The sequence below is a fragment of the Brevinema andersonii genome, from assembly GCF_900112165.1.
Classification (GTDB): Bacteria; Spirochaetota; Brevinematia; order Brevinematales; family Brevinemataceae; genus Brevinema; species Brevinema andersonii.
The window spans coordinates 115,343-173,013 of record NZ_FOKY01000001.1 but is presented as its reverse complement, the minus strand read 5'-3'; the positions used below and the strand labels follow the sequence as shown (position 1 = coordinate 173,013).

The following is a 57,671-nucleotide window of genomic DNA, read 5'->3' as shown; positions in this document are numbered from 1 at the left end:
TGTACGTGATACTTCACAACGAGTACCTCACGGCGAGGATGGAGTTGTTGTTGATGTTAAAGTTTTCACTATCAAAAATGGTGATGAACTTTCTCCTGGTGTTCTTAAGTTGATAAAAGTATATCTTGCGAAAAAACGAAAAATCAAACCCGGTGACAAAATTGCCGGGAGACACGGGAATAAAGGTGTTGTGTCCCGTGTTATGCGTGAAGAGGATATGCCGTTCCTGCCGGATGGACGTCCTGTTGATGTGTTGCTTAATCCGCTAGGAGTGCCTTCCCGTATGAATTTGGGTCAGCTGTTTGAGACACTTTTGGGATATGCCGGGCTTAAGCTTGGTGTGAAGTATCAGTGTGCTGCATTTCAGGGAGCAAGCCTTGAGCAAATAGAAACACAAATTGATCTTGCTAACGATAAGTTGCTCAAAGAGCTTCGTGAAGAGCGTTCGCGTTACGGCGAGGCGGAAGAGCAGATTAAAGAGTATTGGGATATTGTAAAACTGAAAAAAGACGGAAAGTATCATCTTCGAGACGGGCGTACGGGTGAATTTTTTGAAAAGCCGGTGTTTGTCGGTGTGATGTATGTTCTGAAATTACATCATATGGTTGACGATAAACTTCATGCCCGATCTGTCGGTCCGTATTCTTTGGTTACGCAGCAGCCTCTCCGCGGTAAGGCTAACTTTGGTGGTCAGCGGCTTGGGGAAATGGAAGTTTGGGCACTTGAAGCATACGGTGTAGCTAATCTTCTTCAAGAAATGATGACCGTTAAGTCTGATGATACCGATGGGCGCGTACGTGTTTATGAAGGCATCATCAAAGGTAAAAATGTTACGGCTCCTAACATTCCTGAATCTTTCAATGTGCTTGTTCAGGAATTGCGTGGGCTTGCGCTTGATATACAAGTTTATGATAAAAACGGGAAACGTGTGCCGTTGAACGAAAAAGAAAAAGAAATGCTCGATATGCGCGTTCATTTGGTTTGATGAAGATAAGAAAAAATAGAGAGGCTAATAATTATGAAAGGAATGCAAGGATTTGGTTCGATTTCGGTGCATCTGGCGAGTTCTGATTTAGTGCGTTCATTGTCGCACGGTGAGGTCTTGAAGCCCGAAACAATCAACTACCGCACCTTAAAAGCAGAAAAAGATGGCTTGTTCTGTGAACGTATTTTTGGGCCGACACGCGATTACGAATGCTCGTGTGGAAAGTTCCGTTCGATTCGCTATAAAGGCATTTGCTGTGACCGTTGCGGTGTCGAGGTGACGGAATCCAAAGTTCGACGTTATCGTACCGGTCATATCGAACTTGTAGATCCTATAGCCCATATTTGGTATTACCGTATTATCCCTTCTAAAATTGCTATACTGTTAGATGTTGCTCCTAGTGATATTCAAAGTATTTTATATTTTGAAAAATATATTGTTATTGATGCTGGGGAAACGGATCTTTCTCCAAATCAGGTATTGACTGATGAAGAATATGATGAATATAGGGATCGTTATAAAGAAGCATTCACTGCAGGAGCTGGTGCAGGTGCGATTCGTCAAATTTTGCGGAATCTGGATTTGGATGCTTTAGCTGATGAACTTCGTGCAACTAATGAATATCAAAACAAAAGCGACAAAAAAGTAATAAAACGTCTTGAATTGGCAGAAGATATCCGTCGTTCGAAAAATAAGCCAGAATGGGTTGTACTGGATGCTGTACCAGTTTTACCTCCCGATTTGCGTCCTATGGTTCCACTAGATGGTGGGAGATTTGCTACTTCTGATATCAATGATCTTTATCGGCGTTTAATTAACAGAAATAACAGACTTAAAAAATTAAAATCAGTAAATGCTCCTGATATTATTATCAAAAATGAAATGCGAATGGTTCAAGATGCTGCTGACTCTTTGTTTGATAATTCTCGTAGAGCCCATCCTGTGACCGGCGGCGGTGACCGTCCTCTTAAATCTTTGTCAGACATCCTTAAAGGCAAGCAAGGGCGATTCCGGCAAAATCTTTTAGGGAAAAGAGTTGATTATTCTGGACGTTCTGTTATTATTGTTGGACCCAATCTTAAGCTTCATCAGTGTGGGCTTCCAAAACAGATGGCTTTGGAGCTTTTTAAGCCGTTTGTTATGCGGGGGTTAGTTGAAAAGGAATTTGTGTCTAATATCAAAGCTGCAAAACGCTATATCGAAATTGAACATGAAAAAGTTTGGGAAATTCTTGAAGAAGTAGCTCAAAATCATCCTGTTCTTCTTAATCGTGCACCAACATTGCATCGATTGGGTATTCAAGCGTTTGAGCCTATTTTAGTTGAGGAAAAAGCCATACAGCTACATCCATTAGTTTGTCATGCCTATAATGCAGACTTCGATGGTGACCAAATGGCTGTACATGTTCCACTTTCTCCTGAGGCTCAAATTGAAGCATGGATTCTGATGTTATCTAGCCGTAACCTTCTGAACCCTGCAAATGGACGTCCTATTGTCTACCCAACTCAGGATATGGTATTGGGTATTTACCATCTCACCAAGCCTAAACTTCATAGACCAGAACGTTTGAAAAAGTTTGATTCTTATCCGGAATTGCTTTATGCGGCAGACAGCAAGAAAATTGCTTACGAAGATTGGATACTTTATAAAGTTGATAATAATTGGGTAGAAACCACAGCAGGACGTGTGATTTTTAATCAAGTTATTCCTTCGCGAATTGGATTTGTTAATGAAACATTTACTTCAAAGCGTATTGAAAATTTAATCGCTCAATGTTATAAGATTTATGGGATTAAAGAGACGGCAAAGTTAGCAGATGATCTTAAGTCAATTGGTTATAGTCATGCGACGAAACTGGGTGTTACTATTTCCATTGCGGATGTTGAAATTCCTGAAGAAAAATACAGTATTGTCTCTAAAACCGAAGAAGAAGTCCGTAAAATTGAGGATAATGCTCGACGTGGTCTTATTACTTATGATGAAAAATACAATCAGGTTATTGACCTTTGGGCTAGTGCAAACGAACGTATTAAAAAACTTGTTGAAAACAAACTGAAAGACAGTGAAGATGGATTCAATGCCCTTTATATAATGATGGATTCCGGAGCGCGAGGCAGTCGGGAACAGATTCGGCAGTTGGCTGGAATGCGTGGTCTTATGGCTAAGCCTTCAGGTGAAATTCTTGAAATGGCGATCCGCTCAAACTTTAAAGAAGGTCTTTCTGTGCTTGAATATTTTATTTCTAGTCATGGTGCTCGTAAGGGTCTAGCAGATACGGCTCTTAAAACAGCTGATGCTGGTTACCTCACGCGTAAGTTAGTGGATATTTCACAGGATGTTGTTATTACTACTCATGATTGTGGCACTCTGCGTTATATGGAGCTTGAAGCAGTACGTCAGGGTGAAGAAATTATAAAAACACTGGCCGATCGATGTTTGGGCCGCGTTGCTGCTATGGATATTTTTGATCCGAGAAATGGAGAACTTATTTGTCCTGCTAATGAAATTATTGATGGAGAAGCGGTGAAAAGAATTGAAGAAGCTGATATTGATAAAATTCGTATTCGTTCTGTGTTGACGTGTGAAGCAGATCAAGGTGTTTGCGGTAAATGTTATGGTTGGGATTTGTCTCAATTAGATACAGTAAATATTGGAGAAGCTGTTGGAATTATTGCTGCTGAATCTATTGGTCAGCCAGGTACGCAGTTAACGATGAGAACTTTTCATATTGGTGGCACTGCGGCTACATCACTTGAAGACAATCAGTTAGCTCTAGGCTATGATGCTTATATTCTTTCTGTACCGGAAAATGTAGTTGAACGTCAAACTGAAACCGGTCTTGAAAAAATTATTACTCGTAAAGGAAGTATAGAGGTTCAGAAAATTTTGGCTCAGATTCCTGTTGCTAATATTGCAGATCCTTCTGAAGCTGATCGCCTCAATGGAAAAGACGTGGCGAGTGAGCATACTGTTGCCATACTTAAGAATAGCGAAGAAGTTCGTTTTGGTCGTAGAGTACGCCTTCAGAAGGAAGGTTCTGTTCTGTTAGCTTTAGAGTCTCAGAAATATAATTATCCTGTACGTGTGGGCTCTAAACTGCTTGTTTCAGCAGAATCTATTGTCAAGCGTGGAACAGCACTAGTTGAATTTGATCCTTATAATGAACTTTATGTTTGTGAGTTTGACGGTATCATTCGTTTTGCTGAAAAAGAAGTAGATGGACAAATAGAAAAAGATAAAAGTTTGCTTTTAGTGGTTGATCAGGAAGGAAATGAGTTAGAACGTTTTATGTTAATTACAGGGGTTTCGCTTGCTGTCGAAGAAGGTAGTATGGTCAAGGCTGGTGATACTGTTGCACGAAGACCTATGGCGAAACGTCGTACAAAAGATATCATTGGTGGGCTTCCTCGTGTTACGGAACTTTTTGAATCCCGGCAACCTAAAAATGCAGCTGTTATCTCTCTATCTGATGGTATCGTAGAATCCATTGACCATAAAAAGGGTAAATATACAATTGTTGTGCGTGCATCTAACGGACGGACCTTTAGTCATGTTATTTCTACGGGAAAGAATATTTATGTCCGCATTGGCGATAAAGTTGAAGCTGGGGAGCCGCTTTGTGATGGAGTTGTTTCTCCTCATGATATTTTGCGTGTATTGGGCCAGAATGCTGTAGAACAATTTTTGCTGGAAGAAATCCAAGCTGTATATAGGCTTCAAGGTGTAGAAATTAATGAAAAACATATTTCTATTATTATCAGACAAATGCTTCGAAAAGTAGAAATTACAGATCCTGGTGATACAGAATTTATTATTGGCCAAACGGTGGATCGTCATATTTTCAGTAAGGAAAATGAAAATGTCGTGAGTCAGGGCGGTGAATCAGCAAAAGCTAGACCTGTGCTGATGGGTCTTACAAAAGCTGCACTATTTACAGAAAGCTTTTTATCAGCTGCTTCTTTCCAAGAGACTCCTAAAGTTTTATCGGGTGCTGCATTAAAAGGTGCTGTTGATACTCTTCAAGGATTAAAGGAAAATTTAGTGATTGGTCAATTGATTCCTGCAGGTACAGGTATTAAACATTATGACTCATTGAAAATTTTAGGAAAAAAATCTTAAAAGAATTGAAAAAATATGCAAAAGACTAGACAAAATAGGAAAAATAATCTATAATTTTGTCATAATTACTACTTTTATGTATTTCTGAAGATATATTCTGGCACTTTCTTCAGAAATATCTTCTGAATTAAATAATATCAGAAGATTTTTATCCAGAATTTGTGCGAAATAATTGTGAGGGAATAGAAATTTTTAGATGCTTTTGTTAATCTATGTTTTATTCGGAGATTGACAAAAGCTATTGTTTTGTTTTATAATACAGTGAATGTATATCTATTTAAGAAGAATAAAGAGGATTTGTATAATGCCTACAATTAATCAGTTGGTACGTTTTGGCCGCCAAGCCTCAGAAAGAAAAACAAAGTCTCCTGCTCTACGTTCTAATCCGCAGAGAAGAGGTGTGTGTACTCGTGTTACAACGATGACACCTAAAAAACCAAATTCAGCTCTTCGTAAGATCGCTCGTGTGCGCTTGACAACAGGCGTGGAAGTTACAGCTTATATCCCAGGTATTGGTCATAATTTGCAAGAACACTCTGTAGTGTTGATTCGTGGTGGTCGTGTGAAAGATTTACCTGGTGTTCGTTATCATATTGTGCGAGGTACACTGGATTCTATGGGTGTTGATAATCGAAGACAGGGTCGGTCTAAATATGGATCTAAACTCCCTAAAAGTTAGTACTTAGTTCCGAGTAAACATTATATAAAGTTGAAGAGATTTGCTTTAAAAAGCAAGACGGAAAAGAGGTTTTATTTTATGCCTAGAAAAAAAGTAAAAGCACATTTTCGGCCGCTGCTTCCAGATGGGAAGTACAGTAGCTTGTTAGTTACAAAAATGGTAAATCGAGTGATGTTAAATGGTAAAAAAAGCCTAGCTACATCTATTGTCTATGATGCTATGAAATTTTTATCAGAAAAAACAGAAAATGAGCCCCTCATGGCTCTTGAAACTGCTGTTAATAATGTTAAACCGCCAGTTGAAGTTCGATCTCGTCGGGTTGGTGGTGCTACTTATCAGGTTCCTGTTGAGGTTCGTCCTGAAAGGCAACTAGCTTTAGCGTTGAGTTGGATTGTGGATTTTGCTCGTAAAAGACGTGAACATTCTATGGAAGAGAAATTAGGAAAAGAATTATTGGATGCTTTTAATAATGCTGGTGCTAGTATTAAAAAGCGTACTGATACTTTGAAAATGGCTGAAGCGAATCGCGCTTTTGCTCATTACAAGTGGTAATAAGGATTTATTATGGCTGAAAAGAAATATGCTAAAAATAAATTAAGAAATATCGGGATTGCTGCTCATATTGATGCGGGAAAAACAACGATAACAGAACGTATTTTATTTTTTACTGGGAAAACTCATAAAATTGGCGAGACTCATGAGGGTGCTTCTGAAATGGATTGGATGGAGCAAGAGAAAGAGCGTGGAATTACTATTACTTCAGCAGCAACGACTTGTTATTGGGATGATATAAAAATAAATATTATTGATACGCCAGGACATGTTGATTTTACAGCAGAGGTAGAACGTTCATTAAGAGTTCTTGATGGTGCAGTAGCGGTTTTTGATGTAGCAGCAGGTGTTGAACCTCAATCAGAAACTGTGTGGCGACAGGCTAATAAATATAATGTCCCTCGTTTGGCATTTATGAATAAAATGGATAAAATGGGGGCTGACTTCATGATGTCTGTTGATTCAATGCATCAAAAACTTGGTGTTAAGGGGACACCGGTTCAACTTCCGATAGGCTCTGAAAATAATTTTAAAGGTGTAGTTGATCTTGTTGAGATGCGTGCATTACTTTGGGATGATAAGGATGATAATTTGCAATATACTGTTGCTGAGATTCCTCCTGGAATGAAAGATGATACTGAATTTTGGCGTCATAATCTTATTGAAACCGTTGCAGAAGCGAATGATGAATTAATGAATAAATATCTTGAAACTGATAGTTTGAGTGTTGAAGAAATTAAAAAAGCAATTCGTATTATGACTATCGATGGACGTATGTATCCTGTTTTTTGTGGTGCGGCGCTTAAGAATAAAGGTATTCAACCACTTTTGGATGGAGTTCGTGACTATTTACCTTCTCCGGTAGATGTTCCTCCTGTAACAGGAATTACACCTGATGGTCAAGAAGTTGTTAGACATGCTGATGATAAGGAACCTCTTGCTATGCTTGCTTTTAAAGTGATGGTAGATCCGTATATCGGAAAGTTGGTATTTGCTCGTGTTTATTCAGGGACATTAGAGAAAGGGTCTTATGTTCTGAATGTTAATAAGGGTAATAAAGAGCGCATTTCTCGTTTGATGAGGATGCATGCTAATAAAAGGGAAGAAGTTGATTTAGTAACTGCTGGTGATATCATTGGCATTGTTGGTATGAAAGATACAATTACAGGTGATAGTTTAACAGCAGAAAATGCTCCTATTTTCTTAGAGGCTATTGATTTTCCTGAGCCTGTTATTTCTGTTGCTATTGAGCCGAGAACGAAGGAAGATGTTGATAAGTTAGGAGAAAGTTTGAGAAAGCTGCAGGATGAAGATCCTACATTTAGAGTTTCTTCTAATGAAGAGACTGGGCAAACGATTATTTCTGGAATGGGAGAACTTCACTTGGAAATTTTATGTGATAGACTTAAACGCGAACATAAGGTAGAAGTGAATATAGGAAAACCTCAGGTTGCTTATCGTGAAACCATACGTTCTAAAGCTCAGCAAGAAACAAAATATGCAAAACAATCTGGCGGTAAAGGTCAATATGGACATGTTTTGATAGAAATAGAGCCCTCTGAAGTTGGAGAAGGTTTTGTTTTTATTGATGATATCAAAGGTGGGAAAATTCCTAAAGAATATATTCCTGCTGTTCAAAAGGGTTGCGAAGAAGCTTTGGCTTCTGGTGTTTTGGCTGGCTATCCTGTTGTTGATGTGAAAGTTAGATTATATGAAGGATCTTATCATGATGTTGATTCATCAGAGTTAGCATTTAAATTAGCAGGTTCTATGGCAATGAAAGCGGCTATGCAAAAAGCTGATCCTATTATTCTTGAACCTATTATGAAAGTTGTAGCAATAGCTCCTGATGGTTATGAAGGATCTGTATTAGGTGATCTTTCTGGGCGTAGAGCAAAAATTACGGGAACAGAAACTAAGCATGGTGCTAAAGAAATAGATAGTTTTGTTCCTTTAGGGGAAATGTTTGGATATGCTACGGACTTGCGTTCGATGACTCAGGGTCGAGGAACTTATTCAATGGAGTTTTCTCATTATGAACCACTACCTAAAAATCTTTGGGAAAAATTGAAAGAAAATTAATATTTATACATTATGTATAATTTAATAAAAAATATATACTGCCGGTTAATAACGGCATACGGAGGACCTGAATGGCTACATTTGATCGTTCGCTACCTCACTTGAATGTGGGAACCCTAGGTCACGTTGACCACGGGAAAACAACTTTAACATCTGCTATTACTAATTATCTTGCTACCCAAGGTAAAGCAGATGCAAAAAAATATGAGGAAATCGATGGAGCTCCTGAAGAAAAAGCTCGTGGAATTACCATTAATACAGCTCATGTGGAATATCAATCAGATAAGCGTCATTATGCTCATGTTGATTGTCCAGGACACGCTGATTATATCAAAAACATGATTACTGGTGCTGCACAAATGGATGGTGCTGTTCTTGTTGTGGCTGCAACAGATGGTGTCATGCCTCAAACTCGTGAACATGTGTTATTAGCACGCCAAGTTAATGTTCCTTCTATTATGGTATTTATCAATAAAGTTGATCTTATTGATAAGGGTGATGAAGAACTCATTGATCTTGTTGAAATGGATATTCGGGAATTGCTTAATTCTTATAAATTTGATGGGGATAATGCACCTGTTATTCGTGGTTCTGCTCGTGCTGCTATTGAAAATGGGGAATGGGATTCTATTAAAGAATTAATAGATGCCATGGATGCTTATTTCCCTGAACCTACCCGTGAATTAGATAAAGATTTCTTGATGCCAGTTGAGGATGTATTTTCTATTACAGGTAGAGGTACGGTAGTAACTGGACGTATTGAGCGTGGTGTTGTTAAAGTTGGCGATGAAGTTGAAATTATTGGTTATGTTGATACTAGCAAATCTGTATGTACTGGTGTTGAGATGTTTCGTAAGCAACTTGAGAGAGGGGAAGCTGGCGATAATGCAGGTATTTTACTTCGTGGTGTTGATAAAGATGCGATTCGTCGTGGTATGATTCTTGCAAAGCCTAAATCTATTACTCCTCATAGAAAAGTAAATGCTGAGGTATATGTTCTTAAACCTGAGGAAGGTGGACGTAAAACTCCTTTCCATAAAGGCTACAGACCTCAGTTCTATATCAGAACGGCTGATGTTACCGGAAATATTGTAGATATTAAAGGTGCAGATATGGTAATGCCGGGTGATAACGTACAGATGACAATCGAACTTATTGTCCCTATTGGTATTGAGCAAGGTATGCGTTTTGCTATTCGTGAGGGTGGAAGAACGGTAGGTGCTGGTGTTGTTACAGAAGTTTTAGAATAAAGAGGACTTCAATAAAGTGAACAGAATAAGAGTAAGGCTGAAAGCTTATGATGCGGTTTTGATTGAGCAATCTGCAGAGTCGATAGTAGAATCTGTAAAAAGTAAAGGTGGAAAGGTCGCAGGACCTATCCCACTTCCTACTCACTGTAAAAAATATACGGTATTGCGATCTCCTCATGTAGATAAAAATTCAAGAGAACAGTTTGAAATGCGAACGCATAAACGTTTGATTGATATTTTTGAACCTACGACGGAGCTGATCAATGCTTTAATGGAACTTCAATTGCCGGCAGGTGTTGAAGTTGAAATTAAACAATAGAGTAATTTGACGAGGATATACAATGAAGGCTAAAAACGTCGGAATTATCGGCAAAAAACTCGGTATGACTCAATTATATGATAGTAAAGGCACACTTTGTGGAGTTACTGTTGTAGATTTTTCTGATATGAATGTTTTAGGATTTCGTACAGTTGAGAAAGATGGATATAATGCTGTTATTTTAGGTTATGATTTTAAGACGGTAAAAACAGGCAATAAGCAACGAGAAATTCCTAAGTTTGTTTCAGAGATTCGTATTGAGGATGTCAGCCCATATCAAGAGGGAAGATATACTGAGATTCTTGAATCAATAGATAAAGTCGATGTAAGTGGCACTATGAAAGGAAAAGGATTTCAAGGTGCTATGAAACGATGGCATTTTGGTGGTGGTCCTGCCAGTCATGGTTCGAAAACGCATCGCAGACCTGGGTCTATTGGTCAGAATACTTTTCCTGCACGAGTTTTTAAAGGTAAAAAAATGCCCGGTCATATGGGAAATCAGAAGGTTACAGTTTTAAGTCAGCGTCTCTTAAGAGTGGATGTTGAAAGAAGGCTTCTTTTTATAGAAGGATCTGTGCCAGGAAGTAAGCAAAGTTATGTAACAGTACGTGATGCAGTGAAGGGGTAATGTGATGAAGTTTGATGTTTTTAAAGGTAAAGACAAGGTTCGTGAATTGGAACTTTCATCAATTTGGGATGATGCATCCGAAAAGTGTGTTCATCAAGTAATAATAGCTCGTTTGGCAAATGAACGTCAAGGGACTGCATCTACTAAAACACGTTCTGAAGTAAAAGGAACAGGGGCTAAGCCATTTCGACAAAAAGGATTAGGCCGTGCAAGACGTGGATCTTTTTATTCTCCTTTAATTAGGGGTGGTGGAATTATATTTGGTCCTAAACCACGTAGTTATAGACAGCATATTAATAAAAAACAAAAAGCAAATGCTTATTTATTTATTTTAGCAGAACTCTATAGAAAAGGTGTGCTTAGAGTTGTGGAATCATTAGAAATAAATGATAGCAGGACGAAAAGTTTTAGGAATTTATTAGTTGATCATTTTGAATCTATTAAAGGTAGAATTGTGGTAGTTGACGCAGAATACCAAGCACATATGCTTCAAGCGTCTAGTAATCTACAAAAGACATCATTTTTTGGTGTAGATTATATGGATATTCTTCCTCTTTTTTATGCACAATATGTTCTTATCTCTGAAGCAGCTCTTCGTAAAATTGATGAAAAATACGCCCGTGTTTTGGCAAAGCGAGGCTCATAATGGTAAGTCAAATATTAGTTAGGCCGATCATAACAGAAAAAGCATCTGCACTTATAGCTAAAAATAAATATGTATTTGAAGTTATAATTGATGCAAATAAGATTCAAATCAAACAAGCTATAGAATCTTATTATAATGTCCAAGTAAAAGAAGTAAATACTATTATTGTAAAGCCGCGACAAAAGAATTTCCGCACAAAAAAGGTATCTCGAATAGGATTTACAAAACGATTAAAAAAGGCAATTGTTACCTTAAGATCTGGTACAATTGATTATTTGAAATAATGGGGATATAAAATGGGTATTAAACGATTTAAACCAACAACCCCCGGGCTTCGTCATAAAGTTGCATTTGATTATACCGAGATTACAAAAACTGAACCTGAAAAATCATTAATTACGATGACTCTTCGTGGTAAGGGTAATGGCCGTAACAGTCAGGGTAGGGTTACTGTTCGTCATCGGGGCGGGGGTAATAAACAATTTTACCGTATGATTGATTTTAAACGAAAAAAATGGGATATCGAAGCAAAAGTGGTTGCCATTGAATATGATCCTAATCGGACAGCTCGGATTGCTTTATTACATTATATGGATGGAGAAAAGGCTTATATATTAGCCCCAAATGGTTTGAAAGTTGGTGATAAAGTTAACGCTGGTGCTAAAGTTGATGTTCGTGTAGGTAATGCTATGCTTTTAGAGAATATACCAGTTGGTACGGTGCTTCATAATATAGAATTGAAGCCTGGAAAGGGAGGGCAGCTAGCCCGTTCTGCTGGTACTAGTGTAAAATTAGATGGTAAAGAAAATGGCTATGCTTTTATTAGTTTGCCTTCGGGTGAGATTCGTATGGTCTTACTTCGTTGTATGGCTACTGTTGGTGAAGTTGGAAATGCTGAACGCTTAAATATTGTTTATGGTAATGCTGGTACAAAACGTCATTTAGGTTGGCGACCAACAGTGCGTGGTATGGCTATGAATGCTACGGACCATCCTCATGGCGGTGGGCGCGGTAAACAAAAAGGGTATAAAATGCCTACATCACCGACAGGTGTGCCGTCTAAAGGTTATCGTACACGTAAGAAGAATAAAACATCGAATCGTTATATTATTTCGAAGAAAAAAAGGTAGGATGAAATATGGCTCGTTCAATTAAAAAAGGTCCTTATATTGATGCTTCTTTATATAAAAAGGTGGTATCTGCTCAAGAGACTATAGTTTCTGGTAATGCGAAGCCTATTAAGACATGGTCTCGTCGTTCTACTATTCTTCCTGAAATGATAGGCTTGACATTTCAAGTTCATAATGGTAAAATGTTTATACCGGTTTATATTAATGAAAATATGGTTGGACATAAATTGGGTGAATTTTCGCCTACGAGAGTGTTCCGTGGGCATGCTGGATCCAAGAAAGTTGCTAAGAAATAAATAAGGGGTTATGCATGGTTACTGTAGCAAAAGGAAGATCTTTAAGAATTTCTTCTATGAAACTTCGTCGTATTGCGCGTTTGGTAAAAGATAAAAAAGCTGATGATGCTTTGGCGATGCTTAATCATATGCCTCAAAAAGGTGCAAAAATGGTTTATAAAGTTTTGCATTCTGCACGGGCAAATTTTATTCATAAAAATCCTAATCAGGATACATCGGGATTATTTGTGCAAACAATTTTTGTGAATGAAGGCACGGCATATGCTCGTTTTAAGCCTCGTGCACGTGGTCGTGCAGATCGTATGTATCGTCCGACAGCGCATTTAACATTAGTTTTGGCTCAATAATAAGGAGAATTTCATGGGACAAAAAGTACATCCTATTGGATATCGTGTTGGTGTCAGCAAGCCGTGGGAATCATCATGGTTTGCTGAAAAAGCTTATCCTGAATTTCTTTTAGAAGATTATAAGATTCGTAAAATGCTTCAAAAAGAATACAAAAGAGCTTTTTTATCCCGCATAGAAATTGCACGATTCCCGCAACTAGTTAATGTGACTGTTTTTGCTGGAAAACCAGGTATATTAATTGGACGTAAAGGAGCTGAAATAGAAGTTATTACTAATAAATTGTCTAAATTGGTAAATGGTAAGAGAGTATCTCTTTCCGTGAAAGAAATTAAACAGCCTGAATTGGATGCTGCTGTTATTGGTGCTGATATTGCTTCACAAATAGAAAGACGTGTTGCTTATAAGAGAGCGATAAAACAGGCAATTCGTAATGCGATGCGAGCTGGTGCTCAAGGGATCAAAATTAGAATTTCTGGGCGTTTGAATAATGCTGAAATTGCCCGTAGTGAAGAATTCAAAGAAGGGCGTATGTCCCTTAATACTTTAAGTGCCGATATTGACTACCGTTTAACAGAAGCGTTAACTCAAATGGGAATTATCGGAATAAAAGTTTGGCTTGCAAAGTAACAACAAAAATATACCTTAGGAGACCCCTATGTTGATGCCGTCCAAGGTAAAATATAGAAAACAACATCGTCCGAAAATTAATAATTCTCCTACTCACGACGGAGATATTGTATCGTTTGGCGATTTTGGAATTATAGCGTTAGATGCTGCGTGGCTTACTAATAGACAGATTGAAGCGGTTCGTGTTGCTATTAATCGCTATCTTAAGAGAGGAGCGAAAGTTTGGATCCGTATTTTTCCTGATACTCCTTACACATCTAAAGGTGAAGGGGTGCGCATGGGTAAAGGTAAAGGTTCACCTGATGGTTGGATTGTTCCTGTGCGACCGGGTCGTGTGCTAGTTGAAATTACTGGTGTTTCTGAAGAAAAGGCAGTAGAAGCATTCCGACGTGCCGGTCATAAGTTACCTATTAAGGTAAAATTTGTCAAAAGAGTCGAGGGCTAAAATGGCGAACAATATTCAAGAATTGCGTTCTTTATCGGAAAAAGAATTAATTTCCATGAAACAGCAGTTACAAGAAAAAATTATGCATATGCGTTTTAAATCTCGGATAGAACGTCCTAAGAATATTATGGAAATTCGAGGAATAAAACGTACTATTGCCCGAATTAATACTTTGATCCGTGAAGCGGAATTGAAATTGGAAGGATAGTATGGAATCTAAGCAAAAAACTTTTGCCGGAATTGTTACTAGCGATAAAATGGATAAATCCCGTATTATTACAGTAATGACTCGTGAAAAACATCCACTCTATAAAAAATATGTGCCTAAACGTAAAAAATTTATGGTGCATGATGCGCAAAATATGTCTCATATGGGTGATAGAGTATTGATTGCTGAATCTATTCCTCATAGTCGTTGTAAACGTTGGACTTTATTAGAAGTCCTTGAGAAAAATCGGGATTAATTTGGGAGGGAAAAATTATGATTATGCTTGGAACCCGATTAGATGTTGCCGATAATAGTGGAGCTAAAATTATTGAATGTATTCATGTAGTTGGTAGTACGCGCTGTCGATATGCATCTATTGGAGATGTTTTTATTGCGGCAGTAAAAAGTGCTGTTCCTAATTCCTCGATTAAAAAGGGGGATGTTGTACGTGCTGTGGTTGTACGTACAAAAAAGGAAATTAACCGTACTGATGGTTCTTCTATCCGCTTTGATCGCAATTCTGCGGTTATTGTCAATAAAAAGAATGAACCCAGCGGAACTCGTATTTTTGGCCCTGTTGGACGCGAGTTAAGGGAGAAAGATTTTATGAAAATTGTTTCCCTTGCTCCCGAAGTTTTTTAGGAGAATGCTGTGAAAATTAGAAAAAATGATGAAGTTATTGTTGTTTCTGGGTCTGATAAGGGGCGTCGAGGTAAAGTGCTTCGTGTGTTTCCAGCTAAAGAGCGTGTGCTTGTCCAAGGTGTTAATTTGATAAAGAAGACTGTGAAAAAAAATCAAGAATATCCTAATGGAACAATATTGGAAAAGGAAGCATCTATTCATATTTCAAATGTGATGCTTTTTTGTCCGAAGTTAAATAAAGGTGTTCGTGTTGAATTTTTTGTTGATAATGAAGGTAATAAAAAACGTAAGGCAAAAGGTTCTGATTATATCTTTGAATAAATGAGAGGCTGATGAATGGCTGAAGAAAAAAAGTCTGTTTCTGCAAAAAAAGCAGGAACTAAGGAAACTGTAAAAAAAGTTTCCTCTAAGAAAAAAGAGGGGTCTGATATTGCTTCAGGGACAGAAAAAATAATGAGTAAAACTAAATCTACGAATGTTTCTGAATCAAGTAAAACAAAGACTTCTAAGAAAAATCTATTGAGAACAAATCCTAATAGTTATCAAGCAAGATTTAAGCAGCGATATGAAATGGAAATTTGTCCCGCATTACAGAAAGAATTTGCTTATAAATCCAGTATGGCTATTCCTCGTGTTGTAAAAATTATTGTTAATATGGGTGTAGGTTCTGCTATTAATGATAAAAATATAGTGGATGCTGCTGTTAATGATTTAACTTTGTTATCAGGTCAAAAGGCAACAAAAACAATAGCTAGAAAATCTGTCTCCAATTTTAAGTTACGTGAAGGTATGCCTATTGGAGCAAAAGTTACTCTTCGTAATAATAGGATGTTTGATTTTCTTGATAAATTAATTTCTGTTGCAATACCACGTGTACGAGATTTTCGTGGAGTCAAAGCAAGTGGTTTTGATGGAAGAGGGAATTTTTCTTTTGGATTGATGGAACAAATAGTATTTCCTGAAATCAATTATGATAAAATTGATAAAGTTCGTGGTATGGATATTACTATTGTTACTACAGCGCGTACGGATATTGAAGCCAAAAGTTTGTTAATACATTTTGGTTTTCCGTTCCGGCAGAAGTAAACGGAGGAAATAATGGCAAAACAGTCAATGATCCAGAGATGGAAGAAGGCTCCTAAGTTTAGTGCTCGAGCGTACAATCGATGTAATATTTGTGGTCGTCCACGTGCATATATTAGAGATTTTGGAGTTTGTCGCCTATGTTTCCGCAAATTAGCTTCTCAAGGACTCATCCCTGGTGTTACAAAATCATCTTGGTAAAATTGAAGCTTTTAAATATCAAAAATTGAGAGGAATTTTATGGACATTATTGCAGACAGCTTGACAAAAATAAGAAATGCTGCAATGCGCAAGCTTTCTAAGACAACAGTAAAAAAAACAAAGCTTATTGAAGAATTATTAAAAATTATGAAACGTGAAGGATATATTGATTCTTATAAGGATAGTTCAGATCCTTATACGCTGGATGTTTATTTAAAATATATTGATGATAAATGTGTTATTGATGACCTTAAAAGGGTTAGTAAACTATCGCGCCGTGTGTATGTTGGGAAAGATTCTATTCCTAGTGTTTATAATAATTATGGAATTGCAATTTTAACAACATCTAAAGGGGTTATTACTGATAAAGAAGCACGATCTTTAGGAGTGGGCGGCGAAGTTCTTTGTTATATTTGGTAGGAGAAAAATTATGTCTCGTTTGGCAAAAAAGCCCTTGCCTATTCCATCTGGCATTTCGGTAACGGTAGAAAATGGGGCTGTATCATTTAAGGGTCCTTTAGGGACAATTGTTCAGTCTTATGATGTTGGTTTGATAAAACCGCGTATTGAAGATAGTATGTGTTTTGTAGATCGTTCTATTGATTCTAAAGAGGCACGAGCTAAGCAAGGTTTATATTGGGCCTTGTTTAGAAATGCCCTTACAGGGGTATCTATAGGATTTGTAAAAAAGTTAGAAATTCAAGGTATTGGTTATCGTTGGGAAGTGAAAGGTAAAGAATTACATTGTTCTGTAGGGTTTTCTCATCCGGTAATATTTAAATTTCCTGAAGAAGTAATGTTGGAGCAGCCAGCTGCTAACCAGATTCATGTCAAAGGATTTGATAAGCAAGTTGTAGGTCAGGTTGCTGCAAATATTCGTTTTATTAAACCTCCAGAACCTTATAAAGGAAAAGGTATTCGTTATCAGAACGAAGTTGTGCGTTTGAAAGAAGGAAAATCCAGCGGTAAAAAGAAATAAAACGTAATATAAGGAGAATAAATAATGATCGATATCATGTCCGGAAAGATTAAATGTTATCAAAAACGAAAGCTTCGAAGTAAAAAGCATCTTCAAATATCCGAGGATCGTCCGCGTATGGTTGTATACCGATCTAATAAATACTTATATGTTCAAGTTGTTGATATGTATAATAAAGTTTTAGCTTCGTTTTCTTCTCTTTCTTCGGAGTTTGGTAAGGAAAAATTAGGGAATAATATTGAAGCGGCTCGTATTATTGGACAAAAAATAGGGGAAAAATTAAAGTCATTAAAAATTTCTAAAGTTGTATTTGATCGGAATGGATATTTGTATCACGGTAAGATTAAAGCGTTAGCAGATGCATGCCGTAGTACAGGAATAGAATTTTAAAACAGAGGCGAGTTATGAGTGAAAATAAAGAATCTCAGGAAATCCGGGCTGATAAGAAAGAAAATCGTCGTGAAGTGCGCAGAGAAAAACGTGAGCGAACTGAAGTTGTTTCGGAATGGGAAGAAAAAGTAGTAAGTTTGCGTAGAGCTGCCAAAACAATTCCTGGAGGAAAAAGATTTCGTTTTAATGCGACAGTTGTTGTTGGCAATAGAAAGGGTAAAGTTGGCTTAGGTTATGGTAAGGCCAATGAATTGGCTGATGCTATAAAAAAGGCAAAAGATAAGGCTATTGCTAATGCAGTTCCTATTCGTTTAAAAGGATCAACAATTCCTCATGAAATTGTTGGTCAATTTAAGGCATCACGTATTTTAATGAAACCAGCGACAAAAGGTACTGGAGTTATTGCTGGGGGTGCTGTACGTCCTGTATTAGAGTTACTAGGCGTACATGATATTTTAACTAAATCTTTACGTTCTTCTAATCCGGTAAATCTGATTAAAGCTACTTTTGATGCATTGACGCGTCTCTATAATATTGAAGATGTCGCTGCAAAGCGTGGCAAACCTGTTGCTGATATTTTTGGTAAATAAGGGGTATATGGATGAGTCATTTAATACTGAAGCCAAATGATGGTGCTGTAAAAAAACGTAAGCGAGTAGGCCGTGGAACAGGTAATGGTACAGGTAAGACTTGCGGAAAAGGCAATAAAGGACAAAAAGCTCGATCTGGAGGTGGAGTTCCTCTGTATTTTGAGGGAGGGCAAATGCCTCTCTATAGACGTATTCCAAAGCGAGGATTTAAAAATATTTTCAAAATAGTAAATAATGTTGTTAATCTTGAAGCTTTTAATATTTTTGCTGATAATACGGAAGTTACAATAGATATTTTGGTAAAATCAGGATTGATTAAATCTAATGGCAATCCTGTTAAGATTTTAGCTCAAGGATTGATGGAGACGCAATTTACTGCGAAAAATTTGAAAATACATGCTCATAAAGTTTCAAAAAAAGCTGCAGTTTTAATTGAACAATCTGGTTCTATTGTAGTTGTTCAGGCATAGTTTAAAAGAGGATAAGATGTCTATATTGAGCAATATGTTTCGTATTCCTGAGCTTAGAAATCGGTTATTTTTTACTTTATGTATTATGGTTATTGTTCGTGTGGGGACACAGATTTCTGTTCCAGGTATACATGTTAATAATCTTTTAGCAGCAGTAGGAACAGATACTAATAATTTTATTGCTTTTGTCAATCTTCTTAGTGGTGGCGCTTTAAACAGAGCTTCTATTTTTTCTTTAGGTGTAACTCCTTATATTACTGCAAGTATTGTTATGCAACTGCTTACTGTTATTATTCCTTCGTTTGAAAAGTTGGCAAAAGAAGGTCCGGAAGGTAGAAGAAAAATTCAACAATATTCTAGGATTGGTACATTATTTATTGCAACAATACAAGGAGTTATTTATGGAAATTATCTCCTTCAATTCAATGGGTCTATTGCTCGACAGTTTATTTTAATTCAGCCCACTCATTTTGTTGTTTTGTTTACAGTTGCTGTTGCTACAGGGACTTATCTTTTGATGTGGCTTGGTGAAAGAATTACAGAACATGGACTAGGCAATGGTGTTTCTATGATTATCTTGAGCGGAATTGTTGCTGAATTTCCTCCTGCTTTATATACTCTATTTAACACTCCTCAAGATCCTATTATTTCTTTACTTTTAGTGATACTATTTATAGGGGTTATCATGGCAGTTGTTTTTGAAGAACTGGCGCTTCGTCGAGTTCCTGTACAATATTCCAGAGCAGGTAATATGGTTCAAGGACCTACTCATTTACCTTTTAAGGTAAATCCAACTAATGTGATCCCGATTATTTTTGCATCAGCTGTTTTGGTATTTCCAGTACAGTTAGCTCAATGGTTTGGCTCTCGTGTTCCTTTTTTACAGCAGGTTTCACAAGCACTTCAACCTGGAGAATTATGGTATTCTGTTATTTATTTTATTTTGATTTTGTTTTTTGCTTTCTTTTATATTGAAATAGAATTAAATCCCCATGATATAGCAGAAAATTTGCGTCGTCAAAATGCTTTTATTCCTGGAGTTAGACCTGGAATAGAAACAGAGCAATATATATCTAATATTTTGTATAAACTAACTTTGCCAGGAGCTACTTTTTTAGGGATTATCGCTCTTTTGCCTACTTTTATTGTCAATAGATTGAAAGTGCCCCAAAATGTGGCTTATTTAATGGGGGGAACATCATTGATTATTTTAGTTGGTGTATCCTTAAATACATTAAGACAAATTGAAGCATTTCTTAATATGCATCACAAAGATGGATTTTTAACTCCTAAAAAGAGACATTATTATGAATAAAAGAATTGTGTTTTTAGGATATCCTGGGTCAGGCAAAGGGACACAAAGTGAATTATTAAATCAGAAATTTGGTGTTTTTGTACTATCTACAGGTGATGCTTTTCGGCATATGATAAAAGATGGGGTTGGAGAAACTGCAAATATTATTCGCTCTTATGTAAATAAGGGAGAGTTGGTGCCTGATGATTTGACATTCCAAGTGGTCCAAGAATCATTACCGGATTGTGAAAATGGATGGATTTTGGATGGTTTTCCTCGTAATCTTCGCCAAGCAGAATTATTAAAAGATTTCTGTACTCCTACAGATGTTATTTTATTTCATATTGAAGAAAATATAATTTTTCAAAGATTATCCGGCAGAAGGATTGCAAAATCTTCAGGAAAAGTGTATAATATCTATCTTAATCCTCCTAAAAGGGAAGGTATTTGTGATATTTCTGGTGAGGTTTTGATTCAACGTGAAGATGATCAGCCGGAAACTGTTGCTAAACGTTTAGAGATATATCGCATAGAAACAGAGCCTTTAATTTCTTACTATAAAGATGCCGGTTTGCTTAAAGTCGTACAGGCTAATCAGCCTATTGAAAAAGTTTTTGAAAACCTTAAGGAGGTTCTTCAGCTAGTATGATGGATAAAGAAGATGTCATCAAGATTGACGGTATAGTTTTGGAACAGTTACCTGGGGCTATGTTTAAGGTTAAGTTGGAAAATAAACAACAAATTTTAGCACATATTTCTGGAAAAATGAGAATCAATTATATAAAAATTCTTCCTGGTGATAAAGTTAGTATAGAATTATCTCCTTATGATTTGAGCAAAGGAAGAATAGTTTATCGTTATAAATAGAGAGGCGTTTCATGAAAGTGAGAGCATCAGTAAAACCTATGTGTGAAAAATGCCGAATGATTCGTCGGCATGGGATTCTCAGAGTGATCTGTGAAAATCCTAAGCATAAACAAAGACAAAAAGGTCAAAAAAGAGCCTAACGGAGGCATATATGGCACGTATTGCTGGACGCGAAGTTCCAAATAATAAAGCTGTGTGGATTGGTCTCACATATGTTTATGGTATTGGCCGACATTCAGCGTTAAAAATTACCGAAGCAACGCAGATCGATAAATCAAAGAAAATCCGTGATCTTACAGAGGATGAGTTAAATTTGATCCGTGATGTTATAGACAAGGACTTTAAAGTCGAAGGTGATCTTCGAACAGAACGCTCAATGAATATCAAGCGTTTAATTGATATTGGCTCTTATAGAGGGCTCCGCCATAGAAAACGGCTTCCTGTGCGCGGACAAAGAACTCGTACAAATGCACGATCATGGAAAGGTGCTCGTGCGAATGCGATTAAAAAGAAATAAGAGGATATTATGGCAAAACTAAAAAGCTCTAATAAGCGTAAAAAAGATAAAAAAAATATTGTCGAAGGGATAGTGCATATTCAAGCAACATTTAATAATACTCTTATTACTGTTACAGATATGAATGGTAATGTGATTTCTTGGGCAAGTTCTGGGGTTGGTGGTTTCAAAGGTACAAAAAAGGGGACCCCCTTTGCTGCACAGCTTGCTTGTGAAAAAGCGATAGAAGATGCGAAATTTCATGGACTTCAGTATGCTAATATTCGTGTTAAGGGACCTGGACCTGGCAGGGAGTCAGCTATTAGAGCTGTTGATGTTGCGGGTGTTAGCATTAAAAGTTTACGAGATGTGACACCTATTCCTCATAATGGATGCCGTCCCCGCAAAAAACGGCGCGCGTAAAATAGGAAGGTAAATATGGCTCATAGAGAACTTTTAAAAGAATTAATTCTTCCTTATGAATTAAAGTATGAACAAAATACTTATGAAAATAGGTATGGAAAATTTTATATTTATCCCTTTGATAAAGGTGTTGGGGTAACAATTGCTAATTCCTTGCGTCGTATATTGTTAAGTGCCATTCCAGGTTATGCTTTAACATCTTTAAAAATTGAAGGAGTGAATCATGAGTTTGATGCTGTTAAATATGTAAAGGAAGATGTTACAGATATTGTTTTAGCTTTGAAGAAAGTAGCGATATATCTTAATGATAATAGTAATTATAAAAGAATTCATCTAGAAAAACATGGTCCTGGTATTTTAACAGCAGGTGATTTAAAAGTTGATTCTACTGTAGAGATAGCGAATCCTGGCTTAGTTATTGCCACTTTAGGAGAAGATGCGCATTTGATAATGGATTTAGAAGTAGAATTTGGGCGAGGGTACCGCTCTGCAGAGGATGCTCTTTCAAAAATTGATGAAATATCGGTTATTCCTATTGATGCTATTTTTTCTCCTATTGATAGAGTTAATTTTTTAATTGAAGAATTTCGAGTTGGAGAAAAAACAGATTGTGAAAAAATTGTTTTAGAAATATGGACCTGTGGTGTTATTGATCCAGCAGATGCAATAGCTGATGCTTCTTTTATTTTAAAAAGTTATTTTTCTATGTTTATGAACTTTGAGCCTATCGAAGAATTGGTTGTTCCAGGGGTGCCAGAGAGTATTTCTCCAGAGGATGAAATTTTACAGCGTTCTGTAGAAAGCTTGGATTTATCAGTACGTTCTTTAAATTGTTTACAAAGTGAAAATATTGCTACTATTGGAGAATTACTTAATTATGATAAAGATGAATTAATGAAAATTAAAAATTTCGGAAAAAAATCTCTTACAGAGATTAACGAAAAATTAGCACTCTATAATCTTAAAATTAAGGGTGAATAAATGATATTGTATAAACTTAAGGAGTTTTAAATGCGTCATGGAAAGAAAATTGCAAAATTAAGTAAATCTCGAAGCATGCGTAATGCTCTTTTTCGTAACTTAGCGCAATCATTATTCAAATATGAAAGTGTGAAAACAACTTTAACAAAAGCAAAAGCACTGCGTCCTTTTGCAGAAAAGCTAATTACAAAAGCAAAAACAAATAGTCTTCATAATAAAAGACTTGTTCTTAAAAAAATCTATGATAGAACAATTATGGTTAAATTATTTGATGATATAGCCCCCCGTTTTCAAAATAAACAAGGCGGTTATTTGCGTATTTCTAAACTTGGTTTTCGTCCGGCAGATGGAGCAGAAATGGCTGTAATTGAACTAGTAGAATCAGAATAATATTCTTTCTTTTTATAATATATGTCCCCGTTTTCGGGGAATTTTTTTATCTTTCTAAAATTTCAGTTTAATTTAAAAATATTATATAATGTATTAATATTCTCTTGTTTTTGGAGGCTTTATGAGTTATGAACCAGTAATAGGATTGGAAGTGCATGTGCAGCTAAATACTCAAACAAAAATATTTTGTACTTGCCCTTTGAGTTTTGGACTGACTCCTAATACTGCTGTATGTCCTGTATGCCTTGGTTATCCAGGTGCTTTACCTGTTTTAAATGAAGCAGCTGTTGAGAAAGCGGTCTTAGCAGGATTAGCACTTAATTCTGGTATTAATTTATTATCGCGCTTTGATAGAAAAAATTATTTTTATCCTGATTTGCCAAAAGGCTATCAAATTACTCAAAATTATTTCCCTATTGCCACTGGAGGATATATTCCGGTACATTTAAGTGATGGGACAAAACGTAAAATTATGATACATCACATGCATCTTGAGGAGGATGCCGGTAAGTTGATACATAATGAGCATGAAAATTTTAGCCGAGTTGACTTAAATCGTGCTGGAACTCCTTTATTGGAAATTGTTTCAGAACCAGATATGCGTAGTTCTGAGGAAGCATATACTTATCTACGCGAGCTTCGCACCTTAATGAGATATGTGGATGTTAGTGATGTTAATTTGGAAGAAGGTTCTTTACGTTGTGATGCTAATGTGTCAGTTAGAAAAGTTGGTGCTTCTGAGTTTGGGACAAAAGTAGAAATTAAAAATCTTAATTCTTTTAATGGCATTCGTAAAGCGATTGATTACGAGATTGAGCGTCAAATTGCACTTTTAGAGTCGGGAGGCACGGTCGAACAAGAAACCAGGTTGTTTGATGCGAATAAAAATCAAACATTTAGCATGAGATCAAAAGCTACAGCAGCAGATTACCGTTATTTTCCGGAACCGGATCTTGTTGATGTTATACTTTCCCAGGAAAAGATTGATAATTGGAAAAAATCGATCCCGGAATCACCATTTGAAAAACGGTCGCGTTACTTGGAACAGTTTTCGCTTCCTCTGAATGATTGTAATACTTTAGTAGATGACCCAAAATTAGCAGACTATTTTGAAGAAACTTTACAGTTAGCACAACAAGATCCTAAAAAGACAGCAAATTGGATTTTGACGGAAACAATGAGTCGAATGAATGATCAAAAATTAAATATTATTCAATTTTCTCAAAAAATTACTCCTTCAGATACTGCGGAATTATTGAATTTGATTCATGATGGCACGATTAGCGGCAAAATTGCGAAAGATGTTTATGACAGCATGTTAAGTACGGGGAAAAAAGCATCTGTTTTGGTGGAAGAAAGAGGTTTAAAACAAGTGAGTAATACAGTTGAATTAGAAGTATTAATTCAAAAAATATTAGATAATAATCCACAACAAGTAGAACAGTACAAAGCCGGTAAAGATAAACTGTTTGGTTTTTTTGTTGGAGAATTAATGAAAGCAACAAAAGGACAAGCAAATCCTGTGCTTGCAAATAAGATTTTGAAAGAGAAACTTCAGTGATTGCTGCTTTTGACATTGGAAATACGAATATTAAAGCATATCTTTTTGATAATGATAATAATATTATTGCTCGAAAGTCTCGGCCTTCACCAGATTTATTTGAACCGGAGCGTTGGAAATATTTTTTGGATGACCTTGTTACATTAAATCCTGGTTTTGCTATTGCAGAAAAAAGGATTTCATGTGTTAGTTGGAAAATTTTTTTAGCACTTAGAGTTTTTTTAGGTTATGATAGCCCCCAATCTTTTAACCCTCATTGTAAATTTAATACGGATTTATTTTATCTGCCTGCGGATTCGCCTTTTGTTTTTGATGCTATGGTTCCAATTGATACAACTTTTGTTTCAGGATCAGTTGGGTCTGATCGTTTATTAGCTGCGTACAGTCTGTATAAAATGTATGGTGGATCTAATTTTTTAGCTAGCTTAGGCACTGCAACAACCATAGATTTAATTACAAATGCGGAAATATTTTTTAGTGGTATTGTTGCACCAGGGCTTGATGCTAGTTATAATGGACTGTTGTTACGTGCTCCGCATCTTCTTTCTATGTCTCAATTGCCAACCCCGGAGAAATTATTGGGTACTACGCTAGAACAAGCTTTGTCGAGCGGAATTTTTATGGGTCATGCTGTCATGGTAGAATCACTTTTCAGCCGAATGAAACGAGATGCAGCTCTTGAAGGAGATATAAATTTAGTGCTAACAGGAGGTCGTGCGTATAGTGTGAGCCCGTATATTCGTTTGGCTCATACAGTACGAGAGGATTTGGTGGCATATGGATTAGCATTAATGCCTTCTTGGCAAAAATCTATTGATCAACTCAAAGTTGATGACTTAATACCTCAGGAAGACACACAGGCAGAATATAATACGAAAAATGATAATTTTCCATCGGAAGATCAACCAGTGGATGAAATTTGAAGGGAAGTTAATGCAGTGTAGATTTTATTTTATTATTTTGATGTTACTTAGTTTTCAAAATGTTGTTTTTTCTCAAAAAGTAAAGGAAAGTTTTGTTGTTGTGCCGAAAAAATCGACAAATCAGCATCAAGTACCTCCTCAAACTAATACAGTGCCACCTAAGACAATCCAAGAATCATTTGTTACTCCTGAACAAATTACTAATCAGGTTCGAGAAGAGCCTCAATATTCTGAAATCAAAGGTTCCGGACGTGAGCAAATGGTAGAAGAATATCTTAAAAATAAAGATCAAATAGATACTTCAAAACGCCAAACATTAGTTCCTACGCAAAAAGCACCAAAACCTCCTACATATCCTCAGAACAAGCCCACTTTTGTACCTATTGATGCTATTGTTTTGGATGCTGGGCATGGTGGGAAAGACCCTGGCGGCATAGCAAATGCTATTGAGGAAAAGAGACTGGTATTGACGCTGGTTAAAAAAACACATGCATTATTTCGTTCGAACAATAAAGATTTATCGATTTATGTAACAAGAAAGTCTGATAATTTTGTTTCTTTGGAAGAACGAGTTTCCAAAACTGCGCGCTGGTCCACCAAAAAGAATATTCTTTTTGTTTCTGTGCATGGAAATATTGCGTTTAATAAAAAAGTAGAAGGACTGGAAATATATACATTATCTGATAAAGCTAGTGATCCTGAAGCTTTGGAAGTGGAACGTCTTGAAAATGCTGGTTTTACGGTAGAAGATATCCGGCAAACTGATACTTTGTATTCGATTTTAGCAGATCTTGTTCGTGACAGTACGCGCAAACAATCTGAGTGGCTTGCTCACTATGTTTATGATGATATCCTACGTAGTGGTCATGTGTTGGGACGCGGTCTTAAGAAAGCTAATTTTTTTGTGTTAAAATATAATACAGTACCGTCGATTTTGATAGAAGTAGGATATATGTCCAGTCCTTCAGAAAGCCTAAAACTCAAATCTGAGGATTATCAAAATAATCTGGCTGAAGGAATTTTTAGAGGAGTTTCTCGGTTTATCGAAGAGTATAATAAAACTGAAGGATTCACTCGATGAATATTTTTAAAAAAATTGCAGCAAAATTAAAATTTTTGTTATACCGTTTTAAAAAAGAATCATTTTTTGTTTTTATTGGATTTGTTTTATTTACTGTTATACGTTTAGTTTTTATTGTTGCTGCAACAAATACTTTTTATTACCAAAACAAAAATAACAGCAAATTTTTACATGAAAGACGGAGAATTAAACCTTTACAATTTGAAAGTCCACTTCAAGCATTAGTGCGTCTTTATATTTCTGGAGGTTTAAATTATGATGCAAAAATTCCTTTTTCTTCTGAATCTCAAATTTTGGGAATTTATCACGACAGCCAGATGAAAAATTTAGTGCTCGATTGGAACAGTTTTTTTGTAAGAGATCTTCAAAATGATAATATCGATACAGATATGAAATTGTTATTTAAAACATTGAAGGAAAATACAAGTGTTGAAATGGTATATTTTCTTGTTGAGGGTGGTCTAAATGGATTGTACTGGAATGATATGTTGCTTGATAAAGGAATTAATTTGAAAAATAAATTTTAAATTCTCTTGCTCTCTATAATTATGTTCAGTAATTTTGTATACGAGAAAAATATAGAAAATTTTTCTAAAAATATTAAACTTTTAAAGGTTTAGTTTCCGAAATATTTTTAAGGAAAAAATATTATTTTTCTTGACAATATATAAAAAAAATAGCAAAATACAATATATTGCTTGAAAAAAGTATTATTAACCGAAAAAAAATACAAAGGATAGGTAAAATTTCCTAAGGAGAGGACTATGAGACAAGTAAAAATTGTCATTTCGTTTATGTTAGCTCTTGGTGTCTTTGTGCCAATAAATGCAATCGAAAGCACCTTGATTGATTTTACGACCTACAACGATAATATTCGTCAGGTTATGGAGAAAGATCAAGAAGTTTATGAGCAGATTGTTGCAGAAAAACCTGAGTTAGATATCCGTAACGGAGGATGGCCTGATTTCAAATTTGAAGCAGATGATTGGAATCTAGAAAATTGGAGAGTTGTTTTGAATGCGTCATCCAAAACAGTTGAAAATGATAAAGATTCTTTGACGAAAAATACTCCTAGCAAACAATATGGTAACGTACTAGGTATTCGTTTAAATTTTCATCCTTGGAAGAATGCATTTTGGGCTACTGTGACTAAACCTTTTTATTTTTCACCAACTTATACCGATGGAAAATTTGTTTCGCAAGATGATAATAACAAGGATAATGGTTTGGCTATAGGATTGTTAGTTAATGTTGGCCAAATAAGATCTGTTCAATCATGGATGTATGGTCTTAATTTTAAATATAATGCAGGAATTCGAGTTCGGAATGAATTTAATCAATTAATAGAATTTGGTATGGGATCTTTATATTATGAAGGTTGGAGACGTCTTGGATGGCATAATCCTTATTATTTAGAAGATGTTAATGATTGGACACCAACTAAAAATCCTTTATATCCTTATTCTTTACCTTATGTTAAATTTGATTCTTTAGCTTTTTATAAACCTGAAGGTCAAGATAGTCAGTATTTTATTACTTATGTAAAAGATGTAACTATGGATTATGATTATGCTGTTTATCGAGAAGATGCAGATATAGATGATGAAGCGATTTGGCATATTATTTCTACAGAAGCTATTAATAAAAGAGTTTCTATTTCTCAGAAGCTAGCTGAAGAGTTACTTTTAAGAAGAAATCTTCTGAAATTAAAACAAGTTTCTGAAGATGCAACTACAAATCAACAGCAGCAAGCTGCAGGTAACTAGAAATAATAAAGACTGCTTAATTTAAGCAGTCTTTATTGCTATATTATTAAAATTGTATTATATGATCTTTTATTTTGCTGAGCTCATAAAAACGCATAAATCCATAAGTACTATAATGTTAATTTTGTTAATTTTAGATGTATAAATCTTTATCAAATCTTATAAAAATATATAAGCTAAAAGTAGTTTATTCAAGGATATTTACTCTGGGTCATTTATTTTTAAAGGATCAATAATTTCAAGAATTTTGAAATTATCATTTTCCTTATTAAAGATTATTTGAATGTATCCTTTTTTATTATTCTGTGTGTCCAAAATAAACATTTCTGTTGTGGATTTTCCTGTATTAACAGTATTATCCCATGAAAATAAAAAATTTTTTTCTTTCAAACTTTTTATTTTTTGTAAAGTGTTTTCTGTGAATTCAATTTTAGGATGCGTGTCGAGGTTTTTGCTTTTATTGAGTAAATTGATCAGCTGGTAACCTTGATCCGATGAAGGATCTAAAATATTATCTGCTAAATATAATTCCATAGGATCTAAATCGGATTGGATAAATGCTTGAGAAATATTTCCTGGCAGATTTGTAATCCATACCGAATCTTTTGGAATAAGCAGAGAAATCGTATTTGTTTTATCATTTTTTATCCAAGTCAGTTGTCCTTGCCATTCTTGGGGATAGTTATGTTCAATTTGTAAAACTGTCGTTTCTACAGGTATGGTCCATATTTTTTTCTTTCTGCCGATACTTTTATTAGTAATGGTAATAATAAAATTTGTTGCGATGGCACTGATAGAACTGTTAAAGAATTGCTTTTGGTTTGTGAGTTTAAGTAACTCTGAATTTATTTTGTTTGATTCTCCGCTTTCTTCAGAAGAGCGGTGAAGTGAAGCAGTTTCAATGAGATCCTGTTTGTTAAATGTAATATAGCGGTATTTTTCAACGAGGGTGTCTGCAAGCTCAAAACTGCTGAATGATGAATTTTCGAAACTTGCAATAAGTATGCTCGTATTAAAAAGAAAATCCCATAAATAATTCTCAGAATTTTGAATTGCTAAATTTTGTAAAAGAAATCGATTTCTTTTTTGTATATTCTTAGCCCAGAGGGGGTCAAGTTCCTTAATGACAGACCACGTCATATACTGCACAAGACTTTCAATGAAAAGGCCATCTGTCGGATCATGCCGTAATAATCCCGGAAAGTAACTGTGATATGTTTCGTGGATCAATGTTTCGATAAGGCGTTTATCGGCAGGCCCGGAAAAATAAAAATTAGTTTTCGACTCTTTTACTGCTAGGCTGCTTAATTTATTATCAATAAAAATAAGATTGCCTAAAAATTCTCCATCAGCGAATTCTTCTGATTTTCCAGGAATAGTCAGATCAATAGGCATAATATGAAATTGACTCAGAGGAAATCTATATTGCTTTTGTCGAATAATGTTCCAAAACGGTAAAAATTCTCGTTTCACAATTTGAACAAGATTGGTATTTTCCGTGTATACATAAATATTATCAATTTGATGTCTTGGCTTATCGGTGATAATGAGAGTCGAGCTCAACCCTAAAGAAGATAGTTCGTTTTTCCAAGAAGAAGTGCGAATTCCCGGAAGGTTTGTCTTTCCTTTGATTAAAGCACTTCCTATTACAGGATACAAATCATTGCTTGTTGATATCTCGAGCTCTAAGTTCGCTTCCAAATCGTTGTCAGGAAGCGGAAACCATATCTTCCGCGCATCCAGAAAAACAAATTTTTCTGTTACTGTAAATCGTGCATCTTTATTTTGAGTAAGCAATGCCGTTTTAATAGTGATTTTTGTTCTTTTATCGGGTTCTATTTTATAAGGTAATGTAATAACAATCAGCTTGTAATTGCCACTTGGCTTTACAGTGAATGATGCTTCTGTATTTTGCTGGGTTAATGACAGAATTTGAACATCAGGATGTACCACAACAGACCAAGTTTGCTGCGCAGATTGGCTATTATTGTGAATGGTATAGACAAATTTACCATTAAGAGCTGGAATTTTATGATCAAAATGCACAGTACCTTTAATAGAGACAGTATCTAAGATGCTAGCAGATAAATGTACGGGTGTCAAGAAAAGAGAAAATAAATATATTTTATTAATCATATTTATATTTTTATGTTTTTTTAAGAAATCTTTTTACTATATTTTTGAAAAAATGTGCTATTTTATAGAAAATATTATTGTGCATTTTTTTTTGTTTTTTGAGACCATTACTTAATTCCTCTGCATTGAAATCTCTGCGTGTTATATTTTCTTCCAGCTCAATTGCTAAAGCAGTTTCAGGATCGATATCTTTGACCAGCACATCAATTTCTTGCCATCCTAACTCTTTCGCGGCTGTAAGACGGCGTTCCCCTGAAATCAAAACATTTTTAGTAGTAATGACAATAGGATGGAGTTGTCCATGGACCGAGAGACTATTTTTAAGCGGTTCCAAATTGCCAAGATCTTTACGGATCCTCTCTTTGACAATAATTTTTTCTACTCCGATTTTCATGAAAGCCTCCTCTATATTGTATGTTTGTTCAGAGTCCGCAGTTTTGTGTAAAGTCCTTTAAGTGCTAATAGTTCTTGATGAGTGCCATATTCAATAATACGGCCGTCCTGCATGACAACAATCCGATCTGCTTTTTCTATTGTTGACAGCTTATGGGCAATAATAATTGTTGTTTGATGTCTGTAGATATTTTCAAGTGCTTGGGTAACAGCTTGTTCTGATTCGGCATCCAAGGCACTAGTAGGTTCGTCAAGCAGCAGAATCTGAGGTTTTCTGAGCACTGCCCGCGCGAGAATAATACGTTGCCGCTCTCCTCCAGAAAGATTGCTACCATAATCTCCAACTTCAGTTTGATATTTTAGCGGAAATTTGTCAATAAATTGGTGGGCATTGGCTAGTGTTGTTGCAGCCACAATTTCATCATAAGTAGCATTAGGCTTGGACAGTGTAATATTGTTTCGTATGGTATCGCTAAAAAGACTAGTATCCTGAGTAACAATAGCAATTTTTTCACGGATCGATGAGGCACTGAACTCAGCAATATTTTTTCCATCAATGAGGATTTTTCCTGATTCAGGCTTGAAAAGTTTCGGAATCAACGATACTAGTGTGCTTTTCCCTGAGCCGCTCATGCCAATTAAAGCAATGGTTTCGCGCGGCTGTATTTCCAAATCGATGTCATAAAGAATCTGTCGTTCTGGAACGTACCAAAAATTAACCGATTCAAATTGAATATAGCCTTTGATAGAGCCGATATCAATGCCTGTTTCGTGTTCTTCTGGAGTGTTTAAAATATTAAATACTCTTTCCAGCGAAGGCCCCAATTTTTTAACAACCAAAATAAGTTGATTAAATGAAGAGATAGGTTCCGAAAGCACAATAGCCATAGCAACAAATTTTGTAACGGATGCTGTATCTGCGATTCCAGCACGGATGCCAACAGCTCCTAGAGCTAATAGTAAAATAACGGCCGTAATTCCTAAAAAGTCTGATGCAGGTAATGCAAGCAGCCTAATTTTAATTTCTTTATCCGCTAGATCCAATTGATGATCATTTTTTTTCTTAAAGCGGGCAATTTCTGTATGTTCACTGTTAAAACCTTTAATTACAATAATATGACGAATAGTTTCAGCGAAAATTTTTGTCAGATGAGCAATATTTTCTTGCATGCTCCGTCCAAGTTTCTGCACCTGTGTGCCTATTAGGCCTAAAATCAGGGCAATAGCCGGCCCTAAAACAATAAAATACAGCGATAATTTCCAATTAATTACGAACATCATGCTTATTATAGCAATGACAGTCAATGGCTGGGCTAGTAATTGTACCATAACATTTGTCAAAAAAGTTTCAACCAAAGTGATATCGTTGGAAGCGATTGACAAAATTTCTGAAGAATCATGCGTCCTGTAGTATGAAACTGGCAGTTTGACGAGCTTTTGGTAGAGACGGCTTCTCAGGGTGTGAGCTACGCGTATAGCCAGCTTGCCAGAAAACAAGTACATTGTATACTGAGCTCCTGACCATAAAAAAGCAAATCCAAATAAAATACCAATTGTTTTTACGTTAAGGAGGGATAAATTTTGAGTGATGAAAACGCCGTTGATAAAATCTCCGATTAAGGTTGATATGCCAGTGCGTCCTGTAACAAAAAGCAATGCGGAAATCACAGAGATAGTCAGCTGGAGTTTGTAATGCCGGAGCATGGAAAATAAACGCCTAATCGGAGTCACTTGTTTCACTGTTGAATTCCTTATTGTTTTAGATCAAGTCCAAAAAATTAACACTTAATTAACACTTATATAAAGAATACGATTTTCTTGCGATTTTTGCAAGACTTTAGCAGTTATTTTTCCTAAAAGTTCTGTAAAGTTGAAAATTTTGAGAAAAAAAGTTATAATTAAGGAAAAATGGATTATAAAGTAATGTCAAAAAACAAAATCATATTTTTTTTCTTACTGTTTTTTCCAGGCTTTGGTTTTGCAAATCCTGAGATAGCACCATATGTGCTGGATGGTGAATTAGCGCTTTTTGTTCCTGTCCTCAAAACTGGTTCTGGTGATCTCCTTCAGCTAATCAAAAAGTTTACCGGTGCTGAATATGAAAAAAGTATCTCTTTATTGCGGGCACGTTTAAGGGATCGTTTAGGTGTTAGCATTTTAAATCCCCATGGAGCTGCTTCTATCGGCATTGATGAGAATGGTGCTGTAGCTTATGTTCATCTTGCTCCAAAGAAAGGTTATATGATTTTTACAATAAAAAATAAAAACCTTTTGACATCTTATCTCGATCGTCTGCCTGTACCTATGCCGTATCGTATTGAAGGAAATTTTATTATTTTTTCTGCTTCTCCGGAAATATTGGAATTTTATCGCTTTAAGGGTCTGCAAAATACTTCTGAATTTAAACAAATTGCTAAAGCTTTGTCATTTCGTTGGGATCAGAATTTTGTTTGGATGACAGCTAATTATTTGAATGAACGCAAATCTTCCCTGAAGTTACACCCTTTTCCAGAAGGTGACAGGATCGGCGGCATTTTCAGCATCAACTACGATGATATTACATTGGATCTATATACAGTCTATAAGGATCCACAGGTACAATCAGCATTGCGAAAGAGTATGGTTCCTTACAAAACACAAAGAATCAATTTTCTTGATTACGAAGATGGAACAGCGGCATTAATAGGGCAAACTTATTTAGATACCTCTGCTTTCATTGATGCAATAGGGGCTATCGATAAGGCGGATGAATTGGGTGTGAAAAATCTTCTTAATAAATTCGAACAAGCCGGTATTAATTTGAAAGATGGTTTTTTCCGCTATATGGGCGGGAGAAACTCTTATATAGTACGTGCGTTTGATATTCAAACAAAAAATATTGATGTCACATTAATCAGTCCTGTAGTGAGCCAAGATAAAGTAGAACAATTTTTTGTAAACACTGTCAATTTGGCTCATAAAAATGGTAAAAAAATTAAAGGTAAATCGCTTTTTACTCGTAATTTTTATGGTTGGGATACTGGTGATTTTGTTGTTTGGTTTGGTTTAGCTGAAGGGCATGCTATAATTACTACTTCCGAAGACAGTTTGAATAAATTAGTGCATAATATTTATGAGAATAGAAAAGGTTTTCTTAGTCAAGTACCTCCTGCATTTCAGCGGATTAGCAAGACTATATATGGAGGACGTTTTTATATTAATGCGGCACAAGTTTTGCAAACAGTGCGATCGCCATTTTTTCCTTTGCCATATGATTTTATGGTAGCTTTAGAGTCTATTGAATGGTATTTTTATCTGGAAGAAGTGGATGCAAAAATAGGGCGTCATGATAGCATATCGATTAATTTTTTTAAAAAATAACAAGATTCTCAGGTATTTTTGATTCAAATACTTGCGATTTTTTTCCAAAAGTAATATAATAATTAATCTGATTGTGTTATTTTGGCAGGTTTTGTTTATGGAAAAGCAATTTGTGGCTTTCGAAGCTGTAGGTAATCGCTATTGTATTGAAATAATGGATGTACAGGAAGTGTGTCGCGAAAATACAATGACATATATGCCTAATTTTCCTGATTTTGTTGAAGGTGTTATTAATCTTCGGGGAAGAATAACACCTATTATCTCTATACATAAAAAAATATATTCTCAAAAATGGTCTGTTGAAGAACAAAATAGAGATAATTTTTTTGATCTGCCCAAGAGTGAGTTGTCATTAGAATCCAAATCTTCTCATGAAAAGGATGTTGGCAATAAACATCAACAGGTAAAAACATCTTCCTATAAACTGATTATTGTAAAAATAGGTTCTGTACTTGTTGGGTTGTTAGTAGATAATTTGGATAAAATTCTTACTGCAAATGATTCTGATATTCAAAATGCGGAAGCAATGGGTCATATGAATCAGGCTGTTATTTTGGGTATTTTGCATGTAGGGGAAGAAATTTACGTTGTCTTAAATACAAAAAGTATTCTTGACAGTGAAGAAGAACAGGCACTTCATGCCCAATTAAATGGTAATTAGCCGGTAGTAGAAACTACAGTAGTATAGTGAAATTTTAATTCTTTGAGAGGAAAAACAATGAAAAAAAAGTGGCTTATAACTTCATTTTTATTTACAACTGTAATGCTTTATGCCCAAGAAGCTGAAGTAACGGCTCCTGAAGAACCTGCTCAAGAGGTTGCCGTTGATACAGAACAACAAGAAACATCTGTGCTTGAAAATGAGACATCTCCTACAGAAAAAATGTTTGTTGATAATGTGGGTTATACCTTAAAACAGGGTGATATGCTTTATGCTTCGCCAATGGCTCGCTTTGAAGTACAAGGTGTTGATGAACAATCAGGATTGGAAAATATATTTGTTTCCATTGACGGAGGTGAATATGCTTTTTATAAAGCTCCTATTGCATTAACAGAAGAGGGTAATCATACAATTTCTTATAAATTTGTTGATAGAGTAGGAAATGTGTCTTATTCCAAAGTTTTTGAGGTGTATATTGATGCTACGGCGCCTCGAGTATTAGAACCTTTATTTGATCCGATACCCTATAAGGCGTCTGGATATACTTATGTTGGGTTGAATACAAAGATTAGATTTAAAATGTTTGATGATATAACAGGTGTTGCATTTACTGAGTTTTCCACTAATAATCAAGATTTTGTCCGGTATGAAAATGAATTTACTTTATCAAACCTAGGATATTCTTCAAATACTATTTTGCATTTGTATTATAAAGCTACTGATATGGTCAGCAATGTTACAGAAGTTCGGAAAACAACTTTATATTTAGATGCTACACCTCCTGTTGTTGATGTTTTTGCCCGTGCCTATGAAACTAATGGTATTCGTTATATTTCTTCACGTGATCCTATTTATGTGGGTGCGTTTGATAATGAGACCAAAGTGGATAAGATTTTATTTTCTATTAATGATGGTGAATATCAAAAATATGATGAAGAAATTGCGATTAGGCTCAAAGATGCTGATGAATATGATATCAAAGTGAAAGCTGTTGATATTGTCGGAAATGAAAGTGAGGAAGTTGTGTATAGTGTTGTTGTTGATATGCAAGCTCCTTCAGGTGATGCATCTTATATTGGTGACGAGAATAGCATGACTACCGAATCTTCTCAACCTATGACTGAAGAAGAGAATTCATCTAATTCATTTGAAGAAGAAAAAAATGAGAAAGATACTGATTCTGTTGTAGTGCCTACAGAAGAAGAACCTACTACATTAGCTGTTGAAGCCAGTAATGAAGTACCTTCTGGCGAAATATCTCCTGTTACTGAGTAAAAAATCCAATATAAAATATTGTTAAGGGTAATCTTTTGATTGCCCTTATTATATAAGGGGTGAATATGGCAGGTCATAGTAAATGGGCCAATATAAAACATAGAAAAGGTGCACAAGATGCAAAACGTAGTAATTTGTTCTCAAAGCTAGCTAAAGATATTATTATTGCAGCAAAAAATGGTTCCGATCCTGGTTTGAATATACGGTTGAGAGCAGCTATTGATAAAGCACGCAGTGCTAATATGCCCAAAGATAATATAGAACGCGCACTTAAACGTGGATCAGGTGAGCTTGATGGTGTGAATTATGAATCATTTGTTTATGAAGGATATGGTCCTGGAGGAGTTGCGGTATTGGTGAATGTGACGACGGATAATAAAAATAGAGCTGCAGCTGATGTTCGTAATGTGTTCTCGAAATTTGGAGGAAGTTTGGGTGAGCCGAATTGTGTTGCTTGGATGTTTAATATGAAAGGGTATATGGTATTTGATAGTACTTTAGTTGATGAGAACAATTTGATGGAAGCGGCATTAGAGGCAGGTGCTGATGATGTAATTTCTGAAGATGGGGTTATTGAAGTATTTATTTCCTTAGAAAACTACAATACAGTGAGTGATTTTTTAGAAAATGCTGGCTTTAAACCTAATAGTTCTGAAATTACTCAAGTACCTCAAAATAAAATTGCACTCGATAAGGAAAAAACAATATCTTTTCTCAAATTGGTAGATGCTTTGGAAGACTTGGATGATGTGTCGAGTGTGTCCAGTAATGCTGATCTTGATGCGCAAGCAGCTCAAGAGTTTCATAGTTAAGGGAGGCTATATGCCATATAATAAACAACAAATCTTTGAAACAGTTGACTTTTTTAGAAGTAAAAATATTAAAAAAATTGATATTGCTGTAGTTTTAGGTTCTGGATTGTCTTCTATCGTTGATATTTTTCCGGATAAGGAAATTATTCCTTATCATCAAGTGCCCAATATGAATAGTTCTAGTGTTGCGGGCCATTCAAGTAATTTCGTATATGTTGAGCATCATGGCAAGAATGTTTTGTTGATGCAAGGGAGACGCCATATGTACGAAGGTCATGATGCCTTTACAACTGCGTTTCCCATTGCTGTTGCTGGAGAACTTAACGCTCGTACAGCAATATTGACGAATGCGGCTGGTTCAATCAATCCAGATATTCATGTGGGTGATATTATGCTTATTTCCGATCATATCAAAACGCAGAATGATTCTCCATTGATTGGAGTAGAAGGAAATCAACGTTTTCTAGATATGCAGAATGCTTATGATGTTAGTTTACTACCTCATCTTAGTGAAGCATTTGGTGTTAAATCTGGAATATATGGTTCAGTGCTGGGTCCTCAGTACGAAACGCCAGCTGAAGTGCAAATGTTCCGTAAATTAGGAATAGATGCAGTAGGGATGTCGACTGTGATGGAAACTATTTTAGCGCGGTATTACAAAATGAGGGTACTTGGTTTTTCGATGATTACTAATCAAGCAGCTGGGTTGGGGGCGGTTCCTATAAATCATGAAGAAGTATTACAACAAGGAAAGTCAGCTGGTGGTCGACTTGCTTCTATTGTTGGCCATTTGTTGATTTGTAATACAGCAAATCTATAAAAACCAATAACTTAAAAATAGTGGAGAATCAAGCAATGTCAATAGTTCTGGTGATTTTTTAATTCGGTAAGTAGCATTAGATTTTAAAGGATTGTTGTATTTGTTAATATGAAAAACAATAGTAATATGTGCTTTTTGCTGATAACCTTCTTTTGCAAATTGTTGTAGTTGCTGTAAAGTAGTATAATTTTCTGAAGGAATGATTTCCGGAAGTAAAATATGAACTTCATTTAAAGTAGGTGTTTTGTCCAGCAAAATAAAATCAATTATATCATATGTTTTTTCGATAGTATTTTCTGCTTCTTTTTTATTTTTTCTTTCGATAATTTGTGCTTTGAGAAAAATAAAACTATGTTCCGTTACAGTTTGTTCAAATTTTTCTAATTTATCGCCAAATAAAAATAATATAATAGCATCATTTTCTGTATTTAATGTAAAGCGTCCCCAAGACCGTCTATTGCTATGCATAATATTGATATCACTAACATAGCCCAGTAAACTGATCTGAGTATTGAGAGGCAGAATTTCTTTTAATTCGTCTTTATAACTACTTAATTTTCCGGTTTTTTGGTAAATTGTATTGAATAGTTTTCCAGTAAAATAAAATCCGAAAACTTTAACTTCATTTTGAAATTCTTGTTGAGTAGTAAGGGGAGGAATATTTCTGTCGAATTTTAATCCTCCGTCTGAAGCAGCTTTTATTTCTTCAATTGAAAATAAAGAAAAATTTGCATCGGGATCTGTTTCTTTTTTTTCATAGTAAGAATATAACATATTGAGATTTTGCGGATTTAAAATAATTGCTTTTTCCACTATTACTTCTTTAGGATCAAAAAGAGAATCAAAAGCACCTGCTTTGATAAGAATTTCTGTATTATTTTTTCGAATATCGCTACTATTAGCTGTGCGTTCAACAAAATCTTCAACACTGCGATATTTTCCTCCCCATTTTCGCTCACGGGTGATTTCTTCGCTGACTTTTTCTCCTAATCCTTTAATAGCATTGAAACCATAACGAATATAAGGAATTTTGTTTTTATATTCTACGGTAAAATTTCCTTCACTGATATTAATATCAGGAGCAAGTATATCAATGTTGCTTTTTCGGATTTCGGTTATATATTTTGCTAAATCTTCATGTTTGTTAGTGTTAAAACTCATTAAAGATGCCATAAATTCTGCAGGATAATGTACTTTCAGCCAAGCTGTCTGGTATGCCAGTACTGAATATGCCACAGCATGAGACTTATTAAAGGCATAATTTGAAAATGGGATCAGCAATTGAAATAAATGTTCTGCTAATGAAGCATCATATCCTCGTGCAACAGCTCTGTTGATCCATTGCGGACGTATTTTTTCAAGTTCGTCTGGTTTTTTCTTAGCCATGATCCGACGTACAACATCGGCTTCACCCAGAGAAAATCCTGAAAGTATCTGCGCAATCTGCATAACTTGTTCTTGATAAACAATAATGCCGTATGTATTCTTGAGAACGGGCTCAAGGTCGGGATGATAACAATCAATTTCTTGTAAGCCATGCTTGCGCTGGATAAATGACGGAATATTATCCATAGGTCCAGGGCGATACAGAGCATTCATGGCAATTAAATCTTCAATATTGGTTGGCTGCAGCTGTTTGATGTATGAGGTCATGCCTTGAGATTCGAATTGAAAAATGCCTGCTGTTCGTCCCGAACTGAATAATTCAAAAACTTTTGGATCGTCCAGTGGTATTTCGTTGGGATCGATACGTTTGTGATAGTGAATAAAAATTTGTTGCAGACAGTCTTTAATGATTCCCAAGTTGGAAAGCCCAAGAATATCCATCTTAAGCAAACCATTGTCTTCAAGGTATTTACCTTCAAACTGTGTTGTAACAGTATTAGAACGATCTTTGTATAGAGGCACAATATCCGAAAGCTTTCGCCTCGAAACAATCAATGCAGAAGCATGAGTGCCTAAGTTGCGGATGCGGTTTGCTAATTGAATAGAATATAAGATCCATTGAATTTCTTGTTCATTAGGACCATTGAGAATATTTTTTAGTTCGGATAAAACCTCAGACTGTTGTGCAAGGTCTGCATTAGCATCCATTAACGCTGAAATCTCGCTGACTCGTTTGAGTGGAATATCCAAAACACGTCCTACATCTTTTAATACTGCTTTTGCTTTGTTGTAGCCGAACGTGACAACGTCAGCTGTTTTATCGTTACCATAGCGTGTACGTAAATATTCTTTTACTTCATCACGCCGTTCGTCTTCAAAGTCAATATCAATATCCGGCATTGAGACGCGTTCGGGATTCAGAAATCTTTCAAAAAGCAAATCATATCTTAAAGGGTCAATATTAGTAATATCCAGAGCATAACTAAGCAAAGCTCCTGCAGCTGATCCTCGCCCTGGACCAACCAAAATACCATTTTTTTTAGCATACTGTACAAAATCACCAACTACTAAAAAATAGTTCGGAAATCCCATCTTGCAAATCATATTAAGTTCCCAATCTAAGCGTTCTTTATATTTTGGTGGTAAATTTCCGTTGAATTTTAAGGTTAGTGCTTGCATGCTTTTTTCACGCAGAAATTGTTCACTTGTCATTCCCAGTGGTACAGCATATTGTGGACTTTGGTCTCCTTCCGCTTGAAATGGAATGGATTCACAAGATTCAGCTACATATTTTGTATTGGTAATGGCTTCTGGAATGTCTTTGAATAATTCATACATCTCAGTTTCTGATTTGAAATATTCAGTACCATTACGTGGAGATGTGTTTGCCATTGTTTCTTTTTCTTTAATACATGTTACGATATCGAGTAAAATTAAATCTTCTGGTTGCATATATTTAACTGGATTGGATGCAATAAGCGGAATATCAAACTGATATGCAGATTCTATTAGAATATGGTTAGCTGTTTTATCTTGAGGAATATTTCTATCTTGAATTTCAATAAAAAAATTGTCTTTTCCAAAAAGTTCTTGATAAAAATTGATTGTTTGATGAAGTTTGTCAATATTTTTTTTGTAAGCGTAGTGCCAGAGTTCACCTGTGTAATCAGATGAAAGACAAATAAGTCCTTCAGAAAAATCTTTAAGTAAATTTTTATCAGCATTAAAACGTCCAAAATTGCCGTCATCGTATCCATTGGAAATGATTTTTAATAAATTTTGATAACCAGTGTGATTTTTCGCTAGTAAAATAAGAGAATAACTGGGAATTTCAGGTTCACCTTTTTGGGGTCGTCGTGAAAATCTTGATTCTTCCATAATATCCAGCTGTGTCCCAAAAATCGGTTTTATCCCAGAGCTTAATGCTTTTTTTCCAAATTCAGGAACCGCATGCATATTGTTTCTGTCTGTAAGCGCAAATGCAGTATATTTATATTCAAGTGTCTTTTCAATTAGTTCATCAATAGTTGGTATTGCATGCAGAATAGAATAATGTGATTGAACATGTAAAGGAACAAAAGAACTCATATATCTCCTAGAATAAAGGGAAGGCGAACCTTCCCTTTGCTATTATTGTATTTAGGGTTAGCGTGAGTAAAACTCAATAATAAGGGGAATATCTCCAATAACAGGTACTTCTGTTCGTGTCGGATAGTATGACATTTGTGCAGACATTTTAGTAGCATCTCTTTCAACATATCCAGGAATGATAATCGAACCATCAGCTACAGCATTCACGAAGATTTCTTTATTCTTACTTTTTTCTTTAAGAGAAATAATATCGCCTATTTTTATTTGATATGAAGGAATATCAACTTTTTTGCCGTTAACAAGAAAGTGACCGTGATTAACGGCTTGGCGTGCTCCATATATCGAAGAAGAAAATCCTGCTCTATATACAAAAGCATCTAAACGACGTTCTAAAAGCTGTACTAATAATTCTACAGTATTTCCTTTTAATCGTACAGCTTCTGTATAGTAGCGGCGCATATGCTTTTCAGAAATATTATATTGAGCACGTATTTTCTGTTTTTCTAAAAGCTGTGTTTTATAAACAGACATTTTTCCACGGAATTTTTTATTTGCAGCGGCTTGTCCGGGTGCATGAGGTTTTTTTTCCATAATTTTTGCCGCTTTTCGTGTTACGGCGATTCCTAAGTAGCGCGAAATTCTAACCTTAGGTCCATTTTTTCTCATGAGATTCTCCTGCATAGTTCTTAATTCGTGCGCAGCCTGCACAAAATTAATGATACTTTCTATTATAAGGTATTTTTATTCTTTTTGCAAGGAAATTTTTGTAAAATGATTGAGTATTTTTGTGTATTTTAAGAAAAATTAATCTGTTGGGTCTCTAAATAAGCTATTAATTTCCGTAGGGGGTGCTGGATTTTTTTGCCCAAGGTGCTCATAAGCTTTATGGGAGGCCATACGTCCCCGCGGCGTCCGTTGAACAAAGCCATTTTGGATAAGATAGGGTTCAATAACATCTTCAAGGGTTTCAATTTCTTCGTTGAGTGTTGCTGCTAAAGCCGATATACCTACGGGACCGCCCTGATAATATTCGATGATAATTTGTAGAAGCTTTCTGTCAAGTGCATCTAGGCCTTCTTTGTCTATTTCAAGTTTTTCAAGGGTTTTATGAATGAAAATATCATGCACAATAGCTAAATCTTCCACTAAGGCAAAATCGGCAATGCGTTTCAAAAGCCTGTTGGCAATACGAGGAGTACCACGTGACCGTCGAGCAAGCTCCTGAGCCCCTGACTCGTCAATTCCTATATCAAGAATCCCTGCAGAACGAGTAATAACTTGAGATAGCTCCTCAATAGAATAAAATTCCATTCGTTCGATAATTCCGAAACGCGACCGCAGAGGAGCCGAAAGCGATCCTGCTCGAGTTGTTGCTCCTACGAGAGTAAATCTCGGCAAAGCAAATGATAAAGTTTTAGCGCCGGTGCCTTCACCAATGATGATATCCACTTTGAAATCTTCCATTGCCGAGTAGAGAATTTCTTCGAGTGTTTTGCGCAGACGGTGAATTTCATCAATAAATAATACTTCACCCTCTTGAAGTGTGGTTAGTAACGCCATTAGGTCGCCTTGTTTTTCTAGTGTTGGTGCCGAAGTAACCCGGATCGGAGCCTGAAGCTCCTCAGCAATAATATGGCTGAGCGTTGTTTTCCCCAAGCCCGGAGGCCCATACAGCAAAACATGATCAAGAGAGCTTTTTCGTTTTTTTGAGGCTTCAATATACACACTCAAATTACCTTTGAGCTTTGTCTGACCAATAAAATCATCAAGTTTTCTAGGGCGTAGAGAGTCGTCATTGTCACCGTCGTTCTTTAGAGGGTTGACCATGCTTTCTTTTATCATTCCGTATCCTTGAATTTAATCTCCTATATTCTAAGGCTAGAGGATATTTTTGTCAACTGTCTTGCACTATTGCTAATTATAAATTATAATATGAAAGAACTGTGAGGAATAATGAGATTACATGATTTTTTTTCTGACGCTCCCTATGATACTGAGATTCTGTCAATAGAAAATGACTCCAGAAACGCAGAAGTTGGTGTACTTTTTGTAGCATATGCTGGTTTTGAAAAGGATCTGCATGTTTTTGTGCCTGATGCTTACAGGCGCGGATGCCGTTATTTTGTGGTGTCTGACAGCAGAAAACAAGAATTTGCTGATCAGTTTCCAGATGCTCTGTTTTTTGGTTCTGACAACCTTCCAAAAGAATTATCCCGTTTGGTACTAGAATTTTATGCTTACCCCGACCGTAAACTCTGTCTGATCGGTGTGACAGGTACCAATGGAAAAACTACCACTGCAACACTAATCGATACAGCTCTTCGGAATTTAGGCGAACAAACCGCTTTTTTCGGAACTACGGAGTGGCGTATTGGTTTGGAAAGTTTGCCTGCTCTCAATACTACTCCTGATCTTTTGACTTTAGTACGGATGCTTAAGTCTGCAGAAGATTCGCAGATAAAGTTTGTTATTATGGAAGTGTCTTCACATGCCTTAAGTTTAGGCCGTGTTGAGGGTTTGGCATTTGACTGTGCTATTTTCACCAACCTCACCCAGGACCATTTGGATTTTCACGAAACAATAGAAGATTATTTTTTGGCGAAACGGCGATTTTTCACTGATATTCTTGGTCCATCGCCGAAAAAAAATAAAAAAGCTTTTATTAATGCTGATTGTCCCTACGGACAGCAAATTTTGCAGGTGCTAGGCGAGCGCGGCGTGCCATCAGAATCTTTTTCTCTGGAAAATGCAGGTTCGCTGAACGCTTTGGTTTATGAAATTTCTGCACAAGGTTCGCGTTTTGAAGTTTCTGGTGAAACATTATCCACTTCGATTCCAGGACTTGTTAATGTATACAATACTTTAGCTGCTTATGCTGTATTGAAATATTTGCAATTCAACCAAGCTGCTGAAGCTCTTGAGTCTGTACAAGTGCCTGGCAGAATGCAAAAATTAACTGCTCCGGATCGTGTTGTATTTGTTGTTGATTATGCTCATACACCGGATGCATTGAAACAAGCGGTTGCTGTGTTAAAAATGGTTCAAACAGAAGATACCCGTCTAATTACGGTTTTCGGGTCAGGCGGCGACCGTGATAAAACTAAACGTCCACTGATGGCACAAGCAGTTTTAGAATCGGATGCTATTATAGTTACATCTGATAATCCCCGTACAGAAGATCCCCAATCGATTATCGATGATATTTTAGGAGGATTTCCTAAAATGCGACAGAATCTTTATGTCGAACCTGATAGAGCTAAAGCAGTTCATTTGGCATATAGTTTAGCCGAACCTGGTGATATTGTGCTAGTTGCAGGAAAAGGACATGAAAAATATCAAATTATCGGTACTGAAAAGATTTATTTTTCGGACGAACAATGTATTCAGAATTTATGGGGCAGAGAGGGTGGATTATGAAAATTCTTATAACTTCTGATGTGCAAAGTACTTTGGCGCTTCATGGGCTGAAAAATGCCGAAGATTTAATTAAACTAACAGAATCTGATACAAAGATTTGCTTGTTGTCAGCACCGTTGTCTCCTGAAGAAATTGAAAAACTCCCCGAAACAGAATTTCGTATGCTGAGCCTTGGTGATTTGATTAGGCAGAATGCCATAGCGTCTCCTCCGGAATTTAAGGATATTGTTTCGCGGCCGGAGACACCTGTTGATCAGTCTGTTTTGGAGTCTTTTTATCGAAATCGGGTTATTCTAGTCACGGGCGGCGAAGGCTATATCGGTTCGGAAATTGTTGCGCATCTTTTGAGCCTGCCAATCAAGCAGGTCATTGCTTTTGGGCATGGCGAAAACTCCATTAATGAGTTGATCAAGAAGCATGGTCATCATAGAAATTTTAAGGCTGTGCTGGGTGACGTTCGTGATGAAGAAAAGTTGCGACGGGTTTTTCTCGAGCACAAGCCTAATACCATTTTTCATGCTGCTGCCCATAAGCATGTTCCTATTCTTGAGATGTATCCCGAAGAAGCTGTTAAAACCAATATTCTTGGTACAAAAAAGTTGGTATCTCTTGCTGCTGAATGGAAAGTTGAACGTTTTGTGCTCGTTTCTACTGATAAAGCTGTCAATCCAGTATCAGCGTTAGGGGCGTCTAAACGCATTGCCGAAAAAATATGTTTATCCATGGATGCTCTGATTCCTGATTGCCGATTTGCAACGGTGAGGTTTGGGAATGTTTTCGGATCGACGGGTAGTGTTGTTCCTACGTTTCTAGAACAAATTGCGCATAATCGGCCTCTTACAATTACTGATAAAAATATGGTGCGTTATTTTATGTCTATTCATGAAGCGGTTCGTTTGGTGCTGTTGGCGGGAACTATGGATTATGGGAATTTGTTTTCTTTTGATATGGGAGTTCCTATTGCGTTGGGCGAGCTCCTTGAAAAACTCTGTGCTTATTACGGAGTAGAGCCTTCACAAAGCTGTGTTAATGTGATCGGCAATCGCGGTGGCGAAAAATTTTCCGAAGAACTGATTCATTCTTTTGAAAAAATTTTAGCTTCGCCTCATGAAAAACTGTTGATTTTAGAAGATTCAGGTTCCATTTGGTCCGAGAAGGAAATAAATCTACTTTATGCTGAGTTTGTAGATGCTGCGTCATTTGGCTCGAAAGAAGAAATTTTTGCACTTTTTAATAAGTATATTTCTCATTATGCAGGCATGAATATATGAAAATAGAATTTGCACCTCCTGATCTTTCTGAAGACGATATTAATGCTGTTGTCCGTGTGTTGAGGTCAGGTTGGATTACATCTGGAGCTGTTTGTAATGAATTCTCTTCGCATCTCAATAATTATTTAAATGCACGTTATACGCTTCTACTCAACTCTGCAACTTCTGGTCTTTTTTTAGCACTCAAAGCTTATGGTATTGGCTCTGGTGACGAAGTTATTACTACTCCTTATACTTTTGCAGCTACTGCAAATGCTATTAAACATACCGGCGCAAAGGTTGTATTTGCAGATGTTGGTGAAAATAGTTTTTTTATCGATCCGGAATCTGTAGCGCAGAAAATTACGCAAAATACTAAGGCGATTATTCCTGTTGATTTTGGAGGAGCTTTGCCGGATTATCCTAAAATAAATGCTCTAGCTTGTGCACAAAAAATCCAGCCAGTTAACCGTTATCAAGAAGCTTTAGGCAGAATTCTTGTGCTGACGGATTCTGCACATTCATTAGGTGCACTGGATCAGGGGCGGCATGATTTTGCGGATATGCGTGTATTTTCATTTCATGCAGTGAAAAATTTAACGACTTCCGAAGGTGGAGCATTAAGCTTTTACTCGTTTGGTGACGAACAAATTGATGATGAATTTTATTCTATGCTGAAGACTTATGCATTGCATGGGCAGGATCGATCTGCTCGTGAAAAATTTTTAGATGGGTCTTGGGAATATGATATCCGTATGCCAGGGTATAAAATGAATATGCCTGATATAACGGCAGCATTGGGGTTATCGCAGTTTCGGCGCTATGAAACCAATATTCTTCCTAAACGCCGTCAAATTTTTGCTGCTTATTTTGATTATTTCAAAAATAAAGAGCAGTTTATGCTTCCAGAATTTAGGCCCGATCATGCGGCGCATTTATTTCCGCTGCGAATTAATGGTTTCGATGAGTATCAACGTAATCGATTAATGCGATATTGTTTTGATTGTGGAGTGTCAGTTAACGTCCACTACAAACCTCTCACTTTGATGAGCGCAATATCTTTCTATGATTCCGAAGCTTATTGTCCTAACTCTTTTTCCGTTTATCAAAATGAAATTTCATTACCATTGCATACTTTACTTACTCCTGAAATGGTTGCACGTGTGTGTGGTACAGTCATGGAGGGAATATGCACCTAGTTGTCAATGGCCGCTTCTTAACTCAAAATATAACAGGAGTTCAGCGTGTTGCGATGAATTTTACAAAGGAACTTGCAGGTAGAGTTGTTGATCTTCAGGTGTTTACACCCCCTTTCAGAGGATCTGAGGATAGTCTGCTTCCTTTGCGGGTATTACCTGCTTTGAAACCTTATTCTTTATTTTGGGAACAGATTAAATTGCCATTGACACTGAAAAAATGTGATTTTCTCCTTAATTTTGGGAATACAGCTCCGATTTTTGTGAAGAATCAAGCAGTGATGATCCATGATGCTGCGTTCATGCGTCAACCAGAATGGTTTTCGCGGTCGTTTGCTTTTTACTACCGTGTGCTTATTCCTCAGATTGTTAAAAGGGCCCGTTTTCTTATGACGGTCAGCCAGTTTTCCAAAGATGAAATTATCAACTGTTTTGGTGTGGATTCAGAGCGAATACTTGTGCTGCCATTGTGGCTTGATAGTATTTTTTCAAGTGAAATTCAAAGGCCTATTGCTGAGAAAAAAAAATATATTCTGTCGGTTGCCAGTATAGAGCCTAGAAAAAACTATTCCAGTTTGCTAAAAGCGTTTTCTCAGCAAAAAACCAATGTGACTCTAAAGCTTGCTGGAGGTGCAACTCATCATTTTGCCTCTGTTGATAATAAGTATATTGATCCATGTATTCAATTTTTGGGTCGCATGAATGATCAACAACTAGTTTCCTTGTACCGGAATGCACTTTTTTTCTGCAGTTTGTCGTTTTATGAAGGGTTTGGTTTGCCTCCACTCGAAGCAATGGCATTGGGATGTCCTGTATTGGTATCGGATATTCCTGCGCATAGAGAGGTTTGCGGGGATGCGGTTTTGTATGCGGATCCTTATGATATTGATGATATTGCTCAAAAAATGCGACTTATGCTGGAAAATTCTAGGTTACGTCAGGAACTCGCGGAAAAAGGCAAAATTCGTGCAAAAATTTTTAATAAAGAGATCTCGCTTGACCTTTTAATGCATGAATTAGAAAAATTTTCCTAAATTCGGTCTTCTTGCGGAAATTTTTATGATAAGTTATAATAAAAATTATTGATGAGGAGTCATTGTGAATAAGCGAATTATCTGTATAATCGCTAACGGTTATGCCGAAGAAATGATGGCCGTTGTTCTTATGAAAGCTATGCGTACACGGCTTAAAGAGCTTAATTTGTATCAGGAATTTATGTTTGTAGGCGGATCGTTGGTAAGTTCTGGTAAGTGGTTTCATGATGCTCAGTTTCCGACTTTTTTTTCAGGAGGCATGACTCCATCGGGTGGCTTTCCGACCCGATCTTGGAGAGGATTTTTCTCTGATGTCAAAGTAGGAGCTTTATTTACGCCTTTCAAATTGGCCCGTTTTATTAAAAATTGGGGTAGTAACGGTATGGAACTGGTAATAGCCGTTGGCGATTTTCTTCTGATGGTAACAGCTATTCCCGCGCTTCGAACTTATGATGTCCCATTGGTCTTTATTCCTACAGCAAAATCCGATTATATCCAATCGCATTTCAGAATTGAGAAAAAATATATCAAAAAATATGCGGCAACAGTCTTTGCGCGTGATGAAATTACCACTCAAGATCTCAAAGAAAGCGGTATTTCTGCCTATTATTGTGGCAATCTGATGCAGGATTTGTTAGATCGTAATACTCCTACTTTTTCTTCGAAATTGCCTATTGTTGCATTGTTGCCGGGCAGTCGTGAAGAATCCTATGGCAATATGGGCAAAATTTTGGATTTAATAGAGCTTGTAAAAATTAATGCTTACTGGGCATTGGTGCATGCTGATAGTCTCTGCAAGGACAAAATGGCTACAGAGTTTTCCAAGCGTGGCTGGCATCTTCAAAATGATTCTGATACAGTGAGAATTTGGGAAAAGGATCATAAAACAATTCATGTTTATCCAGGTAGTATGTTTGATACAGTGGCACTGTCATGTGATTTTGCGATTAGCTTGGCAGGAACCGTGGGTGATCAAATTGCCGGTTTGGGCAAACCTATTATAGGTTTCAAAGGTACAGGTCCTCAGAGTTCAGAAAGCCGCATGCTTGAATATGAAAAGTTGCTGGGAGAATCGTTTATTTATGAACGGGATTTTCCTTACGGTGTGCTAAATGTTGTGGATCTTTTGCTCAAGGACCCACATGCTCGCAAGCGCTATGGCGAACAGGGGCTTTTACGGATGGGCAAGCCAGGAGCCGCAGACTGCATGGCTGAAAAAATTATTTCTGCATACTTTTTGTCTGAAAGAGCTGGCTTATGAAAATTTCTTTTACAGGTACGCACGGTATAGGTAAAACAACTTTGGCGGTATGGTTGGCAAAAGTCTTGAAAATTCCTTATGTTCCAGAATTTGCGCGTGAATTTTTGGAAAAAGGTTATCAAATTGATACTCCTCTAGCATTTACATCTTTTGAAACGGAAATTTTAGAGAAAAAAATAGATCTTGAGAGTAATATTTTGGAAGATTCGGATTCGCTGGTTTCAGACCGTTCTTACTTAGATTATGCAGTGTATCTGAAGCATGGGCTTTCTCGTTTTCCTTATGATCAGATTAAAAATTTGCAATTTGAGAGCGTGCCGATTACGCGTTACTTCAATGAATATGAATCGTTATGTCGTGAGCGGAACAGAATTTATGATTTAATTTTTTTTCTGACTCCTTTTACAGAATATATTTCTGCGGAATTCGACTATCGTGAAAAAAATCCTTTTGCTACTAATATTATTCAAGATCTGCTGATTAATGAGTACAAAGAAGAAATACGTCACGAAAAAGTGATTCTTATAAAAGAAAAAGATTTGCTTGAGCGAAAAAAAATGATCATTCATTTACTCAAAGAACGTGGATTTCTATCTTGGAGTCAATTATATGTTGATGAAGAATTATAAATCTTGCAGATGTGCCGGTAAAACGTGAACCGATATTTCCTGATCTTTACTAAGCACCACGGCAGTTTCAATAGAATTTTGAAGTTCGCGGATATTGCCCGGCCAGGAGTATGTAAGTACTTTTTTCATTGCTTCGGTGTCGAAACTTTTAATTTGTTTATTGTATTTGTTACTGAAATTTTTAAGAAAAAAATCTACCAGTAATGGAATATCTTCTTTTCGCTCGCGCAAAGGAGGTATTGCTAACTCTACAACATTTAATCGATAGTATAGATCTTCACGGAATATTTTATCTTGAACAGCTTGTTTCAAGTTTTTATTTGTTGCTGAAATAATTCTGATATCTGTTTTAATTGTTTCTTCACCACCAACACGTTCAAATTCGCGTTCTTGCAGCACCCGCAATAGCTTGATCTGAACCGCCGGTGAGATATCTCCAATCTCATCCAAAAAAATTGTCCCACCGTTAGCCAACTCAAAACGTCCCTTACGTCGCGCTGTTGCTCCAGTGAATGCCCCTTTTTCGTGGCCAAAGAGTTCGCTTTCTAGCAGGTTTTCCGGCAGGGCACCGCAGTGCACTTTGACAAAAGGCCCCAAAGAACGCATACTATTTTGGTGGATGGCAGACGCAAAAATTTCTTTTCCTACACCGCTTTCTCCTTGTAACAGCACAGTAGCATCTGTTGGTGCGATTTGTCTAATCATTTCCTGCAATTTTTTAATACACCCCGAACTGCCAATAATATTTTCCATATCTTTATGTTTTTCAAGCTGCTCGCTGAGGTTCTGCAATTGCTGATGCTGGTCCATTTGAGCAATCGCGCGTTGAATCAGGAGAATAAGCTTGTCCAAATGTACCGGTTTTGTCAGAAAATCATAAGCTCCTAGTTTCATCGCGGTAACAGCATCATCCAATCCTGCATGACCTGTCAACATAATAACGGGAATATTGGGATGTTTTATTTTTACTTGCTCCAAGAGTTCAAGCCCGTTGAGTCCTGGCATCTTGATGTCAGAAACGATAAGATCTGGCAAAAAAAGATTGATCTTGTCTAACGCTTCTACACCACTGGCAGCTCCCTGAACATCAAAACCTTCGCTTTTCAAGGATAGCATTAACCCGCTGCGAATGTTGTCTTCATCGTCGATAATCAGCACCATTTTTTTTGACATTGGCCCATTCCTCTCTATGGTAAAATTATGCGATATTTTCTGATAAAAATCAATAAAATATAGCAAAATTATAGTAAAAAAAATATTTGTATGCTATAATAGAAGCAAAATTTTTAAGGTTTTGTAATTATGCCTTATGTTCTGATTGCAGGGTTTACCAAACGGACTTCGTTTTCCCTATCCAAGTATCTGCTTAAGCAGGGGTATACTCTGATTATTACTGATTCGGTGTCGGATGCTGAAAAAAAATCTTTGATAAAAGAATTAGGTGAACCAACAAAAATACTTGATTTTTTAGGCAACCAAACACCTGATATTTTAAAGCAGTTTCCCATAGAAATAGTCTTTGTTAGTCCTGGCGTTCCTCGTTCTATTCCTCTGCTCCGTGCTGCACTTGCCAAAAATATTCCTGTTTTGAATGATATTGAATATTTTTATCGGCAATTTCCCAAGCGTCAATATATTGCCGTTACGGGGACCGATGGTAAAACAACTGTAGCAATGTGGCTTTATTATACCGTGTCGCAGCAAAAAAAATGTGTGTTGGCTGGAAATGTAGGAACACCTATTTTTGATTTTTTTGATGAAAAATATGATGATTATGTTTTTATTCTGGAACTATCCAGTTTTCAACTGGAGTCTTTATCAGAATTTCATGCGCATGCGGCTGTTGTTATTAATATTTCTGAAGACCATCTTGATCGATATGAGTCGCTTCAAGATTATGCACTTGCCAAAAAAAATATTTTCCTAAATATGACTCATGCGGATTTAGCGTTGATTAATGATGACGATATTTTTGCTGATTTATTTCAACGAGATTGTTCAGCACAAATGATTTTTTTTTCTAAGAATCATACTCAATGTCCTCTTAATCTTGAGGCATTGAATGATTTTTTAGGTAAAAAACCTCTAAAAGTTCCCGGGGTGCATCAGCGGCAAAATGCTTTAATTGTTTTGGCATTTGCGCGTTTTTTGGGAGTAAGTGATGTAATTATTAAACAAGCGTTGATTTCTTTTCCGGGTGTCGACCATCGCCTGCAGTTTGTAGCTTCTATTGATGGAATCAGCTATTATAACGACTCCAAAGCAACATCGCCTCAAGCTGTTCAAATTGCATTGACCGCATTTGAACAGCCTGTTGTTTTAATTGCCGGAGGACGTTCCAAAAATGCCGACTTTTCTGCGCTGGTCGGGCTTGTGGAAGAAAAAACTAAATATGTCGCATTGTTTGGGGAAATGGCTCAAACACTTTACGAAATATGGGGTATACAAAACAAATCTTCTATTTGGGGTACGCTTGAAGAAGCTTTTGTAGCAGCTCGAAATCATGCACAAATTGGCGATTGTATTATTCTTTCCCCTGGTGGTTCGTCTTTTGATCTTTACCAATCTTATGAAGAAAGAGGCAACCATTTTATAAATCTGGTACATAACCAAAGATAAATTTGTTCTTTGGCAAAAAAAGTAGTAAATTTATATATATTGTATTTTGTTTGCTGGATAACGAATCTTTTTATAAGAATTTGCCCTTAAATATGTGAATTATCTCTTAATCATAAGGAGCTTGGGATGTATATCTGTAAATTTTGCTTATATCTTGGGTTGTCTCTGACAACTGTTGTATCTTTGTTTTCCCAGCAGACTGTACTGCCAGAAAGCTTATTTCCTAATCAGGAACTTTACGACTTGGAATTGCTATTAGAACGTGCCAATAATTTGGAACAAACTGTAAATTTCACACCAGCATCGGTAACTAATATTTGGTCGATACAAGATGTTATTGATATGGCTGTAGCTAATAACTTGGAACTTGCACAGTCAAAAAAAGATTTTGATGTCGCACAAGCTAGTTATACGGGGTCTATTCAAGATTTATATGTACCTACTTTGAAAGTAGGAGCATCTGTAACCGCCAGGGATCTGTTCACAACTTCCAAAAATCCCCAAGATATTGCTGCTACGTCTGAAGGATTTACTATTGATATTGGTATCCCTTCGATTTCACTTTCGCGGCGTTTATTCGCTGGTTTTGCCAATGTTTATAACTATCGTATTTCTAAGGAAACCTATCTTAATGCGGCTAATACTTATAGTAATTTGATGAGAAATACGGTTTATAAAGCAGTAACGCGTTATTACGAGCAATTTCTCCGAGAAGAAGAAGTTCGAGTGACATTAGAACGGCTTAAACAGCTGCAAGATCAGCTTCGTTCAGCTGAAATAAACTACAGAAACGGCCGTGTTTCTGATTATGATGTTATTTTGACTCGTTCTCAATATTATTCAGCACAGCCTACATTTTTCAATGCAGAACGACTTCGTTTGTATGCGAGGGAAGATTTTTATCGATTTTTGGGTTATCTGCCTGACAATAATGTCCGTATTGAACTAAAAGGTGATTTATATCAGATAACTAATGTCAAATTTTCGGAATTTGATGAAAATGAATCGTTAGCATATATTTTTTCTAATGATACAGAACTGGCAACATTACGAACAGCTCTTGCAAATTCCAGAAGCACGAAAGGTTTGAAAAATGCCCAACGTATGCCTTCTTTAGACATCAGTTTTGATTATACTCCATCTTGGGGGCGTGATATTGCTGTTGCAAACTTTTCAGAATCGGCTTACAATGGTTCATATGGAGTTACGGCGTCACTTAGTGTGCCTGTATTAGAGTGGATTCCTGGTACTGGGATAGCATCTCAAGTGAAGGCTGCCCAAGAAGAAATTAAAAAGGCTGAATTTAAGCTTTTGGATGCCGAAGAAAGAAAATTAATAGATATAAAAAATACATTGCTTAGTATTAGGGAATTAAATCAAAGTGTTGCAGCATTGCAGATTAGTACCGAACAGGCTAGTGTGGCAGCTCGAATTGCTCAAGTTCAATATAGAAACGGCCGTGTTTCTATCTTAGATTTGAACAGAGCTCAGGTTGATTATATCGAAGCAAAGAAAAAATTGTTGGCAGCTATATATGATGAGCTTTCTGCAAACCTTAATCTTCAACAGTCGATGAACCCTCTACCGATGTTCTTAGACGAAGTCAAAAAAATAGAAGCGTTAAATCAATAATTGCAAAGAGGTTGAATCGATGAAACTTAAAAAAAGAACCATTATTATAATAGTTACGGTGGTGGTATTAACAGTAGGGATTGGTGTTTTTCTTGGAACGCGCAACAAAGAAACCGAAAAAGGCTCACAAGAACGCATCACAACAGTGCTAGTTAGAAAAGCGGAAAAAAGCACTTTGAAACGATTTTTGGATCTCTATGCAGAATTCAAAGCAGAAAACGAAGTAGAACTTAAATCTCCGGTTACCGGTAAGGTGATGAGTTTCTCGCGGCTTGAAGGTCAGAAAGTTGCTCGTGGTCAAGGAGTTGTTACTATTGATCGTTTTGAAGTTGGTGCCCGGTATGCACCTGCCACAGTACAGAGCACTGTTTCGGGTGTTGTGACAAGGATTTTAGTCAGCAAGGGCGAAGATGTGAATGTTGGAACTTCTGTAGCAGTAGTTGGTAACACAGATAACCTTGAAGCTCGCATACAAGTACCTGAAGTGTTTGCATCCGAAGTGAAAGTTGGTCAGGAAGTGCTGTTTAAAACACAGGCGGTGCCGGGTCGTATTTTTACGGGAAAAATCACACGTAAGGACTTATCGCTTGATCCAACAACACGGTCACTGACTGTACGAGTGATGGTTCCAAATCCTGATCATACTTTGTTTTCAGGAATCTATGCTGAAAGTTTTATTTTTATTGAAGAAGCTCAAGATGTTTATGTGGTTCCTGATACTGCTTTGTCTACAACAAAAGAAGGGCAACCTGCTATTTTTGTCAACAATAATGGTACAGCTGTGCTTCGTCCGGTTAAGATAGCGCTACGTTACAGGGATCAAGCAGCTATTTCAGAAGGCATTCAGGATGGTGATGAAATGATTGTTTTCGGCCGCGAATATCTTAGTGAGGGTGCTCCTATCCGCGCATTATTCGAAAATACCGAGCAAAAACCAGCTCAAACTGCCTCAGAAATAGCACCTTCTGAAACAGCTAAGACATTATAGTAAGGAGAATCATATGTCTATTATTGATTTGTCGGTCAGAAAACCGGTTGCAATGACTATGCTTCTTATGATTGTTATGATGTTTGGTTTGTATTCATGTTTTCAGTTGCCTGTTGATTTTTTGCCGGACATAGAAAATCCAATTCTTACAGTCAGTACGGATTATGACGGGGCAGGTCCTGAAGAAATTGAAAATTCCGTAACGCGTCCTTTAGAACAGTATTTGTCTACAGTTGAGAATATTGATAATATTTCCTCATCTTCCAAAGAAGGTAACTCAATGGTACAACTTGAGTTCAAATGGGGGACGGATCTTGATACGGCGATGTTTAATGTACGTGAAAAAATCGACTTAGCTCGAGATTCTCTGCCTGACGACGCTAAAAGTCCTATTATCTATAAATTTTCTACTGATATGATTCCTGTAATGGGTTTTTATATGGGTGGAATTAGTGATTTGGCTACTGCTTACGATATTGCAAATAATCAAATCAAAAAAGGACTCGAACAAGTTCCCGGTGTTGGGCAAGTGGAAGTAAGCGGTGGGATTTTGACGGAAGTTCATATTGAATTGATTCAAAATCGATTGCAAGCTTATAGTTTAGATGCTGAAAAGGTCAGAAAAATCGTTGCTGCTAACGATATTAGTGCTTCAGGGGGTTCGGTTTATCAGGGGTCGATGAAGTATGGTATCCGTACTGATGGAGAATTAAAGACATTGCTAGATATTCGGAATATTGTTGTCGAATATAGAAATGGTACGCCGATTTTGCTTAGTGATATTGCAGAAGTGTCTTATGGTGGCAATGATGATAATTCAATTTTTTATGCTAATGGTGAACCTGCTGTATCTTTTACTGTAACAAAATCATCTGGTGCTAATACTGTTAAAGTAGCAGAAGCAATTCAAAAACGTTTAGAAAGTTTAAAATCATCCTTGCCTCCCTCCGTACAATTAACAGAAATGTTTAATACGGCTCAAAATATTATCGATTCACAAAAATCGGTATCATCGGCAGCATTTTCTGGAGCTATTTTTGCGATGTTGGTACTTTTTTTCTACTTATGGAATTGGCGTGCTTTAGCTGTTATCGGGCTTTCTATTCCCACATCCATTATTACGACTTTTGTAGTGATGTTCTTGATGGGCACAAGTCTTAACATTATTTCTATGTCTGGATTGGCGTTAGGGGTGGGAATGATGGTCGACTCTTCTATTGTGGTGCTTGAAAATATTTTCCGGCATCGGTCGGAAGGTGAAGGCCGTTACAATGCATCCATTAACGGTGCTAAAGAAGTAACACTGGCTATTACAGCGTCTACGTTTACTACGATTGCAGTTTTTCTGCCGATTTTTTTGACTCCTGGCTTTATTGCACAATTGTTTCGTGATTTAGCTATTACGGTAGTTATTTCATTGCTATCATCGTTAGTTATTTCTATTACTCTTGTACCGATGCTTTGTTCCTTGCTTATTAAAGATTCTGATTTAGAAGATGCATCTTTCGAAGATACACAAGAAAACGAAGTTTTAACTCAGTACCAACGTGAACATATGCGTTGGAATGATAGAATTTTGCATGATATTGATGTTTTTTATAAACATGTACTGGAATGGTGTGTGACCCATAAAAAAATCATTGTTTACGGAAGTACAATTAGCGTATTGATTGCGTTAACATTATCTATTGTGCTGGTCGGAAAAGAATACATGCCCGTAAATGATGATGGGCGTTTTGAGTTTACGTTGACATATCCACCAGGTACGCGTGTTAATTATAATGATTCTATGACGACGGAAATTGTCAGGCGGCTTCCGGAAGTCATAGGAGAGGAAAATTTAGAATCGATTGGTACTCAAGTAAAATCTTCTAGAGGATTTTTTGGTTCTACTGATGAGTTCAAATCAAAAGTGACTGTTAAATTAGTACCTGTTGCTGATCGCTCTGAAGGAATTAACGACATTGTTACGCGTGTTCGTCGTTTGTTGGAACAATATCCTGTTAAAAATTATATTCGTGTCGGTGGCGGAATGGCGGGTGGCAGTGGTGGTGAGCCTATCGAATTAGAAGTACGTGGTGATGATTTAGAAATTACTCAGAAGCTTGCTGATCAGATTATCACTGTAATGAACAGCATCGAAGGTATTGAAAATCCACGTCTTACCGATGATGAAGGACTACCTGAAATTGTGCTTAAGCCTAATAGAATTGCATTAGCTAGAGAAGGACTTTCAGCAACTGATTTGTTTAATACAATC

Annotated in this window: 61 protein-coding genes (2 of these 61 running past the window's edge); 54 read left to right on the top strand and 7 right to left on the bottom strand. The window is 36.5% G+C overall.

Translation table 11 applies throughout. The annotated features are described in order from the left end of the window. The 39 genes from rpoB to BM018_RS00675 all read left to right on the top strand — a co-directional run. Positions 1-985, top strand: partial view of a DNA-directed RNA polymerase subunit beta gene (gene rpoB / locus BM018_RS00865; RefSeq protein ID WP_159428107.1) — the final stretch only. It extends 2,537 nt beyond the left edge of the window; 985 of the gene's 3,522 nt are visible here — the last part of the coding sequence; its start codon lies beyond the left edge, outside the window; the stop codon is at positions 983-985. Positions 986-1,018: 33 nt separating this feature from the next. Beyond that, entirely contained in the window at positions 1,019-5,104 is a 4,086-nt protein-coding gene (rpoC, locus tag BM018_RS00860) for a DNA-directed RNA polymerase subunit beta' (RefSeq protein WP_092317297.1), read from the top strand. Between the two features lie 304 nt (positions 5,105-5,408). Continuing rightward, entirely contained in the window at positions 5,409-5,783 is a 375-nt protein-coding gene (rpsL, locus tag BM018_RS00855) for a 30S ribosomal protein S12 (RefSeq protein ID WP_092317294.1), read from the top strand. A 78-nt stretch (positions 5,784-5,861) separates the two neighbouring features. After that, entirely contained in the window at positions 5,862-6,335 is a 474-nt protein-coding gene (gene rpsG / locus BM018_RS00850; RefSeq protein ID WP_092317291.1) for a 30S ribosomal protein S7, read from the top strand. Between the two features lie 12 nt (positions 6,336-6,347). Next, complete coding sequence (gene fusA, locus BM018_RS00845) at positions 6,348-8,417, top strand: elongation factor G (protein WP_092317288.1); 2,070 nt, start codon at positions 6,348-6,350, stop codon at positions 8,415-8,417. Between the two features lie 71 nt (positions 8,418-8,488). Beyond that, entirely contained in the window at positions 8,489-9,667 is a 1,179-nt protein-coding gene (tuf, locus tag BM018_RS00840) for an elongation factor Tu (protein WP_092317285.1), read from the top strand. A gap of 16 nt (positions 9,668-9,683) precedes the next feature. Further along, a complete protein-coding gene (gene rpsJ / locus BM018_RS00835) occupies positions 9,684-9,986 on the top strand; it encodes a 30S ribosomal protein S10 (protein WP_092317282.1) in 303 nt (100 codons plus the stop codon). Between the two features lie 22 nt (positions 9,987-10,008). After that, positions 10,009-10,614: a 50S ribosomal protein L3 gene (gene rplC / locus BM018_RS00830; protein ID WP_092317279.1), complete on the top strand. Its 606-nt coding sequence runs from the start codon at positions 10,009-10,011 to the stop codon at positions 10,612-10,614. A gap of 4 nt (positions 10,615-10,618) precedes the next feature. Beyond that, positions 10,619-11,260 carry a 50S ribosomal protein L4 gene (gene rplD, locus BM018_RS00825; protein ID WP_092317276.1) on the top strand — a complete coding sequence of 214 codons (642 nt, stop codon included), beginning with the start codon at positions 10,619-10,621 and terminating at the stop codon, positions 11,258-11,260. Further along, entirely contained in the window at positions 11,260-11,544 is a 285-nt protein-coding gene (gene rplW, locus BM018_RS00820) for a 50S ribosomal protein L23 (RefSeq protein WP_092317273.1), read from the top strand. Before rplD ends, rplW begins: the two co-directional genes overlap by 1 nt. Positions 11,545-11,556: 12 nt before the next feature. After that, entirely contained in the window at positions 11,557-12,390 is an 834-nt protein-coding gene (gene rplB / locus BM018_RS00815; protein ID WP_092317270.1) for a 50S ribosomal protein L2, read from the top strand. Positions 12,391-12,398: 8 nt separating this feature from the next. Beyond that, a complete protein-coding gene (rpsS, locus tag BM018_RS00810; protein ID WP_092317267.1) occupies positions 12,399-12,686 on the top strand; it encodes a 30S ribosomal protein S19 in 288 nt (95 codons plus the stop codon). A gap of 14 nt (positions 12,687-12,700) precedes the next feature. Continuing rightward, complete coding sequence (rplV, locus tag BM018_RS00805) at positions 12,701-13,033, top strand: 50S ribosomal protein L22 (protein WP_092317264.1); 333 nt, start codon at positions 12,701-12,703, stop codon at positions 13,031-13,033. A gap of 13 nt (positions 13,034-13,046) precedes the next feature. Then, a complete protein-coding gene (rpsC, locus tag BM018_RS00800) occupies positions 13,047-13,661 on the top strand; it encodes a 30S ribosomal protein S3 (RefSeq protein ID WP_092317261.1) in 615 nt (204 codons plus the stop codon). A gap of 28 nt (positions 13,662-13,689) precedes the next feature. Further along, positions 13,690-14,106 (top strand): 50S ribosomal protein L16, encoded by a 417-nt coding sequence (rplP, locus tag BM018_RS00795; protein ID WP_092317258.1) that lies wholly within the window; start codon positions 13,690-13,692, stop codon positions 14,104-14,106. A gap of 1 nt (position 14,107) precedes the next feature. Continuing rightward, on the top strand, positions 14,108-14,314 hold the full coding sequence (rpmC, locus tag BM018_RS00790; protein WP_092317255.1) for a 50S ribosomal protein L29: 207 nt from the start codon (positions 14,108-14,110) through the stop codon (positions 14,312-14,314). 1 nt (position 14,315) lies between these two features. After that, positions 14,316-14,570, top strand: coding sequence for a 30S ribosomal protein S17 (gene rpsQ, locus BM018_RS00785; protein ID WP_092317252.1), 255 nt, complete (start codon positions 14,316-14,318; stop codon positions 14,568-14,570). Between the two features lie 17 nt (positions 14,571-14,587). After that, positions 14,588-14,956 carry a 50S ribosomal protein L14 gene (gene rplN / locus BM018_RS00780; RefSeq protein WP_092317249.1) on the top strand — a complete coding sequence of 123 codons (369 nt, stop codon included), beginning with the start codon at positions 14,588-14,590 and terminating at the stop codon, positions 14,954-14,956. A gap of 9 nt (positions 14,957-14,965) precedes the next feature. Next, a complete protein-coding gene (gene rplX / locus BM018_RS00775) occupies positions 14,966-15,277 on the top strand; it encodes a 50S ribosomal protein L24 (protein WP_092317246.1) in 312 nt (103 codons plus the stop codon). Positions 15,278-15,409: 132 nt separating this feature from the next. After that, positions 15,410-16,042, top strand: coding sequence for a 50S ribosomal protein L5 (gene rplE, locus BM018_RS00770; protein WP_092318185.1), 633 nt, complete (start codon positions 15,410-15,412; stop codon positions 16,040-16,042). Positions 16,043-16,054: 12 nt separating this feature from the next. Beyond that, positions 16,055-16,240, top strand: coding sequence for a type Z 30S ribosomal protein S14 (locus BM018_RS00765; RefSeq protein ID WP_092317243.1), 186 nt, complete (start codon positions 16,055-16,057; stop codon positions 16,238-16,240). Between the two features lie 39 nt (positions 16,241-16,279). After that, entirely contained in the window at positions 16,280-16,660 is a 381-nt protein-coding gene (gene rpsH / locus BM018_RS00760) for a 30S ribosomal protein S8 (RefSeq protein WP_092317240.1), read from the top strand. 10 nt (positions 16,661-16,670) lie between these two features. Beyond that, complete coding sequence (gene rplF, locus BM018_RS00755; protein WP_092317237.1) at positions 16,671-17,219, top strand: 50S ribosomal protein L6; 549 nt, start codon at positions 16,671-16,673, stop codon at positions 17,217-17,219. A 24-nt stretch (positions 17,220-17,243) separates the two neighbouring features. Beyond that, positions 17,244-17,609 carry a 50S ribosomal protein L18 gene (gene rplR / locus BM018_RS00750; RefSeq protein ID WP_200778544.1) on the top strand — a complete coding sequence of 122 codons (366 nt, stop codon included), beginning with the start codon at positions 17,244-17,246 and terminating at the stop codon, positions 17,607-17,609. Between the two features lie 14 nt (positions 17,610-17,623). Further along, positions 17,624-18,199, top strand: coding sequence for a 30S ribosomal protein S5 (rpsE, locus tag BM018_RS00745; protein WP_092317234.1), 576 nt, complete (start codon positions 17,624-17,626; stop codon positions 18,197-18,199). A gap of 11 nt (positions 18,200-18,210) precedes the next feature. After that, the gene (gene rplO, locus BM018_RS00740; RefSeq protein ID WP_092317231.1) at positions 18,211-18,669 is read left to right on the top strand and encodes a 50S ribosomal protein L15; all 459 of its coding nucleotides are present in this window, start codon (positions 18,211-18,213) and stop codon (positions 18,667-18,669) included. 16 nt (positions 18,670-18,685) lie between these two features. Further along, on the top strand, positions 18,686-19,984 hold the full coding sequence (gene secY / locus BM018_RS00735) for a preprotein translocase subunit SecY (protein ID WP_092317228.1): 1,299 nt from the start codon (positions 18,686-18,688) through the stop codon (positions 19,982-19,984). Further along, positions 19,977-20,612 carry an adenylate kinase family protein gene (locus BM018_RS00730; RefSeq protein WP_092317225.1) on the top strand — a complete coding sequence of 212 codons (636 nt, stop codon included), beginning with the start codon at positions 19,977-19,979 and terminating at the stop codon, positions 20,610-20,612. Before secY ends, BM018_RS00730 begins: the two co-directional genes overlap by 8 nt. Next, a complete protein-coding gene (gene infA, locus BM018_RS00725; protein WP_092318179.1) occupies positions 20,612-20,830 on the top strand; it encodes a translation initiation factor IF-1 in 219 nt (72 codons plus the stop codon). Before BM018_RS00730 ends, infA begins: the two co-directional genes overlap by 1 nt. A gap of 11 nt (positions 20,831-20,841) precedes the next feature. Next, on the top strand, positions 20,842-20,970 hold the full coding sequence (gene rpmJ / locus BM018_RS00720; protein WP_092317222.1) for a 50S ribosomal protein L36: 129 nt from the start codon (positions 20,842-20,844) through the stop codon (positions 20,968-20,970). Between the two features lie 11 nt (positions 20,971-20,981). Continuing rightward, positions 20,982-21,347 carry a 30S ribosomal protein S13 gene (gene rpsM / locus BM018_RS00715; RefSeq protein WP_092317218.1) on the top strand — a complete coding sequence of 122 codons (366 nt, stop codon included), beginning with the start codon at positions 20,982-20,984 and terminating at the stop codon, positions 21,345-21,347. Between the two features lie 9 nt (positions 21,348-21,356). Next, positions 21,357-21,749, top strand: a complete 393-nt coding sequence (gene rpsK / locus BM018_RS00710; RefSeq protein WP_092317215.1) for a 30S ribosomal protein S11 — start codon at positions 21,357-21,359, stop codon at positions 21,747-21,749. Positions 21,750-21,764: 15 nt separating this feature from the next. Continuing rightward, positions 21,765-22,730, top strand: coding sequence for a DNA-directed RNA polymerase subunit alpha (locus BM018_RS00705; protein WP_092317212.1), 966 nt, complete (start codon positions 21,765-21,767; stop codon positions 22,728-22,730). Between the two features lie 30 nt (positions 22,731-22,760). Continuing rightward, complete coding sequence (gene rplQ, locus BM018_RS00700; RefSeq protein WP_092317209.1) at positions 22,761-23,120, top strand: 50S ribosomal protein L17; 360 nt, start codon at positions 22,761-22,763, stop codon at positions 23,118-23,120. 121 nt (positions 23,121-23,241) lie between these two features. Then, the gene (gene gatB / locus BM018_RS00695) at positions 23,242-24,681 is read left to right on the top strand and encodes an Asp-tRNA(Asn)/Glu-tRNA(Gln) amidotransferase subunit GatB (RefSeq protein WP_092317206.1); all 1,440 of its coding nucleotides are present in this window, start codon (positions 23,242-23,244) and stop codon (positions 24,679-24,681) included. Then, the gene (locus BM018_RS00690; protein WP_092317203.1) at positions 24,678-25,604 is read left to right on the top strand and encodes a type III pantothenate kinase; all 927 of its coding nucleotides are present in this window, start codon (positions 24,678-24,680) and stop codon (positions 25,602-25,604) included. Before gatB ends, BM018_RS00690 begins: the two co-directional genes overlap by 4 nt. A 10-nt stretch (positions 25,605-25,614) precedes the next feature. After that, a complete protein-coding gene (locus BM018_RS00685; RefSeq protein WP_159428106.1) occupies positions 25,615-26,685 on the top strand; it encodes an N-acetylmuramoyl-L-alanine amidase family protein in 1,071 nt (356 codons plus the stop codon). Beyond that, positions 26,682-27,212, top strand: a complete 531-nt coding sequence (locus BM018_RS00680; protein ID WP_092317197.1) for a GerMN domain-containing protein — start codon at positions 26,682-26,684, stop codon at positions 27,210-27,212. Before BM018_RS00685 ends, BM018_RS00680 begins: the two co-directional genes overlap by 4 nt. Before the next feature lie 237 nt (positions 27,213-27,449). Next, positions 27,450-28,451, top strand: a complete 1,002-nt coding sequence (locus BM018_RS00675) for a flagellar filament outer layer protein FlaA (protein ID WP_092317194.1) — start codon at positions 27,450-27,452, stop codon at positions 28,449-28,451. A gap of 201 nt (positions 28,452-28,652) precedes the next feature. Here BM018_RS00675 and BM018_RS00670 read toward each other — a convergent pair whose 3' ends face one another. The 3 genes from BM018_RS00670 to BM018_RS00660 are packed head-to-tail and all read right to left on the bottom strand — an operon-like array spanning position 28,653 to position 32,720. Further along, the gene (locus BM018_RS00670) at positions 28,653-30,587 is read right to left on the bottom strand and encodes a hypothetical protein (protein WP_092317191.1); all 1,935 of its coding nucleotides are present in this window, start codon (positions 30,585-30,587) and stop codon (positions 28,653-28,655) included. A 10-nt stretch (positions 30,588-30,597) separates the two neighbouring features. After that, the gene (locus BM018_RS00665; protein ID WP_092317188.1) at positions 30,598-30,981 is read right to left on the bottom strand and encodes a ParB/RepB/Spo0J family partition protein; all 384 of its coding nucleotides are present in this window, start codon (positions 30,979-30,981) and stop codon (positions 30,598-30,600) included. Between the two features lie 11 nt (positions 30,982-30,992). Further along, a complete protein-coding gene (locus tag BM018_RS00660) occupies positions 30,993-32,720 on the bottom strand; it encodes an ABC transporter ATP-binding protein (protein WP_092317184.1) in 1,728 nt (575 codons plus the stop codon). Positions 32,721-32,888: 168 nt separating this feature from the next. On the opposite strand from BM018_RS00660, the gene BM018_RS00655 reads away from it, so the two are divergent. The 5 genes from BM018_RS00655 (at position 32,889) to BM018_RS00635 (ending at position 37,908) form a co-directional block, all read left to right on the top strand. Then, positions 32,889-34,340, top strand: coding sequence for a hypothetical protein (locus BM018_RS00655; RefSeq protein ID WP_092317181.1), 1,452 nt, complete (start codon positions 32,889-32,891; stop codon positions 34,338-34,340). A gap of 97 nt (positions 34,341-34,437) precedes the next feature. Then, complete coding sequence (locus BM018_RS00650; protein WP_092317178.1) at positions 34,438-35,001, top strand: chemotaxis protein CheW; 564 nt, start codon at positions 34,438-34,440, stop codon at positions 34,999-35,001. Positions 35,002-35,058: 57 nt separating this feature from the next. Next, positions 35,059-36,276 (top strand): OmpL47-type beta-barrel domain-containing protein, encoded by a 1,218-nt coding sequence (locus BM018_RS00645; protein ID WP_092317175.1) that lies wholly within the window; start codon positions 35,059-35,061, stop codon positions 36,274-36,276. A gap of 65 nt (positions 36,277-36,341) precedes the next feature. Next, positions 36,342-37,088, top strand: coding sequence for a YebC/PmpR family DNA-binding transcriptional regulator (locus BM018_RS00640; protein WP_092317172.1), 747 nt, complete (start codon positions 36,342-36,344; stop codon positions 37,086-37,088). 10 nt (positions 37,089-37,098) lie between these two features. Continuing rightward, entirely contained in the window at positions 37,099-37,908 is an 810-nt protein-coding gene (locus tag BM018_RS00635) for a purine-nucleoside phosphorylase (RefSeq protein ID WP_159428105.1), read from the top strand. Here the strand turns inward: BM018_RS00635 and dnaE are convergent. The 3 genes from dnaE to ruvB all read right to left on the bottom strand — a co-directional run bounded on the left by dnaE (position 37,903) and on the right by ruvB (position 43,224). Beyond that, entirely contained in the window at positions 37,903-41,382 is a 3,480-nt protein-coding gene (gene dnaE, locus BM018_RS00630) for a DNA polymerase III subunit alpha (RefSeq protein WP_092317165.1), read from the bottom strand. The genes BM018_RS00635 and dnaE overlap by 6 nt on opposite strands. Positions 41,383-41,439: 57 nt before the next feature. Beyond that, complete coding sequence (rpsD, locus tag BM018_RS00625; RefSeq protein ID WP_092317162.1) at positions 41,440-42,051, bottom strand: 30S ribosomal protein S4; 612 nt, start codon at positions 42,049-42,051, stop codon at positions 41,440-41,442. A 138-nt stretch (positions 42,052-42,189) separates the two neighbouring features. Continuing rightward, complete coding sequence (gene ruvB, locus BM018_RS00620; RefSeq protein ID WP_407640959.1) at positions 42,190-43,224, bottom strand: Holliday junction branch migration DNA helicase RuvB; 1,035 nt, start codon at positions 43,222-43,224, stop codon at positions 42,190-42,192. Between the two features lie 114 nt (positions 43,225-43,338). Here ruvB and BM018_RS00615 point away from each other — a divergent pair, with 114 nt between their 5' ends. The 6 genes from BM018_RS00615 to BM018_RS00590 all read left to right on the top strand — a co-directional run bounded on the left by BM018_RS00615 (position 43,339) and on the right by BM018_RS00590 (position 50,172). Beyond that, entirely contained in the window at positions 43,339-44,802 is a 1,464-nt protein-coding gene (locus BM018_RS00615; RefSeq protein WP_092317156.1) for a UDP-N-acetylmuramoyl-L-alanyl-D-glutamate--2,6-diaminopimelate ligase, read from the top strand. Next, complete coding sequence (locus BM018_RS00610; protein ID WP_159428104.1) at positions 44,799-46,073, top strand: polysaccharide biosynthesis protein; 1,275 nt, start codon at positions 44,799-44,801, stop codon at positions 46,071-46,073. Before BM018_RS00615 ends, BM018_RS00610 begins: the two co-directional genes overlap by 4 nt. Further along, complete coding sequence (locus tag BM018_RS00605; protein ID WP_092317149.1) at positions 46,070-47,251, top strand: DegT/DnrJ/EryC1/StrS family aminotransferase; 1,182 nt, start codon at positions 46,070-46,072, stop codon at positions 47,249-47,251. Before BM018_RS00610 ends, BM018_RS00605 begins: the two co-directional genes overlap by 4 nt. Then, on the top strand, positions 47,242-48,282 hold the full coding sequence (locus BM018_RS00600) for a glycosyltransferase family 4 protein (protein ID WP_092317145.1): 1,041 nt from the start codon (positions 47,242-47,244) through the stop codon (positions 48,280-48,282). Before BM018_RS00605 ends, BM018_RS00600 begins: the two co-directional genes overlap by 10 nt. A 64-nt stretch (positions 48,283-48,346) precedes the next feature. Beyond that, complete coding sequence (locus BM018_RS00595; protein ID WP_092317142.1) at positions 48,347-49,543, top strand: glycosyltransferase family protein; 1,197 nt, start codon at positions 48,347-48,349, stop codon at positions 49,541-49,543. Further along, the gene (locus BM018_RS00590) at positions 49,540-50,172 is read left to right on the top strand and encodes an ATP/GTP-binding protein (RefSeq protein WP_092317139.1); all 633 of its coding nucleotides are present in this window, start codon (positions 49,540-49,542) and stop codon (positions 50,170-50,172) included. The genes BM018_RS00595 and BM018_RS00590 overlap by 4 nt, the downstream gene beginning before the upstream one ends. Here BM018_RS00590 and BM018_RS00585 read toward each other — a convergent pair. After that, entirely contained in the window at positions 50,167-51,345 is a 1,179-nt protein-coding gene (locus tag BM018_RS00585; RefSeq protein WP_092317136.1) for a sigma-54-dependent transcriptional regulator, read from the bottom strand. The two genes, BM018_RS00590 and BM018_RS00585, sit on opposite strands and share 6 nt — an antisense overlap. 129 nt (positions 51,346-51,474) lie before the next feature. Between BM018_RS00585 and murD the strand changes: the two genes are divergently transcribed. From murD to BM018_RS00565, 4 genes are all read left to right on the top strand, one after another. Then, the gene (gene murD, locus BM018_RS00580) at positions 51,475-52,791 is read left to right on the top strand and encodes a UDP-N-acetylmuramoyl-L-alanine--D-glutamate ligase (protein ID WP_092317134.1); all 1,317 of its coding nucleotides are present in this window, start codon (positions 51,475-51,477) and stop codon (positions 52,789-52,791) included. A 126-nt stretch (positions 52,792-52,917) separates the two neighbouring features. After that, on the top strand, positions 52,918-54,423 hold the full coding sequence (locus tag BM018_RS00575; RefSeq protein WP_092317132.1) for a TolC family protein: 1,506 nt from the start codon (positions 52,918-52,920) through the stop codon (positions 54,421-54,423). Positions 54,424-54,442: 19 nt separating this feature from the next. After that, positions 54,443-55,411 carry an efflux RND transporter periplasmic adaptor subunit gene (locus tag BM018_RS00570; RefSeq protein ID WP_092317129.1) on the top strand — a complete coding sequence of 323 codons (969 nt, stop codon included), beginning with the start codon at positions 54,443-54,445 and terminating at the stop codon, positions 55,409-55,411. Between the two features lie 13 nt (positions 55,412-55,424). Then, a protein-coding gene (locus BM018_RS00565) for an efflux RND transporter permease subunit (protein WP_092317126.1) crosses the window boundary here: on the top strand, positions 55,425-57,671 show its 5' portion. The gene runs 894 nt beyond the window's last position; 2,247 of the gene's 3,141 nt are visible here — the first part of the coding sequence; the start codon lies at positions 55,425-55,427; its stop codon lies off the right edge, out of view.

Excerpts from the sequence above, each read along its gene's own strand:
- BM018_RS00600 (WP_092317145.1), top strand. The coding sequence starts at position 47,242 with ATGCACCTAGTTGTCAATGGCCGCTTCTTAACTCAAAATATAACAGGA.
- rpmJ (WP_092317222.1), top strand. The coding sequence starts at position 20,842 with ATGAAAGTGAGAGCATCAGTAAAACCTATGTGTGAAAAATGCCGAATG.
- BM018_RS00645 (WP_092317175.1), top strand. The coding sequence starts at position 35,059 with ATGAAAAAAAAGTGGCTTATAACTTCATTTTTATTTACAACTGTAATG.
- BM018_RS00650 (WP_092317178.1), top strand. The coding sequence starts at position 34,438 with ATGGAAAAGCAATTTGTGGCTTTCGAAGCTGTAGGTAATCGCTATTGT.
- rplP (WP_092317258.1), top strand. The coding sequence starts at position 13,690 with ATGTTGATGCCGTCCAAGGTAAAATATAGAAAACAACATCGTCCGAAA.
- BM018_RS00705 (WP_092317212.1), top strand. The coding sequence starts at position 21,765 with ATGGCTCATAGAGAACTTTTAAAAGAATTAATTCTTCCTTATGAATTA.
- BM018_RS00570 (WP_092317129.1), top strand. The coding sequence starts at position 54,443 with ATGAAACTTAAAAAAAGAACCATTATTATAATAGTTACGGTGGTGGTA.
- fusA (WP_092317288.1), top strand. The coding sequence starts at position 6,348 with ATGGCTGAAAAGAAATATGCTAAAAATAAATTAAGAAATATCGGGATT.
- secY (WP_092317228.1), top strand. The coding sequence starts at position 18,686 with ATGTCTATATTGAGCAATATGTTTCGTATTCCTGAGCTTAGAAATCGG.
- rplC (WP_092317279.1), top strand. The coding sequence starts at position 10,009 with ATGAAGGCTAAAAACGTCGGAATTATCGGCAAAAAACTCGGTATGACT.
- rpsQ (WP_092317252.1), top strand. The coding sequence starts at position 14,316 with ATGGAATCTAAGCAAAAAACTTTTGCCGGAATTGTTACTAGCGATAAA.
- tuf (WP_092317285.1), top strand. The coding sequence starts at position 8,489 with ATGGCTACATTTGATCGTTCGCTACCTCACTTGAATGTGGGAACCCTA.
- rpsC (WP_092317261.1), top strand. The coding sequence starts at position 13,047 with ATGGGACAAAAAGTACATCCTATTGGATATCGTGTTGGTGTCAGCAAG.
- BM018_RS00685 (WP_159428106.1), top strand. The coding sequence starts at position 25,615 with ATGCAGTGTAGATTTTATTTTATTATTTTGATGTTACTTAGTTTTCAA.
- BM018_RS00635 (WP_159428105.1), top strand. The coding sequence starts at position 37,099 with ATGCCATATAATAAACAACAAATCTTTGAAACAGTTGACTTTTTTAGA.
- rplQ (WP_092317209.1), top strand. The coding sequence starts at position 22,761 with ATGCGTCATGGAAAGAAAATTGCAAAATTAAGTAAATCTCGAAGCATG.
- BM018_RS00605 (WP_092317149.1), top strand. The coding sequence starts at position 46,070 with ATGAAAATAGAATTTGCACCTCCTGATCTTTCTGAAGACGATATTAAT.
- rpsH (WP_092317240.1), top strand. The coding sequence starts at position 16,280 with ATGGACATTATTGCAGACAGCTTGACAAAAATAAGAAATGCTGCAATG.
- BM018_RS00655 (WP_092317181.1), top strand. The coding sequence starts at position 32,889 with ATGGATTATAAAGTAATGTCAAAAAACAAAATCATATTTTTTTTCTTA.
- BM018_RS00730 (WP_092317225.1), top strand. The coding sequence starts at position 19,977 with ATGAATAAAAGAATTGTGTTTTTAGGATATCCTGGGTCAGGCAAAGGG.
- rplB (WP_092317270.1), top strand. The coding sequence starts at position 11,557 with ATGGGTATTAAACGATTTAAACCAACAACCCCCGGGCTTCGTCATAAA.
- rplV (WP_092317264.1), top strand. The coding sequence starts at position 12,701 with ATGGTTACTGTAGCAAAAGGAAGATCTTTAAGAATTTCTTCTATGAAA.
- BM018_RS00585 (WP_092317136.1), bottom strand. The coding sequence starts at position 51,345 with ATGTCAAAAAAAATGGTGCTGATTATCGACGATGAAGACAACATTCGC.
- rpsE (WP_092317234.1), top strand. The coding sequence starts at position 17,624 with ATGAGTGAAAATAAAGAATCTCAGGAAATCCGGGCTGATAAGAAAGAA.
- rplF (WP_092317237.1), top strand. The coding sequence starts at position 16,671 with ATGTCTCGTTTGGCAAAAAAGCCCTTGCCTATTCCATCTGGCATTTCG.
- BM018_RS00575 (WP_092317132.1), top strand. The coding sequence starts at position 52,918 with ATGTATATCTGTAAATTTTGCTTATATCTTGGGTTGTCTCTGACAACT.
- rpsS (WP_092317267.1), top strand. The coding sequence starts at position 12,399 with ATGGCTCGTTCAATTAAAAAAGGTCCTTATATTGATGCTTCTTTATAT.
- rplW (WP_092317273.1), top strand. The coding sequence starts at position 11,260 with ATGGTAAGTCAAATATTAGTTAGGCCGATCATAACAGAAAAAGCATCT.
- BM018_RS00665 (WP_092317188.1), bottom strand. The coding sequence starts at position 30,981 with ATGAAAATCGGAGTAGAAAAAATTATTGTCAAAGAGAGGATCCGTAAA.
- rplN (WP_092317249.1), top strand. The coding sequence starts at position 14,588 with ATGATTATGCTTGGAACCCGATTAGATGTTGCCGATAATAGTGGAGCT.
- BM018_RS00675 (WP_092317194.1), top strand. The coding sequence starts at position 27,450 with ATGAGACAAGTAAAAATTGTCATTTCGTTTATGTTAGCTCTTGGTGTC.
- rpsL (WP_092317294.1), top strand. The coding sequence starts at position 5,409 with ATGCCTACAATTAATCAGTTGGTACGTTTTGGCCGCCAAGCCTCAGAA.
- BM018_RS00640 (WP_092317172.1), top strand. The coding sequence starts at position 36,342 with ATGGCAGGTCATAGTAAATGGGCCAATATAAAACATAGAAAAGGTGCA.
- gatB (WP_092317206.1), top strand. The coding sequence starts at position 23,242 with ATGAGTTATGAACCAGTAATAGGATTGGAAGTGCATGTGCAGCTAAAT.
- rpsD (WP_092317162.1), bottom strand. The coding sequence starts at position 42,051 with ATGAGAAAAAATGGACCTAAGGTTAGAATTTCGCGCTACTTAGGAATC.
- BM018_RS00590 (WP_092317139.1), top strand. The coding sequence starts at position 49,540 with ATGAAAATTTCTTTTACAGGTACGCACGGTATAGGTAAAACAACTTTG.
- rpsG (WP_092317291.1), top strand. The coding sequence starts at position 5,862 with ATGCCTAGAAAAAAAGTAAAAGCACATTTTCGGCCGCTGCTTCCAGAT.
- BM018_RS00615 (WP_092317156.1), top strand. The coding sequence starts at position 43,339 with ATGAGATTACATGATTTTTTTTCTGACGCTCCCTATGATACTGAGATT.
- rpsM (WP_092317218.1), top strand. The coding sequence starts at position 20,982 with ATGGCACGTATTGCTGGACGCGAAGTTCCAAATAATAAAGCTGTGTGG.
- rplR (WP_200778544.1), top strand. The coding sequence starts at position 17,244 with ATGATCGATATCATGTCCGGAAAGATTAAATGTTATCAAAAACGAAAG.
- BM018_RS00765 (WP_092317243.1), top strand. The coding sequence starts at position 16,055 with ATGGCAAAACAGTCAATGATCCAGAGATGGAAGAAGGCTCCTAAGTTT.
- BM018_RS00610 (WP_159428104.1), top strand. The coding sequence starts at position 44,799 with ATGAAAATTCTTATAACTTCTGATGTGCAAAGTACTTTGGCGCTTCAT.
- BM018_RS00680 (WP_092317197.1), top strand. The coding sequence starts at position 26,682 with ATGAATATTTTTAAAAAAATTGCAGCAAAATTAAAATTTTTGTTATAC.
- dnaE (WP_092317165.1), bottom strand. The coding sequence starts at position 41,382 with ATGAGTTCTTTTGTTCCTTTACATGTTCAATCACATTATTCTATTCTG.
- rplD (WP_092317276.1), top strand. The coding sequence starts at position 10,619 with ATGAAGTTTGATGTTTTTAAAGGTAAAGACAAGGTTCGTGAATTGGAA.
- rplO (WP_092317231.1), top strand. The coding sequence starts at position 18,211 with ATGAGTCATTTAATACTGAAGCCAAATGATGGTGCTGTAAAAAAACGT.
- rpmC (WP_092317255.1), top strand. The coding sequence starts at position 14,108 with ATGGCGAACAATATTCAAGAATTGCGTTCTTTATCGGAAAAAGAATTA.
- murD (WP_092317134.1), top strand. The coding sequence starts at position 51,475 with ATGCCTTATGTTCTGATTGCAGGGTTTACCAAACGGACTTCGTTTTCC.
- infA (WP_092318179.1), top strand. The coding sequence starts at position 20,612 with ATGGATAAAGAAGATGTCATCAAGATTGACGGTATAGTTTTGGAACAG.
- rpoC (WP_092317297.1), top strand. The coding sequence starts at position 1,019 with ATGAAAGGAATGCAAGGATTTGGTTCGATTTCGGTGCATCTGGCGAGT.
- rpsK (WP_092317215.1), top strand. The coding sequence starts at position 21,357 with ATGGCAAAACTAAAAAGCTCTAATAAGCGTAAAAAAGATAAAAAAAAT.
- rplE (WP_092318185.1), top strand. The coding sequence starts at position 15,410 with ATGAGTAAAACTAAATCTACGAATGTTTCTGAATCAAGTAAAACAAAG.
- BM018_RS00670 (WP_092317191.1), bottom strand. The coding sequence starts at position 30,587 with ATGATTAATAAAATATATTTATTTTCTCTTTTCTTGACACCCGTACAT.